The 51,170-nt window shown below is 62.6% G+C and carries 59 protein-coding genes and 3 pseudogenes; 24 read left to right on the top strand and 38 right to left on the bottom strand.

The features are described 5' to 3' along the window. A pseudogene (locus tag AC1DV9_RS28245) lies at positions 1-126 on the top strand (IS110 family transposase); the annotation flags it as partial. A 163-nt stretch (positions 127-289) separates the two neighbouring features. Here the strand turns inward: AC1DV9_RS28245 and AC1DV9_RS28250 are convergent. The 8 genes from AC1DV9_RS28250 to AC1DV9_RS28285 all read right to left on the bottom strand — a co-directional run bounded on the left by AC1DV9_RS28250 (position 290) and on the right by AC1DV9_RS28285 (position 6,379). Next, positions 290-1,543 carry a phage major capsid protein gene (locus AC1DV9_RS28250; protein ID WP_477951114.1) on the bottom strand — a complete coding sequence of 418 codons (1,254 nt, stop codon included), beginning with the start codon at positions 1,541-1,543 and terminating at the stop codon, positions 290-292. A 9-nt stretch (positions 1,544-1,552) separates the two neighbouring features. After that, positions 1,553-2,119 (bottom strand): HK97 family phage prohead protease, encoded by a 567-nt coding sequence (locus AC1DV9_RS28255; protein ID WP_112390960.1) that lies wholly within the window; start codon positions 2,117-2,119, stop codon positions 1,553-1,555. Between the two features lie 112 nt (positions 2,120-2,231). Then, a complete protein-coding gene (locus AC1DV9_RS28260) occupies positions 2,232-2,549 on the bottom strand; it encodes a DUF6107 family protein (RefSeq protein WP_477951115.1) in 318 nt (105 codons plus the stop codon). A gap of 178 nt (positions 2,550-2,727) precedes the next feature. Then, positions 2,728-3,189: an alpha-ketoglutarate-dependent dioxygenase AlkB gene (locus AC1DV9_RS28265; RefSeq protein WP_477951117.1), complete on the bottom strand. Its 462-nt coding sequence runs from the start codon at positions 3,187-3,189 to the stop codon at positions 2,728-2,730. 113 nt (positions 3,190-3,302) lie between these two features. Beyond that, the gene (locus AC1DV9_RS28270; protein ID WP_477951118.1) at positions 3,303-4,016 is read right to left on the bottom strand and encodes a Rossmann-like fold-containing protein; all 714 of its coding nucleotides are present in this window, start codon (positions 4,014-4,016) and stop codon (positions 3,303-3,305) included. Further along, positions 4,016-5,173: a phage portal protein gene (locus tag AC1DV9_RS28275; protein ID WP_477951120.1), complete on the bottom strand. Its 1,158-nt coding sequence runs from the start codon at positions 5,171-5,173 to the stop codon at positions 4,016-4,018. The genes AC1DV9_RS28270 and AC1DV9_RS28275 overlap by 1 nt, the downstream gene beginning before the upstream one ends. Before the next feature lie 202 nt (positions 5,174-5,375). Continuing rightward, positions 5,376-5,684: a Dabb family protein gene (locus AC1DV9_RS28280; RefSeq protein WP_477951122.1), complete on the bottom strand. Its 309-nt coding sequence runs from the start codon at positions 5,682-5,684 to the stop codon at positions 5,376-5,378. A gap of 23 nt (positions 5,685-5,707) precedes the next feature. Beyond that, positions 5,708-6,379 carry a hypothetical protein gene (locus tag AC1DV9_RS28285; RefSeq protein WP_477951124.1) on the bottom strand — a complete coding sequence of 224 codons (672 nt, stop codon included), beginning with the start codon at positions 6,377-6,379 and terminating at the stop codon, positions 5,708-5,710. Between the two features lie 141 nt (positions 6,380-6,520). Between AC1DV9_RS28285 and AC1DV9_RS28290 the strand changes: the two genes are divergently transcribed. Continuing rightward, entirely contained in the window at positions 6,521-6,649 is a 129-nt protein-coding gene (locus AC1DV9_RS28290) for a hypothetical protein (RefSeq protein WP_477951125.1), read from the top strand. Positions 6,650-6,682: 33 nt separating this feature from the next. Here AC1DV9_RS28290 and AC1DV9_RS28295 read toward each other — a convergent pair whose 3' ends face one another. Both AC1DV9_RS28295 and AC1DV9_RS28300 read right to left on the bottom strand, forming a co-directional pair. Further along, positions 6,683-7,972 carry a DNA-packaging protein gene (locus tag AC1DV9_RS28295; RefSeq protein WP_477951191.1) on the bottom strand — a complete coding sequence of 430 codons (1,290 nt, stop codon included), beginning with the start codon at positions 7,970-7,972 and terminating at the stop codon, positions 6,683-6,685. A gap of 151 nt (positions 7,973-8,123) precedes the next feature. Beyond that, entirely contained in the window at positions 8,124-8,822 is a 699-nt protein-coding gene (locus AC1DV9_RS28300) for a hypothetical protein (protein WP_477951127.1), read from the bottom strand. A gap of 377 nt (positions 8,823-9,199) precedes the next feature. Between AC1DV9_RS28300 and AC1DV9_RS28305 the strand changes: the two genes are divergently transcribed. The 5 genes and pseudogenes from AC1DV9_RS28305 (at position 9,200) to AC1DV9_RS28325 (ending at position 12,463) form a co-directional block, all read left to right on the top strand. Beyond that, the gene (locus AC1DV9_RS28305) at positions 9,200-9,790 is read left to right on the top strand and encodes a hypothetical protein (protein WP_477951128.1); all 591 of its coding nucleotides are present in this window, start codon (positions 9,200-9,202) and stop codon (positions 9,788-9,790) included. Between the two features lie 180 nt (positions 9,791-9,970). Next, positions 9,971-11,329, top strand: a pseudogene (locus AC1DV9_RS28310) (HD-GYP domain-containing protein). Positions 11,330-11,373: 44 nt separating this feature from the next. After that, on the top strand, positions 11,374-11,706 hold the full coding sequence (locus AC1DV9_RS28315) for an MmcQ/YjbR family DNA-binding protein (protein WP_477951130.1): 333 nt from the start codon (positions 11,374-11,376) through the stop codon (positions 11,704-11,706). A 62-nt stretch (positions 11,707-11,768) separates the two neighbouring features. Next, positions 11,769-12,023 (top strand): type II toxin-antitoxin system Phd/YefM family antitoxin, encoded by a 255-nt coding sequence (locus AC1DV9_RS28320; RefSeq protein ID WP_310297697.1) that lies wholly within the window; start codon positions 11,769-11,771, stop codon positions 12,021-12,023. Next, on the top strand, positions 12,020-12,463 hold the full coding sequence (locus tag AC1DV9_RS28325) for a PIN domain-containing protein (RefSeq protein WP_477951133.1): 444 nt from the start codon (positions 12,020-12,022) through the stop codon (positions 12,461-12,463). Before AC1DV9_RS28320 ends, AC1DV9_RS28325 begins: the two co-directional genes overlap by 4 nt. A gap of 3 nt (positions 12,464-12,466) precedes the next feature. On the opposite strand, the gene AC1DV9_RS28330 is transcribed toward AC1DV9_RS28325, so the two are convergent. Further along, entirely contained in the window at positions 12,467-13,381 is a 915-nt protein-coding gene (locus tag AC1DV9_RS28330) for an SDR family oxidoreductase (RefSeq protein WP_477951134.1), read from the bottom strand. A 107-nt stretch (positions 13,382-13,488) separates the two neighbouring features. On the opposite strand from AC1DV9_RS28330, the gene AC1DV9_RS28335 reads away from it, so the two are divergent. Continuing rightward, positions 13,489-14,061 (top strand): TetR family transcriptional regulator, encoded by a 573-nt coding sequence (locus tag AC1DV9_RS28335; protein WP_477951136.1) that lies wholly within the window; start codon positions 13,489-13,491, stop codon positions 14,059-14,061. 3 nt (positions 14,062-14,064) lie between these two features. On the opposite strand, the gene AC1DV9_RS28340 is transcribed toward AC1DV9_RS28335, so the two are convergent. Beyond that, positions 14,065-15,507 carry an MFS transporter gene (locus AC1DV9_RS28340; protein ID WP_477951138.1) on the bottom strand — a complete coding sequence of 481 codons (1,443 nt, stop codon included), beginning with the start codon at positions 15,505-15,507 and terminating at the stop codon, positions 14,065-14,067. A gap of 141 nt (positions 15,508-15,648) precedes the next feature. Between AC1DV9_RS28340 and AC1DV9_RS28345 the strand changes: the two genes are divergently transcribed. After that, positions 15,649-16,536, top strand: coding sequence for a LysR family transcriptional regulator (locus AC1DV9_RS28345; RefSeq protein WP_477951139.1), 888 nt, complete (start codon positions 15,649-15,651; stop codon positions 16,534-16,536). Positions 16,537-16,668: 132 nt separating this feature from the next. Continuing rightward, positions 16,669-17,820 carry a class C beta-lactamase gene (gene ampC, locus AC1DV9_RS28350; RefSeq protein ID WP_477951192.1) on the top strand — a complete coding sequence of 384 codons (1,152 nt, stop codon included), beginning with the start codon at positions 16,669-16,671 and terminating at the stop codon, positions 17,818-17,820. 20 nt (positions 17,821-17,840) lie between these two features. Here the strand turns inward: ampC and AC1DV9_RS28355 are convergent, their stop codons facing one another. Beyond that, positions 17,841-18,317 carry a YcgN family cysteine cluster protein gene (locus AC1DV9_RS28355; RefSeq protein WP_477951194.1) on the bottom strand — a complete coding sequence of 159 codons (477 nt, stop codon included), beginning with the start codon at positions 18,315-18,317 and terminating at the stop codon, positions 17,841-17,843. A 187-nt stretch (positions 18,318-18,504) separates the two neighbouring features. Here AC1DV9_RS28355 and AC1DV9_RS28360 point away from each other — a divergent pair, with 187 nt between their 5' ends. After that, the gene (locus AC1DV9_RS28360; RefSeq protein WP_477951140.1) at positions 18,505-20,643 is read left to right on the top strand and encodes a transglycosylase domain-containing protein; all 2,139 of its coding nucleotides are present in this window, start codon (positions 18,505-18,507) and stop codon (positions 20,641-20,643) included. 182 nt (positions 20,644-20,825) lie between these two features. Here the strand turns inward: AC1DV9_RS28360 and AC1DV9_RS28365 are convergent, their stop codons facing one another. Both AC1DV9_RS28365 and AC1DV9_RS28370 read right to left on the bottom strand, forming a co-directional pair. Continuing rightward, the gene (locus AC1DV9_RS28365; protein WP_477951142.1) at positions 20,826-21,146 is read right to left on the bottom strand and encodes a HigA family addiction module antitoxin; all 321 of its coding nucleotides are present in this window, start codon (positions 21,144-21,146) and stop codon (positions 20,826-20,828) included. Next, a complete protein-coding gene (locus AC1DV9_RS28370; RefSeq protein ID WP_112517191.1) occupies positions 21,118-21,402 on the bottom strand; it encodes a type II toxin-antitoxin system RelE/ParE family toxin in 285 nt (94 codons plus the stop codon). The genes AC1DV9_RS28365 and AC1DV9_RS28370 overlap by 29 nt, the downstream gene beginning before the upstream one ends. Positions 21,403-21,539: 137 nt before the next feature. Here AC1DV9_RS28370 and AC1DV9_RS28375 point away from each other — a divergent pair, with 137 nt between their 5' ends. Beyond that, positions 21,540-22,127, top strand: coding sequence for a DUF1214 domain-containing protein (locus AC1DV9_RS28375; RefSeq protein ID WP_477951144.1), 588 nt, complete (start codon positions 21,540-21,542; stop codon positions 22,125-22,127). Then, complete coding sequence (locus AC1DV9_RS28380) at positions 22,120-22,671, top strand: DUF1254 domain-containing protein (protein ID WP_112517193.1); 552 nt, start codon at positions 22,120-22,122, stop codon at positions 22,669-22,671. The genes AC1DV9_RS28375 and AC1DV9_RS28380 overlap by 8 nt, the downstream gene beginning before the upstream one ends. Positions 22,672-22,676: 5 nt before the next feature. Here AC1DV9_RS28380 and AC1DV9_RS28385 read toward each other — a convergent pair whose 3' ends face one another. Continuing rightward, on the bottom strand, positions 22,677-22,847 hold the full coding sequence (locus AC1DV9_RS28385) for a hypothetical protein (RefSeq protein ID WP_310297669.1): 171 nt from the start codon (positions 22,845-22,847) through the stop codon (positions 22,677-22,679). Between the two features lie 523 nt (positions 22,848-23,370). Here AC1DV9_RS28385 and AC1DV9_RS28390 point away from each other — a divergent pair. Together AC1DV9_RS28390 and AC1DV9_RS28395 are read left to right on the top strand one after the other, a co-directional pair. Next, positions 23,371-23,577 (top strand): hypothetical protein, encoded by a 207-nt coding sequence (locus AC1DV9_RS28390; RefSeq protein WP_112390911.1) that lies wholly within the window; start codon positions 23,371-23,373, stop codon positions 23,575-23,577. Positions 23,578-23,821: 244 nt separating this feature from the next. Beyond that, positions 23,822-24,853, top strand: coding sequence for a DUF2336 domain-containing protein (locus AC1DV9_RS28395; RefSeq protein ID WP_477951146.1), 1,032 nt, complete (start codon positions 23,822-23,824; stop codon positions 24,851-24,853). Here AC1DV9_RS28395 and AC1DV9_RS28400 read toward each other — a convergent pair. Next, entirely contained in the window at positions 24,850-25,209 is a 360-nt protein-coding gene (locus tag AC1DV9_RS28400) for a DUF1491 family protein (RefSeq protein WP_477951147.1), read from the bottom strand. The two genes, AC1DV9_RS28395 and AC1DV9_RS28400, sit on opposite strands and share 4 nt — an antisense overlap. A 52-nt stretch (positions 25,210-25,261) precedes the next feature. After that, a complete protein-coding gene (locus AC1DV9_RS28405) occupies positions 25,262-25,837 on the bottom strand; it encodes a TetR/AcrR family transcriptional regulator (RefSeq protein WP_477951149.1) in 576 nt (191 codons plus the stop codon). 221 nt (positions 25,838-26,058) lie between these two features. On the opposite strand from AC1DV9_RS28405, the gene AC1DV9_RS28410 reads away from it, so the two are divergent. Continuing rightward, entirely contained in the window at positions 26,059-26,694 is a 636-nt protein-coding gene (locus tag AC1DV9_RS28410; protein ID WP_477951151.1) for a TetR/AcrR family transcriptional regulator, read from the top strand. Positions 26,695-26,822: 128 nt separating this feature from the next. Here AC1DV9_RS28410 and AC1DV9_RS28415 read toward each other — a convergent pair whose 3' ends face one another. From AC1DV9_RS28415 to AC1DV9_RS28430, 4 genes are all read right to left on the bottom strand, one after another. Continuing rightward, complete coding sequence (locus AC1DV9_RS28415; protein WP_477951152.1) at positions 26,823-27,962, bottom strand: porin; 1,140 nt, start codon at positions 27,960-27,962, stop codon at positions 26,823-26,825. A gap of 394 nt (positions 27,963-28,356) precedes the next feature. Then, positions 28,357-29,118, bottom strand: coding sequence for a hypothetical protein (locus tag AC1DV9_RS28420; RefSeq protein ID WP_477951153.1), 762 nt, complete (start codon positions 29,116-29,118; stop codon positions 28,357-28,359). Positions 29,119-29,582: 464 nt separating this feature from the next. Beyond that, on the bottom strand, positions 29,583-30,506 hold the full coding sequence (locus AC1DV9_RS28425) for a peptidoglycan-binding domain-containing protein (RefSeq protein ID WP_477951155.1): 924 nt from the start codon (positions 30,504-30,506) through the stop codon (positions 29,583-29,585). After that, positions 30,478-32,019: a sensor histidine kinase gene (locus AC1DV9_RS28430; RefSeq protein ID WP_477939661.1), complete on the bottom strand. Its 1,542-nt coding sequence runs from the start codon at positions 32,017-32,019 to the stop codon at positions 30,478-30,480. Before AC1DV9_RS28430 ends, AC1DV9_RS28425 begins: the two co-directional genes overlap by 29 nt. Positions 32,020-32,471: 452 nt before the next feature. Here AC1DV9_RS28430 and AC1DV9_RS28435 point away from each other — a divergent pair, with 452 nt between their 5' ends. Next, on the top strand, positions 32,472-32,990 hold the full coding sequence (locus tag AC1DV9_RS28435) for a DUF5330 domain-containing protein (protein WP_477951157.1): 519 nt from the start codon (positions 32,472-32,474) through the stop codon (positions 32,988-32,990). 209 nt (positions 32,991-33,199) lie between these two features. Continuing rightward, positions 33,200-33,622 carry a SufE family protein gene (locus AC1DV9_RS28440; RefSeq protein WP_477951159.1) on the top strand — a complete coding sequence of 141 codons (423 nt, stop codon included), beginning with the start codon at positions 33,200-33,202 and terminating at the stop codon, positions 33,620-33,622. Positions 33,623-33,640: 18 nt separating this feature from the next. Here the strand turns inward: AC1DV9_RS28440 and AC1DV9_RS28445 are convergent, their stop codons facing one another. Continuing rightward, a complete protein-coding gene (locus tag AC1DV9_RS28445; RefSeq protein ID WP_112517197.1) occupies positions 33,641-34,462 on the bottom strand; it encodes an oxidoreductase in 822 nt (273 codons plus the stop codon). 83 nt (positions 34,463-34,545) lie between these two features. Here AC1DV9_RS28445 and AC1DV9_RS28450 point away from each other — a divergent pair, with 83 nt between their 5' ends. Next, positions 34,546-34,911, top strand: coding sequence for a MerR family transcriptional regulator (locus tag AC1DV9_RS28450; RefSeq protein ID WP_477951161.1), 366 nt, complete (start codon positions 34,546-34,548; stop codon positions 34,909-34,911). 16 nt (positions 34,912-34,927) lie between these two features. Here AC1DV9_RS28450 and AC1DV9_RS28455 read toward each other — a convergent pair whose 3' ends face one another. Beyond that, positions 34,928-35,821, bottom strand: a complete 894-nt coding sequence (locus tag AC1DV9_RS28455) for an AraC family transcriptional regulator (protein WP_477951162.1) — start codon at positions 35,819-35,821, stop codon at positions 34,928-34,930. Between the two features lie 165 nt (positions 35,822-35,986). Between AC1DV9_RS28455 and AC1DV9_RS28460 the strand changes: the two genes are divergently transcribed. Further along, positions 35,987-36,715, top strand: coding sequence for an SDR family oxidoreductase (locus AC1DV9_RS28460; protein WP_477951164.1), 729 nt, complete (start codon positions 35,987-35,989; stop codon positions 36,713-36,715). A 354-nt stretch (positions 36,716-37,069) separates the two neighbouring features. On the opposite strand, the gene AC1DV9_RS28465 is transcribed toward AC1DV9_RS28460, so the two are convergent. Further along, positions 37,070-38,758 carry a sensor domain-containing diguanylate cyclase gene (locus AC1DV9_RS28465; RefSeq protein WP_477951166.1) on the bottom strand — a complete coding sequence of 563 codons (1,689 nt, stop codon included), beginning with the start codon at positions 38,756-38,758 and terminating at the stop codon, positions 37,070-37,072. A gap of 217 nt (positions 38,759-38,975) precedes the next feature. On the opposite strand from AC1DV9_RS28465, the gene AC1DV9_RS28470 reads away from it, so the two are divergent. Then, positions 38,976-39,884: a DUF1003 domain-containing protein gene (locus AC1DV9_RS28470; RefSeq protein WP_310297626.1), complete on the top strand. Its 909-nt coding sequence runs from the start codon at positions 38,976-38,978 to the stop codon at positions 39,882-39,884. A gap of 453 nt (positions 39,885-40,337) precedes the next feature. Here the strand turns inward: AC1DV9_RS28470 and AC1DV9_RS28475 are convergent, their stop codons facing one another. The 3 genes from AC1DV9_RS28475 to AC1DV9_RS28485 all read right to left on the bottom strand — a co-directional run bounded on the left by AC1DV9_RS28475 (position 40,338) and on the right by AC1DV9_RS28485 (position 42,310). Continuing rightward, on the bottom strand, positions 40,338-40,529 hold the full coding sequence (locus AC1DV9_RS28475; RefSeq protein ID WP_477951167.1) for a hypothetical protein: 192 nt from the start codon (positions 40,527-40,529) through the stop codon (positions 40,338-40,340). 345 nt (positions 40,530-40,874) lie between these two features. Further along, positions 40,875-41,249, bottom strand: coding sequence for a VOC family protein (locus AC1DV9_RS28480; protein ID WP_477951169.1), 375 nt, complete (start codon positions 41,247-41,249; stop codon positions 40,875-40,877). 161 nt (positions 41,250-41,410) lie between these two features. Beyond that, positions 41,411-42,310, bottom strand: a complete 900-nt coding sequence (locus AC1DV9_RS28485; protein WP_477951170.1) for a GGDEF domain-containing protein — start codon at positions 42,308-42,310, stop codon at positions 41,411-41,413. Between AC1DV9_RS28485 and AC1DV9_RS28490 the strand changes: the two genes are divergently transcribed. Beyond that, positions 42,273-42,575: a Fic family protein gene (locus tag AC1DV9_RS28490; RefSeq protein WP_477951172.1), complete on the top strand. Its 303-nt coding sequence runs from the start codon at positions 42,273-42,275 to the stop codon at positions 42,573-42,575. The genes AC1DV9_RS28485 and AC1DV9_RS28490 overlap by 38 nt on opposite strands. A 34-nt stretch (positions 42,576-42,609) precedes the next feature. Here the strand turns inward: AC1DV9_RS28490 and AC1DV9_RS28495 are convergent, their stop codons facing one another. Beyond that, a complete protein-coding gene (locus AC1DV9_RS28495) occupies positions 42,610-43,401 on the bottom strand; it encodes an aldolase (protein WP_477951174.1) in 792 nt (263 codons plus the stop codon). A gap of 20 nt (positions 43,402-43,421) precedes the next feature. Continuing rightward, positions 43,422-44,123: a haloacid dehalogenase type II gene (locus tag AC1DV9_RS28500; RefSeq protein ID WP_477951176.1), complete on the bottom strand. Its 702-nt coding sequence runs from the start codon at positions 44,121-44,123 to the stop codon at positions 43,422-43,424. Positions 44,124-44,212: 89 nt separating this feature from the next. Between AC1DV9_RS28500 and AC1DV9_RS28505 the strand changes: the two genes are divergently transcribed. Continuing rightward, positions 44,213-45,070 carry a LysR substrate-binding domain-containing protein gene (locus AC1DV9_RS28505; RefSeq protein WP_477951178.1) on the top strand — a complete coding sequence of 286 codons (858 nt, stop codon included), beginning with the start codon at positions 44,213-44,215 and terminating at the stop codon, positions 45,068-45,070. Positions 45,071-45,103: 33 nt separating this feature from the next. Here AC1DV9_RS28505 and AC1DV9_RS28510 read toward each other — a convergent pair whose 3' ends face one another. The 7 genes from AC1DV9_RS28510 to AC1DV9_RS28540 form a co-directional block, all read right to left on the bottom strand. After that, complete coding sequence (locus AC1DV9_RS28510) at positions 45,104-45,514, bottom strand: DUF2442 domain-containing protein (RefSeq protein ID WP_477951179.1); 411 nt, start codon at positions 45,512-45,514, stop codon at positions 45,104-45,106. Next, a complete protein-coding gene (locus AC1DV9_RS28515) occupies positions 45,507-45,734 on the bottom strand; it encodes a DUF4160 domain-containing protein (RefSeq protein WP_477951181.1) in 228 nt (75 codons plus the stop codon). The genes AC1DV9_RS28510 and AC1DV9_RS28515 overlap by 8 nt, the downstream gene beginning before the upstream one ends. Before the next feature lie 149 nt (positions 45,735-45,883). Continuing rightward, complete coding sequence (locus tag AC1DV9_RS28520) at positions 45,884-46,660, bottom strand: siderophore-interacting protein (protein WP_477951196.1); 777 nt, start codon at positions 46,658-46,660, stop codon at positions 45,884-45,886. Positions 46,661-47,007: 347 nt separating this feature from the next. Next, positions 47,008-47,826, bottom strand: coding sequence for a DUF6456 domain-containing protein (locus AC1DV9_RS28525; RefSeq protein ID WP_477951183.1), 819 nt, complete (start codon positions 47,824-47,826; stop codon positions 47,008-47,010). Continuing rightward, on the bottom strand, positions 47,819-48,259 hold the full coding sequence (locus AC1DV9_RS28530) for a helix-turn-helix domain-containing protein (protein ID WP_442207989.1): 441 nt from the start codon (positions 48,257-48,259) through the stop codon (positions 47,819-47,821). The genes AC1DV9_RS28525 and AC1DV9_RS28530 overlap by 8 nt, the downstream gene beginning before the upstream one ends. Positions 48,260-48,397: 138 nt before the next feature. Further along, on the bottom strand, positions 48,398-49,066 hold the full coding sequence (locus AC1DV9_RS28535) for a LysE family translocator (RefSeq protein ID WP_477951185.1): 669 nt from the start codon (positions 49,064-49,066) through the stop codon (positions 48,398-48,400). 68 nt (positions 49,067-49,134) lie between these two features. Further along, the gene (locus AC1DV9_RS28540; RefSeq protein WP_477951187.1) at positions 49,135-49,887 is read right to left on the bottom strand and encodes an SDR family oxidoreductase; all 753 of its coding nucleotides are present in this window, start codon (positions 49,885-49,887) and stop codon (positions 49,135-49,137) included. 98 nt (positions 49,888-49,985) lie between these two features. Here AC1DV9_RS28540 and AC1DV9_RS28545 point away from each other — a divergent pair, with 98 nt between their 5' ends. Next, entirely contained in the window at positions 49,986-50,882 is an 897-nt protein-coding gene (locus AC1DV9_RS28545) for an AraC family transcriptional regulator (RefSeq protein ID WP_477951189.1), read from the top strand. Between the two features lie 191 nt (positions 50,883-51,073). Here the strand turns inward: AC1DV9_RS28545 and AC1DV9_RS28550 are convergent. Beyond that, positions 51,074-51,170: pseudogene (locus tag AC1DV9_RS28550) on the bottom strand (IS110 family transposase); the annotation flags it as partial.

A 51,170-nucleotide genomic window follows, 5' to 3' on the forward strand; every position in this document is an offset into this window, starting at 1 on the left:
GCCTTCCGCGACCGGCTCGTCGCAGCCGGCAAGCCGAAGATCGTCGCCCTCGTCGCAACCATGCGAAAGCTCCTCACCATCCTCAACGCTATCATCCGGGACGCAAAACCATGGCAAAGCGCTTGACGCCAAAGACAGTCGCTCTCCCCGCTGGGGAGAAGGGATCGGAGACGTTGCGGCAAGTCCCCTTCTCCCCTCGGGGAGAAGGTGCCCGGCAGGGCGGATGAGGGGGCCACACCCACCACGCCAAGCCAACTATTCACTACTCACTACCCCCTACTCACCCCACTCAACTCACCCCAAACTTCACCAGCTTGATCGCCTCAAAATTCTGCACCCCGCCGCCCACGCGCTTCGTCGTGTAGAACAGCACATACGGCTTCGCAGAATAGGGATCGCGCAACACCCTGACCCCAGTGCGATCCACCACCAGATACCCCGCCCGGAAATCCCCGAAAGCGATCGCCATCGCCCCTGCCGCAATGTCGGGCATGTCCTCGGCCTCAGCCACCGGAAAGCCCATCAGCGTTGCTGCCTGCCCCGCCGTTGTCGGCGGCTGCCACATGTAGCGGCCGTCAGCGTCCTTCAGCTTGCGCACCGCCGCTTGCGTCTTGCGGTTCATCACGAAATTGGCGTTCTGCCGGTAGCCGGCCTTCAGCGCGTAGACAGCATCGACAAGCACATCCGAAGCGCCGCTGGAGGCGAAAGCGCCGGCCGCCCCAGTCGGGACATAGCCGAGATTGCCCCAGCTCCAGCCGCTGTCGGCCACCGCCGTATAGGCGAGAAACCCCTTCGGCTTGTTCGTCCCGTCGCCGGAGACGAAGGCCGTGCCCTCCTGCTCGGCAAAGACGGTATCGACCTCGCCGGAGATCCAGGCCTCGATATCGACGGCGGCATCGTCGAGCAGCGCCTGGGTCGCCGCCGGCATGGCGTAGAGTTCCATGGTCGGGAAGGTCAGTTCGGCAAGCTGGGCATTGCCCGTCTGCGGCCGTGCCGCCGTCTCAGAAACCCAGCCCGAGGCCATGCCGGAGGTCGAGAACGGCTTCTTCAGCACCGAGCCGGAAACCTGCCGCACCGTTGCCAGCGCCCGGATCGGCGAAACCACCGAAAGCCTGCGGCCGATCTCGGTATCGGTCTCCGGCGGCACCAGATAGCCGCCATCGGCGCCCGTCCCCGATGACATCGCCTTCGCCTCGATCTCGCGCAACCCCGCCTCGTCGCCGCGGCGGATATAGTTTTCGAAAGCCGCCTTGTGCTCGGCCGTATCAGGCCCGCCGGCGCCGGTACGCCCCAGCGGCGGGCGCGCCTTCTTCAGCACCAGCTGGTCAAGCAGCTTCTTCTGCTCGTCCATGGCGCGGTTGATGCGGTCCATCTTGTCGCGGGTGACGACATCGTCGGTGAACTTCGCCTCGATCTCGCCAAGGCGCCGGTCATTGGTGTCCTTGAAGGCCTCGAAGGCCTCCATGAAGTCGTCGAAGGCAGCCGTCATCGTCTCCGGCACCGCCTTGATCTCCGGCGCCATCTTCGCAGTCCTGTCGGTCATATCTCGATCCTATCTGAAGGTTTCGGTCAGCATCGCCCTTGCCGCCCGGCGCATGGCGCGGACGAGCTCGGTCTCCTTGTCGCGGAACCACCGCGCATTCTTGATGTTCTGCACCCGCGCCGAAGGCAGCATCGGAAAGGTGACGATCGAGATCTCCCAGAGATCCGCCTCCAGTATCCGCCTGACACCGCTCTTGGCATCGGTGCGCGCCCGGACGGTCCTGAAGCCGATCGACAACCCGTCGAGCGCCCCGTTCCTGATCAGCTGCCGCACCTCGCCGGCCCGTGCCACGCCATCCGCCAGGACGCCCTCGACATAGAGCCCTCGGCTATCCTCACGGATCGTCTTCCACGCCCCGATCGGCTCGGAAGGATCATGCTGAAACAGCATCCTGACCCCCTCCGCGCCGCGCTCCGACAACGACTTGCGAAACGCCCCGCGCTCCACCTGGTCCTTGCCGAGATCGACCTCACCGAAGACGCTCGCATAACCCGAAAACGTCCCGTCGCGCTTGAGATGGCGCAATTCCAGATTGGCAAACTTGCGCGTCTCCGCGCCCATGAGCGATGCGGTCATGGTTGGTGCTCCTGATTGTGGATGTGAAAATGTTTGGGGGAGCGAATAGCGAATAGCGAATAGCGGCGAATGCCGCCCGCCGCGACCGGATCGCAAGCCCAAAAACTATTCGCTATTCGCTACTCGCTCGCCACTGCCGCGCCACCCGCGCCAAGACCCCCAACACCCACCAGGCGCAGAGGCTCGCCGCAGCCGAGCCGGACAGCATGATCTCGGAGGCCGAAAGACGATCGGCAATCCCCAGCCGCTCCACGAGCCAGATCCCCGTAGGACCACCGAAAATCAGACCGCAGGAGAGCCCCGAAAAGAACCGGCTCGCCGCTTCCCGCCTGCTCTTCGGCAAAAGATAGATCAGCGACACCGCCGCCCCCGCCGAAGCACCCAGCGCCCGGCTGGCCCAGAGCCCGCCATCATTGGAAAAGTCAGCCATCGTCAAACTCCCCTATGGAGAATGCGCACGCGAATGGCCCGCAAAGGCCCACGGCCAATGCGGACCGGCGTCGCCACCAATCGCGTTTCAACGAATCTTATGAATCGCTTGCAAGACCTTGCTGGAAGGCTGGATCAGCAGCTTCACACGCCGATTAAACGCATCCGTATCCGGCGGCTCAAAGGCTCCGGATCACATTGCGGAAGGTCAGCGACACCCGCCGCCCGCGAGGCCGCTTCGTGCCATCGACACTATCGGCCGACCGCGCCGGTATCTCATGCGTCCAGTCGTACCGCGCCGCGCCCTCCATCACGAGCAGCGACCCCGGCTCCAGCATCAGGCTGCAACGCTCGCCGCTTGCCGCATGCCGGAACACCATCTCACAGGCCGACAGCAGGCTGAGCGAAGCGATCCGGTCCGCGAAACACGGCACGCAATCGACATGCGCGCTGATCCCCTGCCCCGGCAGATATTCATTGGCGATCACCTGATCCGGCAGACGTTCGAAATAACCCTCACCGGCAAGCCGCAAGCAAACACCAGCAAGCCAGTCCGGCAGCGGCCCGAGATAGGCATCGCCGGTCACAGCCCGGGCCCGGTAGTCGTATCGATATCCAAAATGCTGAACACGCCGTTTCAATGTTGTATCCCATGCAACAGCATCGAGCGCCGCGAGGATTCGTGTTGCCTCCTCGGGCGACACCAAGCTTGGAATGTATGCAAGCCCTTCCGGCATTGTCGGGATTCCCTCGATTATTTCTTTGGCCAAAACACGAAGGTTACAAACGCATCTTCGTTCTCAACCGCACTTTCAGTTTCATCGACCGTTTTGCCGTGAGAATAACCAGGATACTCGTCAAAATAGAAAGGGTAAGTCTCCGGGGCATGAAAGCCCGCTTTTATTGAAGCACCCGCCATATCAAACGCTCCGTCGTAGTGCGGGCTGTTTACCACAGTGATCGCAACAAGCCCGGCAGGCCCAACATAGCTCCGAGCGCTCCTGAGAAACCGGCGAACAAGTATATGGTTTGGATTACGTCCATATACTGGAACTCGACTTGCAACGTTGGGAAACTGAAATGCTATAAGGCGAAACTTTCGCTTGCCAAAATGTTCGTGAAGCTTAGTGGCATCGACTTCGTGCATGACCGAAACGCCGGATCTCTTGAGGTTCGATGCATTGGCCAATGCTTGTTTGGATAGTGAGTTTCTCGCATCGTAGGTCGTTGCAACTAGATTGATGCGGGAAGAACCGAGAAGAGATGACAGCGACGCTGCGAAGCTGAGGTTCCCCTCCCCGACAAGCAAAGTGTCGCCCAGTTTGGAGAATTTGACGAATTCGAAGCTGGTATCGTTTTGCAGGAGGGCCTTGAGACGAAAGAAGCTCTCGACGAACCGCTTCGAGATCGCCGCATACTCAAGCTCACCGCCCGCGGCAGAATGGAATGCAATCGTCGTCGTTACCATCAATACCCCACCGCCTCCCGCTTCTCCTCATCTGTCAGAAACCCCGCCGCCCCCACTCTTGCCCACAATTCCCCGCGCTCGGCCGAAAGCCCGGCCACCTTGTCCAGATCCGGCTCCAGCCGCAGCCCCTCGCCGTAAGCGCCACCCAGCCAGGCAGAAAGCGAAGCCGCCGTCCGCGTCAGCATCGGCAGCACCGTCAGACGATAGAAAGCCCGGTTGGCCTCCTGATAATTGGCGAACGTATTGTCACCGGGAATGCCGAGCAGCATCGGCGGCACGCCGAAGGCGAGCGCGATGTCGCGGGCAGCGCCATTGCGGGCCTCGACGAAATCCATGTCCTTCGGCGACAGTCCCATCGCCTTCCAGTCGAGCCCGCCCTCCAAAAGAAGTGGCCGCCCGGCGCGCATCGGCCCGGAATAGCCGTCGTCGAGCTCCTGGCGCAGCCGCTCATATTGATCGGGCGAAAGATTGCCGCCCTCCTTCGGCTGATAGACCAGCGCGCCGGAAGGACGGGCCGAATTGTCGAGCAGCGCCTTGTTCCAGGTGGCCGCCGCATTGGAGAGATCGAGCGCCACCTGTGCTGCCGCCAGAGGCGGAAAGCCTAAGTGATCGTCGAGCGGATGAAAGAGCTTCAGGTGAAGCAGCGCCATCCCCTCGGCCTCCACCGCAAAGCGCCGGACCGATCCTCCGGCTCTGTAGTCATAAGCCTCTGGCCACCCGTCCCGCCCCTCGACGACGCTGATCCTGTCGGGCCGCAAGAGATGCAGCTCGCGCAGCCCCGCCCCGACCATCAGCGGCTCGACATAAGCATTGCCGGAGAGCAGCAGATGCCCATAGAGCGCCTCGAAAAAGTCAGGCCCGCCCATCCGCCCGTTCGGCTGGCGCAGCAGTGCCGCCGCCGGATGCTCCGGCCGCTCCCGCTCGCCCTCGTAGATCAGGAAGGGAACGCAGGCCGCAGCCTCCGAGACCAGCCTGACACAGCGATGCGCCACCGGGTTCTTCATGAACCCCTCGCGCGACAGCGCCGCATAAGACCGCCCCGTCCAGCTCGCCTGCCCCTGCGCCGCCAGCGACAGAAACCCCGGCGCCGCCTTCTTTTCGGACACGGCATTACGGCCCGCCGTGAAGCCCCACGGCAGGAACGACCGGATGTTCATGATGATGTCCCTTGTTGGAAAGGTTAGCGCTCCAACGGCTCCCCCTTCTCCCCAGCGGGGAGAAGATGTCCGGCAGGGCAGATGAGGGGGACGGCGAGCGTAGCGAAACGTGCCTTGAGCGGCAAGCGAAAGGCCCCGTCACATCTGGAGCCCCCCTCATCCGCCCTTCGGGCACCTCCTCCCCGCTGGGGAGAAGGGAAGATCAGCCCATCGGCACCTTCACCGCCAACCCGCTATCGAAATCCGCCGCCACCCGGGTGTCGCGCAGCGGCTTCACCGTCCGCGTCGAAAGCTCGTAATCCGGATGCGCCTTGTAGGCCGCCAGTGCCGCCTCGTCGGCAAACTCGCCATAGACGACGAAATCCACCGCGTTGCCCCACTGGTCTGTCTTGACGTTTTCGCCGATCTCCAGCGTCAGCGCATGCGGGATCCCCGTCAGCACCGACAGGCCCTTGCGCACCGCCTCGCGGTTTTCTTCCGGCACGGTGAAGAAAACGATATGGCGGATCACGGGGCGCACTCCTTGCTCGGTCTTTAAGAGAGCCGGGCGATAACACGCGAAAGGCAGGCCTTCAACCGCTGCCAGAGGCCCTCAGGCTTCGCGCGGCGCAAGGCCGCATCGAAAAGCCTGCCGTAATCGCCGAGCTTTTCCGCCCGGTCGGTGCCGTTGACGATGCGCCTGGCGTTCACCCAGTCGTCCTTCTCGCCGTTCAGATGGTCGGCCAGCCGGTGCTTGGTGAAGCTGCCTGCGATCATCCCCTCGACGAGGATCTTCACCGCCGTGCCCATCTCCATCGCCTTATCAGGAGCGGCCACCAGATCGATGCCGGTCAGCACGCTCATCGCCTCGTAGTTCCGCTTGTGCGTCAGCTGCACCAGCCCGCGCCCCAGCCAGCTCTTGCCGTTCTCGTCGGGCAGCCAATAGACCGTCTTGACCCAGGACAGCTTGCCCGCCGCATAGGCCCGATCGAGTATCCCGATCGCCCTCTCGTCGCTATCGGCCAGCGTCTCGCGCACCGGCTGCATCGTGTAGGCCGTCTCGTGAAAGGCCGTCGCCAGGATATAGGCCAGCCAGCGCCGGTCGTCCCGTGCATGGCGCGCCTGCCAATAGTCGAGGATTGCGCTCATGCCCTCTACCTGCGGCTGCTGCAGCGTGCCCTTGAACAGGCTGGCGCGCACCTCGTCGAAGAAAATCCTGCGGTCCATGTGGATAACCCTGAAAATCGTCGCGGCCCTAATCGATTAAAATAATTTCAATCGTTTAAAGCGTTTAAGCCCCTGATTTACAGCCTATTTGAGCTGTGTCATGCATTCCTCATATTGCCTGTGCAGCCGGAGAGGAGACCGATGCAGACGCCCGCCAACACCCAGACCACCATTCCCCAGCACCTCGTCGACCAGATGGAAAACGAGTGGCGCCAGATCCGGCCGATTCGCGAGCCACCGCGTCCGGCCGAGCCGCCGAAGCAGCGATAAACCGCCGCGGCGCGAAAGGCGAGCGGCGAAGCGTCATATACCCCTGACCCGCGGTTCGCCGCCGCCTTCGAGCATCAGCGCCGTCAGCGCCCAGACCAGCGCATCCAGCCGGTCGGGCGAGCGGCCGTTCGAAAGCCCATCCGGGCCGAAATCACACATCTGGTCCTCCAGCGCCGTAAAGCGCCCGGCATGGACCACCCTTCCCTGCTCGTAGAGGGCCGCCACCGGCTCTGCTCTCAAAAACTTTCCGCGCGTCGCGCGCACCGTCGAAACCGGCAGCGTCGCGTCGATGCTCTTCAGGATCGTCTGGACCATATCGCCGCCCTGGTTGATCTCGGCGATCACCCGGTCGGCGCCGAAGCGATGATAGGCGCGCACCACCGCACCCGCCCAGCCCGCCGGGCTCGCGCCCTCGACCGAACAATCGGCCAGCACCACCGCCCGCCCGGAAACCTCCACTCCCGCCACGACAATGCCGCAGCAGGAGGCCGGACCGGCAGCGGCCGGCGGATCGACGGCGACGACGATGCGCCGCAGCGTTTCGGCAAAGCGGATCGCCAACGCCTCGATCTGCCCGCGCTTCCACAGCCCGTCCTCGCGGTCCTCGATCAGCTCGCCATCCAGTTCCTGGCGCCCCAGCCGCGTGCCGCCGTAGCGCGCCGCAAGCGTGTCGATGAAACCGGGCGCCAGATTGGCGCGGTTGGCCAGCGTGCTGATCCGCGCCAGCCGCGTCCCCTCGTCGGCAATCAGCGCCTTCAACAGCGGCACCGGCCGCGGCGTCGTCGTCACCAGCTGCTGCGGCGCTGCGCCAAGACGAAGGCCGAACTGCAGCATGTCGAAGGTCTCCTGCCCGTGCTTCCATTTTGCCAGCTCATCGCACCAGGCCATGTGAAACTGCGGCCCGCGCAAACTCTCCGGATCCTCCGAAGAAAACACCTGCGCCACCGCACCGTTCGGCCAGACCAGCCGGCGCCTTGAAATCTCGAATTCCGGCCGGTTGCGGCGCGCAATCCTGCAGATCCCGGAGATACCGTCGATCATCACCTCGCGCGCATCGCCCAGCGTCTCCGCCACCAGCGCGATCCGGAGATCGGAACGCTGCCCCGCGCTCGCCAAGCCATGCACCCACTCCGCACCCGCCCGCGTCTTGCCGGAACCGCGCCCGCCAAGCAGCAACCACGTCCGCCAATCCCCCTCAGGCGCCATCTGCTCCAGCCGCCCCGTCAGCTGCCAATCCCTGAGTGCCGCGGGAAAGCCCGATATCAGCCGCTCGCCGATGCAATTGAGTTTCTGCAGCGCCGAAAGACCGGCATCGAGTTCCATCGGCCAAGTCTCCATTTTGGCGGCTACAGCACCGTCAGAACCGCCCGAGGAAGCCTCTGCCATGGTCACCTTGCGGTACGCAGGCATCTCCGCATTGCCGCTTACACCGGCAGCCGCCAGCCGCCCGGCACCAACAATCTCCCGCGCTGCCTCATGCTCCTTGCCAACCATCACCAAGTCGCGGTGCAGCCGCTCGGCCGCCGACATCGCGCCGACCATCGCCGCCTTCAGCCGCTTTTCCTCCGCCCGGCGTTTCTGCCGCGCCGAGGCCATCCGCACCGTCTGCCCTGGCCGCGGAAATCCCGTCATCCCGGTTCGCCTCCCCGCCCGCCTGCAAGTTCCTCATCCCGGCGGCAACGATGACAGCCGCCTTCTCCTCGGCGCGCTGCTCGATGATCTCCAGCAGCTGACCCTTCGCCATCGCATAGCCTTCGGCCTGCTCGCGCCCTTCCATCTCGATTTCCCGGTCGCGGGAAAGCTGGCGCTGCAGCTGGTCGATCTTCTCCAGCGTACGGACGATCAACCCCATGGCATCGACCGCCGCCTTCAGATCCGCCCGCGCCAGCTTGCCCGCCGCCTCGTCGCCATCCCCGGCGGCAATTTCGGCGCCCTTGCGCAGCTCGACGAAGGCGGCAAACTGCTCCCGCATCTCGGCCGTCATCTGGTTCAGCATCACCCGGAGCTCATCGCCCGGCAGCAGCTCCGACTTGGTCTCCAGCCGATAGGCCGCCTCCGCGTCACGCACCCGCTCATCGCTCCAGCCGCCGCTCTCCAGAGACTGTGCGCCCGGATAGACACGCCTCTCCGGCCAGAAGCCGCAAAGCTCCGCCACAAAACCCTCACCGATCATCGGAAAATCTCCGCCCCGCTCAAACTGCGGACATATAAAAACCGGGTCGAAACCCGGCTGAAACCCCAACGACAACCCCACCCACATCCCTCATTCCTGTGCTTGTCATTGCCTTATCAAGAAGAAGTCTCCCGCGCCCATGGACATGGGCGCACTGGATTCCTGTGACAAGCACAGGAATGAGGGAGTGGCACGCCTCGCAACTATGAAAGCCAGCCGCGTCGCCGCAACTTTCCGACTATGCCATAACCCTACCAAACCACCGTCACGCCGTCAAGGATTATTTTCCTATCTCGGTTCAATTCGATCTAGATTGTATTGACGGCAGTTTTCGCCGATCAAGGATATGAAAAGATATTCTGCTTGGGAGAATGCCAGTGATTAATCCCGCCTTTGCGCAGTACCCTGAAGAGGCGCGCCTTCTGGGTGAGTTGGTTCTTGGATATGGGGAATTGGATATTTCTTTCTGCATGACCTGCGGAATAGCGATAGGCCGCAAGTTTGAACTACTTCACGCCGTAAATCAGGTGCGATCGGAGACAGGTCGCTTGGACATTGCGAATGCTTTGAGCGCAAATACGTTCGTTCGAATTGGACTCTGGGACAAATTCAACGATATCCAGAAATCAGTTCGCTATTGCCTCAAAGTCCGGAATCAGTGGGCACATGCGCAGTGGGGAGATATGAGGCCTCACGGACTGGCATTCACCAGAACGGACGGAAACGTCTTTGCAACGCCAGTAAAACGGACGGTGTGGAATAGCGTAACCGTAGAACTCCTGCGCAAACAGGAGGCTTATTTTGAGTATACTCGTAAGTGTATAATTGCGCTTGAACTTAACCTTGCTCCCATTCTAGCTGGGGGCTCACAAAAAATTCAGTTTCCGGACATCATGCATGAGCCAAGCATGCTGAGCCACTGGTCAAAAGCCGCACTCGAGGACCTAAAACGCTTTCAGCCAGCTTAGTTAGCGGCGCATATACAACTTTTTGCAGCCCTCTACGAAAACGCATCCCGCATAAGCTTCATTCGATAAGTCTAATGCACTGATTCCCCTCCACAATCCCCCATCTTAACCACCTTCCTGAACCCTTCCTCAACCTCCCCCGGCGCCAACTGAACCGAACCCTATTCAGGCGGCACCATCATGAGCGGCATCCAGATCCGGCTTGCGGAAATCATCGAAGCGCTCAGCAAGGCGCTCGATCTGACGGAGGGGCAGCCGCCCGGCCATTGCATCCGCGCCTGCTATATCGGCACCCATATCGGCCGCGAGCTCGGCCTGCCCGACAGCGCCCTGCAGGATCTCTATTATACGCTGCTCCTGAAAGACCTCGGCTGCAGCAGCAATGCGGCGCGCATCTGCGAAATCTATCTGGCCGACGACCTCGCCTTCAAGCGCGACTTCAAGCTCGTCGACGGCAGCCTCGGCCAGGTGCTGCGCTTCGTCATCGGCCATACCGGCATGCAGGCCGGCCTTGCCGAGCGTTTCCGCGGCATCCTGAATATCCTGCAGAATGGCGGCGAGATCGTCACCGACCTGATCCAGACGCGCTGCCAGCGCGGCGCCGAGATCGCCCGGATGATGCGGTTCTCCGAAGATGTCGCCAACGGCATCCTTGGCCTCGACGAACACTGGAATGGCGGCGGCCGGCCCATCGGCCTTTCAGGCACTGAAATTCCGCTATTCTCGCGCATCGCACTCCTCTCGCAGATCGCCGATATCTTCCAGGCAAGCGGCGGCCCAGAGGCCTCCAAGGCCGAGATCGCCAAACGGTCCGGCACCTGGTTCGATCCCGATCTCTGCGCCGCCTTTGCCCGCGTTGCCGCCCGCCCTGACTTCTGACAGGTGCTCGCGTCCGATCAGCTGGAAGAGGTCGTGCTCAGCAGCGAGCCCGGCCAGCAGGCGATCATGGCCGACGACAACTATCTCGACGATATCGCCGCCGCCTTCGCCAAAGTCATCGACGCCAAGAGCCCCTATACGTCTGGCCATAGCGATCGCGTCGCGCTGTTCACCGATCTGATCGCCGAGGAGATGGGCATCGATGCCGAAGGCCGCCGCTTCCTGAAGCGCGCCGCCCTGCTCCACGATATCGGCAAGCTCGGCGTCTCCAATTCCGTACTCGACAAACCGGGCAAGCTGGAGGGCGAGGAATGGGTGCAGATGAAGCGCCATTCGGAATTTTCCGAGCTCATCCTGTCGCGCATCCATGCCTTTTCCGATGCCGCTATTATCGGCGGCGCCCATCACGAGCGGCTCGACGGCAAGGGCTATCCGCGCGGCCTGACCGCCGAAGCCATCCCCATGGAAGTCCGCATCGTCTCCACCGCCGACGTCTTCGACGCGCTCACCGCCGACCGCCCCTACCGTTCCGCAATGCCGATTTCGAAGGCGCTGTCGATCCTCTGGGAAGGGGCCGGCCAGAGCCACGATCCCGTCTGTATCGAAGCGCTCGAGCGGGCGCTCGACCGCGCCGCCATCGAGAAGAAGGCGGCTGCCTGACCGCCTCGCTTCCGGCCGTTACCCCTGCCGTGCTATAATCCGCCATGGACCGGGAACACTTGGCAGCCTTCGCGCTTTCCCTACCGGAAACGGCCGAAAGCGCCCATTTCGGCACACGCGATTTTCGCGTGCGCGGCAAGATCTTCCTGACCTTTCCCGACCAGGATTACTGCGTCGTCCGCCTCACACCCGACCAGCAGAAACTCACCCTCGAAATCGCCCCGGACGAGACGCTTCCTGTCCCCGGCGGCTGGGGCGAACGCGGCTCCACCCGCCTCTACCACATGCTCGCCAGCGATGCGCTGACCGAAGACCTCGTGCGCAAGGCCTGGCGCAACGTGGCGCCGAAGGGATTGCACGCGCTCCTGGGTGTCTAGGGCTTGCAGCGCATCATCGCACGCGCTAAATTGGTCACATATGACCACTTGAGGCCATCGAGATGACGACCATCAGCCTTAAAGATGCGAAAGCAGGATTTTCAGACTACGTCGAAGCAGCGCTTCATGGTGAGTTCATCACCATCACCCGCCATGGCAAGCCGACTGCCGTGCTTGTCAGTGTGGAAGCCGCCGAAGTCGCGAAGGCTGCCATGCGGCCGAATCGCCCGAGCTTTTCCGCCTTCCTTCAGACATTCCCGGGCGACGACGCCGTCTTTGAACGCAACAGCAGCCCCTCGCGGGATATCGAGCTTTGAACGGCTATCTGCTGGATACCGATGCCATATCGCTGCTCTCGCCCGGTCGTAGCGGTCCGCCGCGTTTCAGCCGCTGGCTGGACGCGCAGGATCGCCACGACCGGTTGTTCCTGTCCGCCGTCACCGTCCACGAGATCGAGCGCGGCATCCATCTGTTGATCAGCAAGGGTGCACCCGCAAAAGCCGATGGCTACCGTGCATGGCTTGCCTCGCTGGAGGAGACGTTCGGCGACAGAATTCTCGCCGTCAATGCCAAGGTTGCCTTGGCCTCCGGCGCGCTGGAGGTAGCCGCCCAGAGAAACGGCCATAACCCGGGAATGGCCGACGCCCTGATCGCCGGAACCGCCAAGCTGCATCAATTGACCGTCGTCACCCGGAATACCAGGCACTTCTCAGCCTTTCCCGAGATCAACCTGCTCGATCCGCAGGATGCAACCTGACCCTCACCGGTACCCAGCCGCATCCGCCTCCTTCCCCGTCTCCACCACCGCGTCCATATACCGCCAGCAATCCGGCCGCGATCCGTCCACATCGTCGAACCCATAGACCTGCGCCAGACCGCCGCTCGACAGCGACTGCCCGTTGAACCGCGCCTTTTCCGGATCGCCAGCCAGGGCCGCCACTGCGCGCCCCACGAAGCGTGGGGTTTCGGAGATGACGAAATGCGGCGGCGCGATGCTGCTTTCGCGCCAGGTCTCCTCGGTCACCCCGAAAATCTCCAGCATCATCTCGGAGCGCATCCAGCCCGGCGTCATCGAAACGGCGGTGCAGCCGTGCTTCTCCAGGTCCTTGGCATGCGCCCAGGCCATGCGGATCACGCCTGTCTTGACGAGGTCGTAATAGGGGTTCAGCCGGTAATGCGCGGCGTTGTACTCGGCCGTGCCGTCGGTCATCTCCACCAGCAGTCCGCCCGGCCTTTCGATCAGCAGCGGCAGGGCGTAATGGGCAGTGATGAAATGCGTGTCGATCGCCAGCCGCAGCATGCGCAGGCCGTTTTCCAGCGAGTGTTCCCAGACCGGCTTGTCCCATTCCGTCAGGTTCTCGCCGCCCCAGATATCGTTGACGAGAATATCCAGCCTGCCCTCGTCCGTGCGGATCCGCCCCACCAGCGCCTCCACCTCGGACGCCACCAGATGGTCGACGCGCAGGGCGATCCCCCGGCCGCCCGCTGCCGTCACCATCTCCGCCGTCTCCTCGATCGTCTCCGGCCGGTCGTATTCCGAGCGCTGCTTTCGCGTCGAGCGGCCGGTCACATAGACAGTCGCCCCGGCAGCACCAAGCTCGACGGCAATCCCCCGCCCGGCGCCGCGCGTTCCGCCGGCCACCAGCGCCACCTTTCCTGTCAGATCCGCTGTCATAACCAAATCCTCCACGCTAGAACCAAAATCCGCCCGCATCTCCCAGCGGGCAATTGATTATAAACGAACGTTCGTTCATATTTGTATCGAACGCAAGAGGAAATGCAATGCCGCGCACCCGCACGCTTCAGGACGAGCAGCTTCTGGAGATGGTTCTCGCGCTCATCCATGCCGAGGGGCCGGATGCGGCCAGCTTCGGCGCGGTGGCCAAGGTCAGCGGCCTCTCCGGCTCCACCCTCGTCCAGCGCTTCGGCACCAAGGCGGCGATGCTGCGGGCGGCGGTCATGCATGCCTGGGATGGGCTGGATGCCCAGACGGCAAGGCTTGCCGCGGCCGCGAAAAAGACCCCTGGCGGCGCCGTCGCCCTGCTCACCGGCCTGTCGCAGGATTACGGCGAGGACGCGGCCGCCTATGCCCAGGGCCTCCTCGTGCTGCGCGAAGATTTTCGCGATCCGCTGCTCCGTGCCCGGGGTGCAGCTTGGGCCAAGGCGCTGACGGAGGCACTCGCCGAATGCCTCTCCGCCTCGCCGGATCCCGGAACCTCGGCCCGGCTGATGCTGTCGCAATGGCAGGGCTCGCTGCTCTGGTGGGGCTTCACCGCCGAAGGCCGTGCCGCCGATTATGTGGAGCGGGAGTTGCGTCTGTTTCTCGGGGCGCTTGATCTGAAAGCGCCAGTCTGATCGTCACACCTCGCCTGCCGCATCGGCACGCCGCGCGCCGGTAAACCGCGCCACTCCGGCAATGGCGATGCCGGCGATGATCAGGCCTGCCGCGACAGCAAATGTCAGCCGCATGCCTGCTGCAATGGCATCGGGCGCCGCGGCCGCGGCATCCGCACCACCGAACGATGCGGCAAAGATCGCCCCCATCACCGATGCGCCGGTGATCAGGCCGAGATTGCGCGAGAGACCCAGCATGCCGGAGATGACGCCACGCTGCCCCGCCGCCACGCCGGTCATCACCATCGTGTTGTTCGCCGCCTGAAACAGCTGATAGCCCGGCGTCAGCACCGCGATCCCGGCAATGTAGCCGGCAAGACCCGGCAGAGCGCAGAGCGCCAGTGCCCCGGCTGCCATCGCCGCCAACCCTGCTATCACCATGTTTCCGGCACCGAAGCGGTCGACGATCCGCCCGGCCAGAACGCCGCTCACCGTCGAGATCAGCGGGCCGATCGACATGACCGCCCCCGTCATCGCCGTATCGAGCCCCAGCCCGCGCGACAGGTAGAACGGCCCGACGACCAGCGTCGTCATCATCACCGTCGCCACACAGAGATTGATCGCAAGGCTCGGCGCCAGCACCAGGTCGCGCAGCATCACTGGCCGAAACAGCGGCGATGTCACCCTCGCTTCGGCAAACAGGAATGCCCCCGTTCCAGCCGCGGCCGCCGCCAGCAGCCCGGCCTGCAGTATGCCGAAGCTGCCGCGGCCGATGGTCATCGCCAGCGCATAGGCAACCAGCACCAGTGCCAGCAGCAGCGTACCGGTCAGATCGAAGCCCTGGCGCGGCGCCGGATTGCTCTTCTCCCCGTCCCGCAGGCAATGGCGGGCGAGCAGGAAGGCCAGCAAACCGAGCGGCACGGTGACGAGGAAGATCGCCCGCCAGCCGGCCAGCGCAATCAGCACACCGCCGAGCGAAGGACCGAGCGCCGTCCCGATCGCCGACATGGTCCCGAGCAGCCCCATCGCCCGGCCGGTCTTTTCCTTCGGCACCGCCTCGCCCACCATGGCAATGGCAAGCGCCATCATCACCGCTGCGCCCAGCCCCTGCAGCATCCGGGCGGCGATCAGAACCCAGAGCGCCGGCGCCAGTCCGCAAAGCGCCGATGCCGCGGTGAAAAGCAGGATACCCGCCATCAGCAGGCGGCGCCGCCCGATCAGGTCGCCGAGCCGTCCGGCGCTGACGATCAGCGCCGTCATCGCCAGCAAATAGGCGATCACCACCCACTGAACCTGCTGGAAACTGGCTGAAAACGCCTGCGCCAGCACCGGCAGGCCGACATTGGCAATGCTGGTGCCGAGCGAGGAAAGAAGCAGCGCGAGCGACAGGCTCGCCAGCGCTCCCCGCACCGGCGCCGCAGCGATTGGCGCCACATCGGAGGTGGTGGGTCGAAGGGGGATGGTCATGCAAAGCACTCCGTTCTCAAATGCTCCTGAAGAGGAGCCGACAGAAGCCTAGCGCCACCGGATATATGGCGGAACACGCATCATTTGCATTTCATTCGTGCACACAACGCCATATCATCATGATCGCCAACCGGAGGCACCATGACCAAGCCCGATCTCAACCTCCTCTATACGCTCGATGTTCTGCTGGCCGAAGGCAGTGTGGCGCGCGCCGCCCGGCGCCTGCGGCTCAGCCCTTCGGCGATGAGCCGGGCGCTGGCTAGGCTTCGCGAAACCGTCGGCGATCCGCTTCTCGTGCGCGCCGGGCGCGGTCTGGTGCCGACGCCGCGGGCGCTCGAGCTGCGCGAGCGGGTCAGCCATCTGCGTGAAGAGGCCGAGAGGCTGCTGCTGCCGGCCGAAGCCTTCGACCTGTCGCAGCTCAAGCGCACCTTCGTGCTGCGCAACCGGGATGGTTTCGTCGAGAATTTCGGCCCGGCCCTGATCCGCCTCGCCGCAGAGCGCGCCCCCGGCGTCCGGCTGCGTTTCCTGCCGAAGCAGGACAAGGACAGCGCCTTCCTGCGCGATGGCGAGGCCGATCTCGAAACCGGCGTCATCGGCGAGACGACCGGCCCGGAAATCCGCGCCCAGGCATTGTTTCACGATCGCTTCATCGGCGTCGTCGGGGCCGACCACCCGCTTTCGAAAGGTGCGATGACCGCCGCCCGCTATACGGCGGGCCGCCATATCCAGATTTCCCGCCGCGGGCTGGAGGGCGGACCCGTCGATACGGCGCTCCGGGCGATCGGGCTGGCACGCGAGATCGCGACCGCCGTCGGCAGCTTTTCCGAAGCGCTGGCGCTGGCGCGCGCCTCGGATCTGATCGCCAACGTGCCCGAGCGCTATACCGGCAACCTGCGCGCCGGTCTCCACAGCTTCGCGCTTCCCTTCGCAGCGCCGGAGATCACCGTCTCGCTGCTCTGGCATCCCAGGATGGATGCCGATCCGGCGCATCGCTGGCTGCGCGGCTGCGTTCGCGAGATCTGCGCCTGACGGCGACACATGCCCAAATTTATCTAGGGTCTCCTGCGAGTTCTTATCGTTTGTGACGATGCGTCCGGCCGCGCTATCGACCCCGTGCCGGACCATTTTGCCGGCGCATATCAAGGAGCCGCCCCCGTGAATATGAGACACTGCCTTATCGCACTTTCCCTATCGGCAACCCCGCTTCATGCCGCGGAATTGACGGAAAAAGCCTTTCAGACGCTGGCAGACGACGCTTTCCAGCCCATAATCAAGCAATTTGATATTCCTGGGCTCGCCATCGGCGTTTCGGTCGATGGAAAGCAGTTCTATTACAACTATGGCGAGGCTTCGCGCGAGGCGAAGACGCCGGTCACACCGGATACGATCTTCGAACTCGGCTCGGTCAGCAAAATTTTTAATGTGACGCTGGCGGCACTCGCCGAACAGCGCGGTGTCATTTCGCTTTCGCAACCTGTTTCCACCTACCTGCCGGAGCTCAAGGGCAGCGCCTTCGACAAGATCACCCTCGTCAATCTCGCCACCCACACATCAGGCGGCCTGCCGTTGCAGGTTCCTGACAGTGTCACCAACGATGCGGAGCTGACGGCCTATCTCAAGAGCTGGAAGCCACCCTACAAGCCGGGCACGATGCGCTCCTATTCGAATGTCAGCATCGGCCTGCTCGGCCGCATCGCCGGCCAGCGTCTCGAAGGCAGCTATAGGCAGGCGGCGGAAAAAGACCTCTTCCCGGCGCTCGGCCTGAAGAGCACCTTCATCTCTGTTCCCGAAACCGCCGCAGACCGCTACGCCTTCGGCTACTCCAAGGATAACCGCCCGATCCGCGTCAATCCCGGCGTCCTCGACGAGGAAGCCTACGGCATCAAATCGACGCCGCGCGACATGCTGCACATGCTGGAATTGAACCTCGATCAGGCCGCCCTTGCCCCTGATCTCGCCGCGGCGATCCGTAAGACCCATACCGGCTATTTCGAAACCGCCGCGTTCACGCAGGGCATGATCTGGGAGCAATATCCGTGGCCGGTGAAGCTCAACCGTCTCTTGGCAGGCAATGCGCCTGAGATGGTCATGAACAGCCAGCCGGTGAAGCAACTGGCGAAGCCGCTTGGGCCGCAAAGCGCTGTCCTGCTCAACAAGACAGGCGCAACCAACGGCTTCGGCACCTATGTCATGCTGGTCCCCAAGACCCGGACGGCGCTCGTGGTGATCGCCAACCGCAACTATCCCAACACGGCGCGCGCAGAAGCGGGGCTGAAACTGCTCGAAGCGCTAAAGCCTTATACGGCCAAATAGAAAAGCGCTGCGGCCGGAGCCTATTCCGGCCGCTCCTTCGCGTCGTTGCCCACCGTCAGCGGCCAGTCGACCACGTAATCCTCCAGCGCCTCGGGGTCGATCTCCGTCTCGCTGATCGTCCGCCCCCTGGCGGAAATGCCGGCCTGGTGCACGGTTTCGGGGTCGCCCGAGACCAGCGGGTGCCACCAGTAGAGGTCGTCGCCCTCATTGATCAGCCGGTAGCCGCAGGTCGGCGGCAGCCAGGCGATCTCAGGGACGTTTTCCTTGGTCAGCTGCACGCAGTCGGGCACGAAATCCCAGCGCTTCTCGTAATTGGAGCACCGACAGCTCTCGCCATCCAGCAGCTTGCAGGCGACCGAGGTGAAGTAGATGTCGCCCGAGTCCCACTCCTCGAGCTTGTTGAGACAACAGAGGCCGCATCCGTCGCAGATGCTTTCCCATTCTGCCTTGGTCATCTCGGGCAGCGTCTTGCGCTTCCAGAAGGGTGTGTCTTCCATCATTTCGTTTCTGCAACAGCGGCCCCGCAAATTCGCGTGAGGCGGGCTGCGTCTCTTGTTATCACCGGGCAAATCAATCAAACATTCAGCATGCTTCGTTTATCGAAGAGCGCAATGCCAAGTTAGGCTGTTGCTCTGACGCCTGGGGGGCCAGCCGTCAAGCGCGATCGGGCGGGAAGTGAAGAACGTGCAGGATCCTGATACTCCGGAAAAGAAGCCGAAGAAGAGCAGGCACCTTCTGCTGAAGATCGATTCCTGGATCGATTCGACGGTCTGGAACGCCGGTTTCCGTTCTGCCGAAATCTGGGAAGACATCACCATCTTCTTCCGCCGATTCCGCGTTCGCGGCTGGAAGCGCATCGTCTTCGAACTCGGCGGCGAAGGCCTGACGCTCGGGTCCGTCGGCGCCGTGCTGATGCTGGCGCTCGCTCAGCCGGCCTTCGAGGCGACCAAGGAAGACTGGCGCAATCGCGGCGATTTTGCCGTCACCTTCACCGACCGCTACGGCAATGTCATCGGCCATCGCGGCGTCATCCATCAGAATTCGGTGCCGATCGACGAGCTGCCCGACAGCCTGATCAAATCGGTGCTGGCAACCGAAGACCGCCGCTTCTTCGACCATTTCGGCATCGACGTCATCGGCCTGTTCCGCGCGCTCGTCACCAATGCCCAGGCCGGCGAAGTCGTGCAGGGCGGCTCGACGCTGACGCAGCAGCTGGCGAAGAACCTATTCCTGTCCAACGAGCGCTCGATCGACCGCAAGATCACCGAAGCCTTCCTGGCGCTGTGGCTGGAGGCCAATCTCTCCAAGAAGGAAATCCTCTCCACCTATCTAGACCGCGCCTATATGGGCGGCGGCACGTTCGGTGCGGCGGCGGCTTCGCAATTCTATTTCGGCAAGAGCATCACGGATGTGAACCTCGCCGAAAGCGCCATGCTCGCCGGTCTCTTCAAGGCGCCGGCGAAATACGCCCCGCATGTCAACCTTCCGGCAGCGCGCGCCCGCGCCAACGAGGTGCTCACCAATCTCGTCCAGAGCGGGCTGATGACCGAGGGCCAGGTGATCGCCGCGCGGCGCAATCCGGCCACCGCCATCGACCGCAACGAGCAGGAGGCGCCCGATTTCTTCCTCGACTGGGCCTTCGACGAGGTGCAGCGGCTTGCCTCGCGCTTCCACCAGCATTCGTTGGTCGTGCGCACCACCATCGACATGGGCATCCAGCAGGCGGCCGAGGATTCGGTCGAGACGTCGCTGCGCGAATATGGCGAGAGCTATCACGCCAAGCAGGGCGCGATGGTGATGATCGAAAACGGCGGCGCCGTGCGCGCCATGGTCGGCGGCCGGGACTATGGCGAAAGCCAGTTCAACCGCGCCACCAAGGCGCTGCGCCAGCCGGGCTCGTCCTTCAAGGTCTATACCTATTCGGTGGCCATGGAGAGCGGCATGACGCCGAAGACCACGATCATCGACGCGCCGATCTCCTGGGGCAACTGGAGCCCGCACAATTACGAAAACCGCTATGCCGGACGCGTGACGCTGGAAACGGCGATCGCCCAGTCGATCAACACCATCCCGGTGCGTCTTGCCAAGGAAAAGCTCGGCATTCAGCCGATCCGCGCCATGGCGAAAGCGATGGGCGTGGAATCGCCCGTGCGTGACGACGTGACGATCCCGATCGGCACCTCCGAAGTCACCGTGCTCGACCAGGCGACTGCCTATGCCGTCTTCCCGGCCGGCGGCTACCAGTCCCGCCGCCACGGCATCACCCAGATTCTCGATTACGACGGCGACGTGCTCTACGACTTCGACCGCGACGAGCCGCCGGCCAAGCGGGTGCTGTCCGAGAAAGCCGATGACGAGATGAACCAGATGCTGAGCCGCATCCCCTATGTCGGCACCGCCCGCAAGGCAGCGCTCGACAACGGCATCGTCACCGCCGGCAAGACGGGGACGACCCAGGCCTATCGCGACGCCTGGTTCGTCGGCTTCACCGGCAATTACACGACGGCGGTCTGGTTCGGCAACGACGACTATACCTCGACCAACAACATGACCGGCGGCTCGCTGCCGGCGATGACCTTCAAGCGCGCCATGGACTACGCCCACCAGGGCGTCGTGCTGCGCGCCATCCCCGGCATCGAAAACCCGCTGCCTTCCCCCAAGGACGCCGCCAAAACCGCCGCCGCCAAACCCGCCGACGGCATCCCTCAGCTGGTGCGCCCGCGCATGCTCTCGGCGGAGAGCACGAAGATCCTCAAGGACCTCGGCGAAAAGCTGAAGCACGCGGCGCCGCTGGAAGCGCAGAAGGTGGCGAGTGTGGAGTGATTGGGGCGCAGCGCTAGATACAGCTGCCACTTTTACTCAGAAACTATAAGGACTTACAGTGCCCGGAGCCCCTCACCCTGCCTTCTCCCCTTGGGGAGAAGGTGCCCGAAGGCTTCAGGTGCAACTAGTTGCACCTGGGATGAGAGAGCCGCAGGCACCAAATTTCCTATCCTGCAAAAGCCTCAAGCCGCGTGCGGCATGATCGAAGACAGGTCAGCACCAATTTCCCGCCTGCGCTCCATCAGGTCGTAGTCGGTCTGCAAACTCAGGAAGAAGCCTTCGGACAGACCGAAATATCGTGCGAGCCGCAGGTCGGTATCGGCGGTCACATCCCGCTTCCCGAGAACGATCTCGTTGATCCGCCGTGGCGGCACGTGAATGGCGCGCGCCAATGCGTTCTGGCTGATCTCCATCGGCTTCAGGAAGTCCTCCAGCAGGATCTCGCCGGGATGCGGGTTGGGGAGAAGCCCTGCCTCATCCATGGTAGTCGACGATTTCGACATTATGTACCGCTCCTTCCTGCCAGCGGAAGCAGATGCGCCACTGGTCGTTTATGCGAATGGAATATTGCCCGCGCCTGTTGCCTTTCAGCGCTTCGAGGCGGTTTCCGGGCGGGATGCGGAGGTCATCCAGCGCCTTCGCGCTGTTGATGAGACGCAACTTCCGCAAGGCGACCGGCTGGATATCCGCGGGCAGTTTCCGGCTTCGCTCGCCGCCCCAGATTCTTTCGGTTTCAGCGTCGGCAAAGCTTCTGATCATCCGACAAACATAACGCGTAGCGTTATATAACGCAATGCGTTATGCCCCGTTGAGTTGCGAAGACCACGACCTCCACCATTCCACCCCGCCAGAATCAATGCTAACCCTTTCACCTGATTTGATCTCAAGGGCCGGCAGTGTTTCGATTCCCGCTATTTATCGCGATTACGCTGATCGTCGCTTTCGGCGGCGGGATCATGGTTTCGCGGTATGCGCTGGATGTGACGCAGGGGTTCGGCGCCATCAAGCTTGGCGCCTGGGAAGCCTTTCCGGAGCTGCAGACGGCTGATGCCGATCCTTACGCGAAATCGCACCGGGCGCGGGCCGGAAAGCTGCTTTATGGCAGCGCCGAGGGGCTGACATTCACGGCTGGTGTCGATGACCATGGCGACCGGCTGAATGCCGGATGCAGCTACCGCATCAGCGGCCAGACGCCGGCAGCGCGCCTCTGGACGCTCTATACATCAGACAATAGCGGAAACCCCGCCTCGGTTCGCCCCGGCCTGCCGGGCGCGCTGAATTCCTGGACGGTGCTGCGCCAGACCGACAGCAGCTTCGTCATCGACGTTTCCGCCAATGCCCGGCCCGGCAACTGGCTGGCGCTTCCGGCAGCCGGCACCTTCCGCATGGTGCTGACGCTGTTCGACACACCGACGGCCGGAAGCTCCGGGGTTATCGATCTCGCCATGCCGAAGCTCGAGAAGACCGGGTGCGGCAATGCTTAGGATCGTCTTTGCCATCATCACCGGCCTGTTCGGCGCCGCCCTGCTGCATCTGGTCATCATCCTGGCGCTGCCGCATTTCACCGGCAAGGATGCCGAGACGCGGGTGATTGCCGAGGGTGATCCGAACAATTTCTATCTGCTATCGTCGACCTATGACGATGCCGGGCTGTCGAACAGCGATCCCTTCGTGCGCACCGCCGTCTGCTCCTTCGATCTGGAGGACGGACCGGTGCGCTTCACCGCCAAGGGCAGCGTGCCCTTCTGGTCGATCGCCGTTTATGACGGCGCTTCGAACGAGGTGTTCAGCATGAATGACAGGACGTCGGTCGGCGGGGCGTTGGATGTGCTGGCAGCAAGCCCGATCAAGCTGACGGAGCTGCGCAAGGCTTTGCCTGCCGATTTGCAGCAGACCATCCTGGTGGAGATGACCCATAGCGAGGGTTACGCGGTGCTGCGCACGCTTGCCCCGCAGGCAAGCTTCGACGACGCGGCAAAGAACTTCCTGACCGAGGCGGGCTGCGAAACCTACGCCAGCGGCAATTGATATCTCTACTTGCTCTTCACACGCGGCGCGCGTGGCACCGGACGGGGCTTCGGCGCGTCTGTGAGCCGCTCGTAGCGGACCCCGGTGAACAGCAATATCTGAGCCTCGACGGGCTCCTGGTCCTTGCGGCGCGGCTGTTGCGAGCGCCGGTCAGCCAATGCGACTATGGTGGCCATTCTCGTCTCCATGCACTGCCCGAGACGGATGAAGCTAAGCGGATTTCACCCTGCCCGCCTGCGCGGGCCAGCGCGTCCTTCAATACCGTTGCCGGCATCTCCGGGCATTCGCGCCTTTCTCACGGCACCTTTGCGGATATCCGTGATGTGGAATCTTGACGGCCGAACCTTCGAACCGCGCTGTTCCTGTCCGAATTGAGACATAGGATAGTTAACAGTTTCCTAATATTTCAGCACTGCGAAGCCTTGTTGTAAGGCCGTTCAATAAACGCCGCGAGCTGGCTTTTAGTTTCACATGGCAATAAGTCAGATTTAATTAGGAAAGACGCATAAATTCAGCGACTTAGAAAAAGGCCGCCGATCACCTTTACGTCATAAGGATGTGTTGCCGATTTACGTCATGAAGATATTAATTGCAGTCGCTCTGAATGGGCGTATGGTCCATCCGTCGGTCAAAGGTTTAACGGCGATGACCGCTTGAGAGACAATATACGCTCTTGCCGCAGGACACGGAGGGCAATTCATGTCTTTATTCGTGAATGCGACATTCTCTCCCGAAGATCTGGACGTGCTGCGCGGCGCACTCGACGCGTGGTGCTCGGAGAAGCGTCTCGACATCAAAAGTCCCGAAGCACATTTTGCCGCTTCGGCAGCGCTCGACCTCTATCAGTCGGGTCATGATAACGGCGAAAAGCTGTTGATGGCCTTGCGCTCCCACAAGGGACTTTAACGTTCCAAAACACTTCCGGAGCAATCCGGACAACGCTCGGCGCCTCGTATCAGCGGGGCGCTTTTCGTTTGTCCGGCTACCTATACCGGCGCACGCCCTACGTGTATTATTGTGTGGCATTTGATTAAAATCTTCAGCAAGCATTAACCCTGCCGATGTAGGATTTATTCATATTCGTATGGGTCCGGTCTCCGTCCAACCGGCGCATTCGATCCCTCAGTATCGGCGTTTCCGGGGTATTCTTGTGCGTGACCGGTTTAGAGACCTAGAAGGGCCGATGGCCATTCGAAAGAAGGACGTGGTATTGATGGCGACTGTCAGCAGCTTCGAGGGATTGGCGCATCCGACGCGATCCGAGCTGCGGCAGTTTGCGGAACTCTTCACGCCCCTCTTCCAGGCCTCCTCCGAGGAGGCGCGCCGCCAGGCCGTTGCCGCCCTGTCGCAATGCATCGTAATCCCGCAGGCAGTTGCCCTGTTCATCGGCAATCAGCCGATATCGGTCGCAGCACCCTTTCTCACCGCCTCGCAGGCTATCAGCGACGATACGCTGATCATGATCGCCCGCACGCAGGGCACCGCCCATATCCGTGCCATCGTCAGCCGTGACAATCTTTCGCCGAAGGTGATCGATGCGCTGGTGGCGCTGCGCCAGGCGACCGCCCGCCCGTCGCCCGCCGAATTGCCGGCCGCGGAGACAGCCGCTCCGATCGCTGCCGCTGTTCCTGTTATCGAAGAGCCTGCTGTCGATCCCGATTTTGCCGAGCGCCTCGCCAACGAAGAGGCGATGCGCCAGAAGATCCGCGGGCTTGCCAGCCATCTCGGCCGCAAGGACGACGACCGGCTCGGTCTCAGGACGATTTCCGATATCCAGGAAGCGCTGCTCGTGCGCTTCGCCCGCTCCCGCGAGGCCAGCCATTTCGCCAGCACGCTTGCCGATGCGCTGTCGGCCAGCCGCTGGCTTGCCGAGCGCATCATGCTCGACCTCTCCGGTCAACAGCTGGCAACGACGCTTATGAGCCTGGGCATGGGCTTTCTCGATGCCGTCTTCGTGCTGGAAAAGCTCTATCCGCATCTGGCCGAGCCGCAGCACAGCGTCACCCGCGCCTGGATGGTGCTGGATGCGCTCGACGCGGAGGAATGCCACGAACGGGTCGAGGCGTGGCGCCGTGCCGACAGCTATACCTACATGCCGGAACGCGAGGGCCAGGCGGAGGCGGCGGTTGCGGAGCGCAAAGTGCCGCCTGCCCGCGAGCTGAAGACCGTCGGCCGCCGCTAGAACGGGCTTTTCTTCTTCTCTGCGGCCAGCGTCAGCAGCGCTGCCGCATCGCTGGTCTCGAGCTCGACAATCCAGAGATCCGGATCGAACTTGCGTTCGCGCTCCAGCAGCTCCCTGACCATCTCCGGCTCCTGTCGCTCCATGCGGATCTCGAACAGCCGGTCGCCGCTGTCCTCCTCATCGAAAAAGCTTTGCGGCGCCGGGCCGAAAAGCGTTTCCAGCCCATCGCGGAAATGCTGGCGGATGAAGACCGCACCGGCTTCCTCGGCGCCCTTCTTCTCCACGGCGGCGAAATCCCCCATGGCGAAGACGCGGCGCAACAGCGCGGAAACGAAAATGTCGGTGCGAAGTCTCATGGACGTTCTATAGGCGGATGGCGGCGGCGGCGCCAGAGCTGCCCCGCCGGCTCTAGGCCCTTGCCAGGGAAACCCGCGGCCTTTCGGTCACGGCCAGGAGATCCGCCTTGATCTTCTCTGCATCGGCAATATCGACGTGGTAGAGATTGGCGAGCCAGATGCCATCGGCGGCAAAGCGGGCGATGCGCAGATGCATGTCGCCATCGGTGACGCTGTGACGCTCGGCGCGGGCATTGGCCCAATCGGCCACCAGGGTGCGCAGATGGGGGTCGGTGAGCGCCGAAATGGTCAGCGGCGCCCAGTGGCCGCCATTCGTCCGCTCGTTCTTGTCGAAGACCGAGTTGATATAGGCGCGGGTGAAGGAGCCGTAGGGTTCGGGGTCGCGGGCGATACGCGCCTCGATATCCTCGTCGATCGCCTGCAGCAGCTCGTCGAAGACGGCCTCGATCAGGTCCTTCTTGCTTGGGAAGTGGTGAATGCAGCCGCCCTTGGTGACGCCGGCGGCTTCGGAAACGGCCTGCATCGTGACCGAGGCGAGGCCTTCCTCGACGGCAAGCTTGCGCGCTTCATCGAGCAGATTGCGCCTGACGAGTTCAGGCTGCTTGCGGCGTCTGTACGGGCTTTCCATGCTGTCCCCGGCGAGGAGACAATCATGCGTTGCTCCCTTGTTTTCCCTACAGTGAGCTTAGCATCTGGCCTTTGGCGTGCAACGATTTTCGATGCTGCGATTTTCCCGCAGCCTGTCAACAGCCTGTAACATAATCGCGACATTGAAGTCGCTGTACCCGCCGCAGCTCTTCATGTATCAGTGCCGCAGGGATGAAAATATCACGTGCGCGCAGGGGAAATGTGAGCTCGAACACCGACGAAAAGCAGAAGCGGCCTCGCGGGCGGCCGAAGAGCATCGATCTAGACCAGCGGCAGGCCGACATAATAGAGGCAGGCACCGATGTCTTTATCGAGCTCGGCTATGCCAATACAACCGTCGACATCATCGCGGCGAAATGCGGCATCTCCAAGCGGACATTCTACGACTTCTACGAAGCCAAGGGCGATCTTCTTTCCGCTGCCATCAAGGCGAAGATAGGCTCTGTTTTCTACTTCCCCGAAGCCACGGACGGGATCGCTCTCGACGAGCTTTTCGGCCGTGTGTTCTTCGTCGGTGAAAACGAAGCGCCGAGCCCGGCGAACATGCGCCAGTATTTCCTGATCGAAGTCGCCTGGGAAGCCACCGAATACGTGCCGCAGCTGCGGCTCGATTTCGACATGGCCCGGGCCGAGCTTGCCAGCTGGCTGCGCCTGTTGACGGAGAAGGGGCTAATCGTTGCCATCGACGCGGATGCGGCGGCGACGATGCTGATCGGCATCGTCTTCGGCAGCCTCAGCATCGACCGCGGCGGCGCAGATCCCGATGTCCGCGCCAAGCGCACCAAGGCCTATCTGCGCTCCAGCCTGAAGATCTTCGCCAACGGACTTCGGCCTTAACGGCGGCGCTCAGGCGCGTCACTTTAGTCAATACCCATCACATAAAAACGAGAAGAGCCCGGTGGGAACCCGGGCTCTCCTTTCGAAACCGATTTGGAGGTCAATCTTAATCGGCTTATAGCGTGTGATTAGAAGTCGCGCTGCAGGCGGAAGAAGCCTTCAACCCAATCAGCCGAACCACCTGCATTGCCGTAGTTTTCGTTGACGTAGGTCGCAGAAACGCGGGTCGAGAGGTTGTCGACGATCTTGTAGTCCATGGTTGCACCAGCGCGCCACATGTGGCCGGTATCCCAGTTGCCGTCAACATCCGGAACGATGTTGGAGGTGTACTGGACTTCAGGCGTGATGGTCAGCTTGTCGGTTGCCTTGATCTGGTATTCAGCAACGAAGGTCCATTCACCCGTCTGGTCGTAGTTGTTGGTGAAGGTTTCGGAGTTCAGACCAGAAGACCAGACGACAGCGCCTTCGAGGGTGCCGGGGCCAATGTCAGCCGACATACGAGCGGTGACTGCGCCTTCTTCTTCACGCTGGCTGTAGCCACCGTAAACCTGCCAAGTGAACGCACCGAACTTGCCACCAACCGAGGCGTCGATGCCGAGGCTGTTGTTGTCAAGCTGCGAAACCGTCGGAGCCAGACCAAAATCGGCATAGGCGTCGCGGCCGGAAATGCCACCGAGTTCTTCAAGAGCAACACCAGCGTAGAAGTCGCCAGCGTCGTAGGTGTAACGAACAGCATTGAAGTTGGTGTTGTTCGACATCTTGTCGGATTCACCGGTGAAGTCGTTGTCCCACCAGCTTGCGAACTTACCAGCGCGGAAGCCGCCGAGCTCCAGGTAGGCTTCGTCGATGATGGTGCTGTTGCCTTCGCTGCCGAGCGTCGTGGCCGCACCGCCGGTGAGGCCACCAGCCGGGATCGTTGCGCCGTTAGCGTTGGCCTGGAGGGCGATGCGGCCCGTCAGGGTGCCGTATTCGGTGTCGCTCTTGGAGTCGAACGAGAGTTCAGCGCGGGTGTGATCACCCCAGTCCTGGCCACCGTTGTTGTCGTATGCGTCGCCGAAGCCGAAGCCGGCGTCGAAACGGACGTAACCAGCGATCTTGAGGCAGGTTTCCGTGCCCGGGATGTAGAAGTAGCCGGTGCCGTAGGCGTCGCAAACCTTGACGTATTCTACTGCTTCCGGTTCGGCGGCGACGATAGCGTCGGCAGCCTGTGCACCGGATACTACTGCGAGTGCAGCAGCGGAGCCGAGAAGGAGGCTCTTGATGTTCATTTTCTGTCTCCGTTCCAGAGGCCAACCCCAAGGTTGGCTCTTGCTTAGCGCGATGGATGCGGTCCCCTGAAATTTCAGTCCGCCATGCGTTTCCGAACGTTTGCTTCGGTCACGGGCTGGATATGAACAGGAGGCCCCGGAGTCGTCAATTATTTAATAAACGTATTCGTACCAAAATTATCCCGGAAGTTTTTCTCGTGGCATTTTTACCACATTTCGGCGGTCCGGGGCGGTTCTGCTGTGCATAACCAGGCTGGCACGTTAAGAAATAATTAATAAAAGCAAGGCGCTAGAGCAGAGGCTCGGATGAAGGAAATTGGGCCTGAGAATGGCGATCCCGTGGCGGAGCAACGCTTTCAACCGGCCGCGCCTGTGGCGGCCGGTTTGACGATCATCAGGCGTCGTGACGGCGGCAGCCGCGGACGAAAAGCTGGATGCAGCTCTTCAGATAGCCTGTGAGAGAAGCCCTGTCGGGCAAGCCCTCACCTGCGCTCATGCGCGATGCAAAGCCGCCGAACATCATCGAGACGAGCATTGTCGCGGCATGATCGGCATCATCGACCTGCAGCACCTGGCGCACGTCCTGGAAGGACAGCCAGTCGGCAAGATTGGACATCGTCATCTGCGCATCATTGCCCTGCTGACCGCCGCCGAGGCGCGGACCGGAGGGATAGAGCGCGGCGATGCAAGTCGTGATTCGCCGTTCGGTCTCCGCCGAATCGTTGAGATCGAGATGGAAGATCGACATCAGCACGTCTTCCGGCGAACGCGGTTCGTCGAGCGGACGCGGCAGCGCGAGCAGCTGCTTGGGAGAGGCGACGCGCGATGTGCTCCACTGCAGGCCGTCTTTCGCATATTTCTTCGTTCTGGAGTTGAGCGAACGGGTGATCGCCGCAAAACGGGAAATTTCCGAATAGGTGATCTCGAAATTGAGATCGTTGACGCCGCGATGGACACGGAAGGTCTGGCCGCCGCCGAGATGGAACTCGGATGCGCCGGTTTTGGACGTGACGGGATACACCGCCGCGAAATGATCATGGAGGGCTTTGTAAAGCCGCGGATTTTCGAGATCATTGATAGAGGCGGTGGAGCGATACATGGCGCGGTCGGAGCCGTCCAGTTCGCCCATCCCGCCATAGGAAGGTTCGCGCAACATTTGTTTGATCCTGGCGGGGGAAGGCGCCGTCCCGTTCAAGGAGGGCGCGGGGATGCCCGCGGCGTGGCGACGAGAGAAAGATACCATCCGACTGGTATCTTTCAGATGCGAGAAAGTGACAATTTAATCACAGTCCGTTGCTCCTGACTGGCCCCCCGGTCGCACTTGATGAATAGCACCAAGCGAGCCGAGTATTTGTATCATATTTTTGTGAGCATTATAAATTCGTTGCTAATATAGCGGCCAGCGAAACACGAGGCGTGAGCTGGCCTTCCGCCTGTTTTCCTATGTTTACAGCGGCTTAAACCGCCTTCTGCCCTCAGCTGCCAGTAATTTTCCAGGCGAAATCTGCGACAATCTGTCATTATTTGCGGAACGCATACGTACCAAACCGCACGCCCAACGTTTCCAAAAGCGTGTTTTGAGCGGCTTTATGCAATCAAAAGGGGATTTTTGACTCGACGCTAAATCGCGCCGATTTCCTTCAGCTTCTTCAGCACCGCCGCGTTGGGCTCGCCATCTTCCGGCAGGTTATAGTGCTTCTGGAAGTGGCGGATGGCGGCGCGGGTCTGTTCGCCAGCAACGCCGTCGACGCCGACATTGGCATAGGCCATGTTGGCCAGGCCCTTCTGGATCTTCAAGACCAGATCGACGCTGGAGAGTTCGCCAGGCGTCACCTGCTTGGGGGCCGCGGGCGCCGTCTTAACCTGTTTCTCGGCGCTGCGGATAGCCGCTGCCACCGGGTCCTCGGCGGATGCGGCGGAACTGACATCCGCACGCGGCTTCTCTGTGGGCACCATGGAAGGACCTGCCGAATCGGTCTGCAGTGCCGCCAGAACCTCCGGCGTCGCCTCGCCGTTCTGCGGCATGCCGACGGTCTCTTCGAAGAACAGGATGGCAGCGCTGGTGCGCGGGCCGATGACGCCATCCGCAGTGCCGTTGTAGAGGCCGCGGCGGATCAGCTGCTGCTGGATATCCATGACCAGCTGAACCGGCTGCTGGCCACCGGTTGCGGCCGGCGGCAGCGCATTGGTAGTCGCACCCTCATCGCCGGGCCGTTCGATCTTGAAGGTCGTGACGTCGTTTGGATGCGGCTCCTCGACCGAGGGTCGGCCGATGGAGAATGGCGAGGAGAGATCACGGGTGCGGAAGAACGGATGCGGATGCGTGCCCGGCTGATACCAGAGCGCATTGGCCGCAACGAAGGAGAAGATGACGACGAAGGCGGCGGTTCCGCCGGCGATCGATGGATTGCGCGCAACGACGCCGCCGAGCATCGATGCGCCCGTCATGCCGACGCCGCCCAAGGCGGCTGCCCCCGTCAGAAGCAGGCCCGGCTGCTGCCGGCCCCTCTTCCCCTTAGGCGATTTTCGCTTGCGCGCGGCCATCGAACAGCCCCTCTTCCAATCCGGCAACGGATGCCGCAGTCGTCTTCAGGCGTGGCGGAAATTCGACGGCCGCATCCCGCGCCGCATCCGCGGCCGGGGCGCCGGAACCATCCGCCGCGATCGATATGGTGATGATGGTGCCCTCGCCCGGCGCGCTGGCAATGGCGAAGTGGCCGCCATGCAGCGCCACAAGCCCCTTGACCAGCGACAGGCCGAGGCCGGTGCCTTCATATTGACGGGTATAATCGTTTTGGATCTGCACGAAGGGCTGGCCGAGCGTCGCCAGCCGGTCGGCGGGAATGCCGATGCCGGTGTCGCTGACGCTGAGCTGCAGCACGCCTGCGCGCACCGAGGCGTCTACGGTAACAGCCCCGCCCTGTTCGGTGAACTTCACGGCATTGCCGACGAGATTGATCAGGATCTGCTGGATGGCGCGCTGGTCGGCCACGACCTCGTCGAGATCGCGCTGGATGCGGCTGGTCAGCGACACGCCCTTGGTCTTTGCCTGCAGCGTCAGCATCGCCTCGCACGACTTGATCGAAGCGCCGATATCGAAGGGCTCGAGCATCAGCTCGTAGCGCCCGGCTTCGATCTTGCTCATGTCGAGCATGGTGTTGACCACCGACAGAAGATGGGCGCCGGAATCGCGCACCAAGCCGACATATTCGCGCTGGCGATCGTTTTCGAACTTGCCGAAATATTCGCCGAGCAGAATGTCGGAGAAGCCGAGAATGGCGTTCAGCGGGGTGCGCAGCTCATGGCTGACGGCAGCCAGGAAGCGCGACTTGGCATCGTTGGCCGATTCGGCATCGGCGGCACGGCTCTGGGCATCCAGGCGCAGCTGCTGCTCGACCGAGACGTCGCGAAGCTGGGCGACCACGGCAGCAAGCGCGCCTTCGCCGTCGCGCCGCGCGGTCATGTCCATCCGGAGATAGGCGAACTGGCGAAGATCACGCGAGACGCCCGGGCGGTCCAGCCTCAGGTCGACGCTGACGGCATCATCGCCCTGGCGCAGCTGATCGAGCGCCTGCAGGAAGAGGATGCGGTCGGAGACATGCACCTGCTCGATGAAGCCGCGGCCCTTGGGCTCGCGCATCCAGGCGAGATACTCGCTGATATCGCGGCCACCGGCCGAGGTGACGTTGCCCTGCGGATCGAGGAACAGGATCAGGCCCGCACTGTTTTGCAGGAAGAAGTCTTCGGCTGTCTCCGGGATAACGGTGGTTGCCACTTGCGTCTGGCGCGACAGCGCGATGCTGCCGACAGCCGAGAACAGGAAGGCGGCGCAGACGGTCGCCACACCTGCGGGCAGCGCCACGGCGGGGCTGGTTATAAAGGAGAGGCCGGCCGGGGCTGCAATCAGCGCGCCCGACGACAGGAAGACGAGGCGGCGGAGAATGGCAAGCTCGCGTTCGGCAACGGCCTCGCCGCTCCCCGTGCGGGAAAGCCAGCTTGCCGCTGCCCGGTCCACGAGGGCTGCCGCCCGGTTGCCGATGTCACTCAATACTCGCACGCAATACCCGCCCGAAAAGGCTCTTTAACAGACCCGGACAATAGGCCCTGGGCGCTTAAAGAAAGGATAAGGCAAAACCCGCCTCCACAGCCAGAAAGCGGCAAAAGTCCCGTTTTGAGCCATTGCGGCGGGCCTTTGGTTTTCGTGGTTAACAGGGGGTAAGCGATGGAATTCGCTCGCATTTCAGCTTTGTGTTAACTTTTGCGGCGAGGCCATCGTTGAGAATCCCTGCAATTACAGGCGGTAGGCCATGCCATGCTTAATGCCGATGGCTACAATTTGACTGAAATACGGTACGTCGGCCTTTATTTAAAATTCGAATTAAATTTGCCGCAAATGCCGCGGAGTTTCGAAAAGTGGCATTCGCACTTCCGCGCTAGGGTGAAAGCACACCGGAAACGGACCCTGATTCGGCAACAAGACCGGACGGGAAAACAGGATGGGCAACGACAATGAGACTACTGATCAAAGGAAGCTTCTGGTTCGGACTTGTGCTGGTGCTGCTGCCGCTTTTCAGCTCGGAAAGCTCGACGCGCCTCGCCAATGACCCCCAGGTTCAATTTTCCGACGCCTTCACCGCCGTCAGCGGCGCCTATGACTATATAACCGGCATGTGCGGCGAGAAGCCGGAAGTTTGCAGCAAGGGCGGCGAAACGCTGACCGCGCTCGGCTACAGAGCCCGCGAGGGCGCCCGTGTCGCCTACCAGCTGATCGACAGCCAGCTTTCCGGCGACGAGAAGGACAAGCCGTCCGCCAAGATCGCCGAAGCAGCAGGCGCCGTCGCCGCACCGCTCGCCAACCTCACCCCGGTTGCAGCGCTCGCTCCTTCCGCAAAGGACGAGAAGACCGCCGCACTGAACCAGCCGATGCCTTACCGCCCGCCGGTCGATGATGCGAGCGCCTCCGACACCGTCGTCACCGGAACCGTTCCGTCCGTCATCCCGACGCCGAAACCGCGCCCGGTCTCCTGAAATTCCGCGGGACGCCTCCCGCCCCAAAACTTGCACCGGCCTTCCCCCTCAGGGAATTCCCGCCGTGCCTGACGTGCCTGCCCTGTTTATTTCAGCAGTTTGCTGTACGCCGTGAGGATGCCCATCCTTCACGGCGTTTTCTTTTTTAACGGTTCAAAAAGAGCTGCACTTCCCCTATATGCAGGGCATCACTGAAAGGCCCCGCTCCCATGGCATCGCTTGACGAAATCATCGACGACTTCTCCTTCCTCGACGACTGGGAAGACCGCTACCGCTATGTGATCGAGCTCGGCAAGGCGCTGCCCGATCTTGCGGACGAGAAGAAGACATCCGCCAACAAGGTGATGGGCTGCGCCAGCCAGGTGTGGCTGGTGACGCATACCGATGGCAACCCCGACAATCCGGTGATGACCTTCGAGGGCGATTCCGACGCCCATATCGTCCGCGGCCTCGTCGCCATCGTGCTTGCCACCTATTTCGGCAAGACCGCCTCCGAGATCGCCGCACTCGATGCCTTCGAAACCTTCGCCAAGATCGGCCTCGTCGAAAACCTTTCGGCGCAGCGCTCCAACGGGTTGCGCTCGATGGTCAATCGCATCCGCGAAGAGGCACGCGTTCGCGCGGCGGCCTGAAGGCAACGCAGCGGCCGGTTAGCGGAAGGCCGACATGATCAAACGATCGAACATACGGTCCGGCAGCCAGCGGCGCAGGAACAGCAACGGCTTGGCCAGCATGCCGCCGGCATAGCGCGTGCGCGGCCGGGCTGCGCCGACCGCCTTGCTGAGCAGCGCGGTGATGACCGATGGCGGCGGCGCCTTGCGCATTCTCGACTGACCGCGAACGAAGGCCTGGACGAGCTTTCCATAGGGACCGGACCCTGAGATGCGGGATGCCTCGCCGGTGGCGATATCACTCCATTCGGTTTCGATGCCACCCGGCTGGATGACGATGACGTCGATGCCGAAGCCGCGCACCTCGTTGCGCAGCACGTCGGACCAGCCTTCGAGCGCGAATTTCGATGCGTGATACCAGCCGCCGAGCGGGGTGGTGAGCTTGCCGCCGATCGAGGAAATATTGACGATGCGGCCGAACTTGCGGGCGCGCATATGCGGCAAGCAGAGCTGGGTCAGCCGAGCAAGCCCGAAGAGGTTCACCTCCATCTGCCGCCGGGCGAGATCGATCGGCACGTCCTCAATGGCGCCATACTGGCCGTAGCCCGCGCAATTGACGAGCACATCGATGCGACCCTGCTCGCTGATGATCTGCTCGACACCTGATTGCATCGACGCGTCATCGGTGACGTCCATGGCAATCGCCAGACCGCCCCTGGCGACGATATCCTGCATGCGCTCCAGGCGGCGCGCCGCCGCATAGACCACATAGCCTTCCGCCAGCAGGCGCATGGCGAAATCCTTTCCCATGCCGGATGAAGCCCCGGTGACGAGGGCGACGGGCTTCTGCGATGCGGGCATTCTGAACCTCGGACTTATCGGTTGAAACGAAACTGCTTCCTTCGTAATCTATCGGGAAACCCCACAGTCAAGCGGTTTAAAAAATGCTCATTGGCGAACTCGCCCGCATCTCCGGCATGTCGAAGGACGGGATCCGGCACTATGAAGAGATCGGCCTGATCCGGTCGACCGAGCGGCGCGCGGGAAGCCGCGTCTACCGGGACTATGACGCGAGTGCCATCCAGAGGATCGAGCACGTTCGCCAGGCGCAGCAGCTTGGCCTTTCGCTGAAGGAAATCGGGCCGATCCTCGATACTTACGGGCAGCGCGAAGTCACCGCCGCGGAGACCGTGAGTTTTCTCGAAGAACGCCTCGATATCGTCAGGGGCAAGCTCGCCGAGCTGCGGAAGATAGAGGATTTCATTCTGCAGAAACTCGATCGGTACCGCTCGTCAGAGACGAAATCGTAGCGCTCGCTGCACTTCTTCAGCCGTCGATCAATTGGCGCAGATGCGTCCCGCGCTCCCTGAGCCTTCCGGCATCGCGGGCGGGCGGAGCGCCGAACTGGCGGGCATATTCGCGGCTGAACTGGGTGGCGCTTTCATAGCCCACCGAAAAGGCCACGCGTGCCGTGTCGCCAGGGTCGGCCAGCAGGCGGCGGCGGGCCTCGTGCAGCCGCAGCTTCTTCTGATACTGGATCGGGCTCATCGCCGTCACATCCTTGAAATGCTTGTGGAACACCGACGGGCTCATGCCGGCGATGCAGGCGAGCGTTTCGATGGTGATGGGCTGATCGAAATTGTCGCGGATATGGCTGATGGCGCGGCGGATCTGGCCGAGACGGCTGTCGCTGCGGGCCAGCTGGCGCAGCATCGGTCCATGCGGGCCGAGCAGCACGCGGTAGATGATCTCGCGCTCCAGCATCGGCGCCATGATCGCGATATCCGAGGGCGTGTCGAGCAGCTTGATCAGCCGCAGCCAGGCATCGGCAAGATCGGGCGTCACGGGGCTGATGCCGAAACCCGGGCCATCGGCCATAGGCGGCAGGCCCGGCATGTCCATGATGATTTCGGCGACAACAGGGATATCGAGCGTCAGGGCGACGGCGAGATAGGGTGTATCGGGGCGTGCCTCGACGATCTGGCAGGCGCCGGGAACCTCGATGCTGGCGACGAAATAGCTGGCACGATCGTAATGCAGCCGCCTGTCGCCGATCAGCGCACATTTCGCGCCCTGCAGAACGAGGCAGAGCATCGGCTCATAGATGCCGGGTGTCATGCCCGTCAGCGCCGCATCCTTGGTGATCGTCACCCGCGGGACAGCGGTTTGCGTGCGCTGCCCCTGAGCATGTCTCAGCGCCCGATCGCGCAATTCATCCATCGCTTCCATCATGGACATATGGTGGCATGGCCGCCGAACGCAAGACAAGAGAGCGGCGCTTTGCGGACAGCAGGTCAGGAGGATTAGGCAAGAAGCCGGGATTTTGCGGCTCACGCTGCGATCGTGATCGGCACGATGTCTAAGGCTCCACAAACGGAGTGAGACATGACCAGGATCAAGACTGCAGTTGTTACCGGCGCCAACAAGGGCATCGGCTTCGAAATTGCCCGGCGGCTGGCATCGGAAGGCTATCGCGTCTGGCTGGGTGCCCGCGACCAGAGCCGTGGCGAAGCGACCGCTGCCCGGCTGAAAGCTGAAGGGTTCGACGCGCACTGGCTCGAGCTCGACGTCACCGATGATAGCAGCGTGGCGGCCGCCGCAAAGGCGCTTGCGGGACAGACCGGCACGCTCGATGCCCTCGTCAACAATGCCGGGATCGCCGACGGTTTCGGCATCTCGCCGCTTGAGGAGCCGATCGGCATCACCAAGAGCGTCTACGAGGTGAACGTCTTCGGGCCGATCCGTGTGACACAGGCCTTCCTGCCGCTGCTGAAGGCGTCGGGTGCGGGACGGATCGTGATGATGAGCAGCGAGCTCGGCTCGATCCAGTCGCTGCTCGACCCCGACAACGAGTTCTACGCCGTCAACGCGCTCGGCTACAACAGCTCGAAATCGGCTCTCAACGCCGCCACCGTCTCTTTTGCCAAGGCCGCCGAACCCTTCGGCATCAAGATCAACGCCGCCGACCCCGGTTATACGGCGACCGAGATGAACGGCAATAGCGGCTACCGGACGGTGGAAGAAGCAGCCGAAGTGGCGGTGAAGCTGGCGACGCTTGGCGAAGACGGACCGACGGCGGGTTACTTCAACCACAATGGCGTGCTGCCCTGGTGATCCGCGGGCGCTGTGACGCCCTCACAAGCTGGAGAGCGGCCCCGGGCAACCCGGGCCGCGACCAGCCATTAAGAAAATTTTAGCAAATTCGAAAATAAAAAACTTTTCGATTATCTTTGGTGATACGGTGGTTCCGTTAGAATAATATTTTTAATAGGAGCAAATGATGAAATCCCTTTTTCCTGAAATGTCCAGCCGGCAGATCGCCATCTTCATGATCGAAACATCAGTCCTGCTCGCGGGACTGGCAGTCGTTCTGATCGTTACTGTGCCTATGATGTGAACGCGATGGCCGATAACGGCTACGTTTAAGGCAACGGTTAGGCGGGCTACCTGACAGGCGCAGCCCGCCCCTCACGCACTCATCGCCCGCTCATCCGCATACCCCTGCACCACCTCAACCATCCTCACCGCACTCCGCGTCCGGTTCCTCCCGGCGCTCTTGGCTTCATAGAGCAGCTTGTCGGCCCGTTCATAGAGGGCCGCGAAATCCTCGTCGCTGAGGAGATCGGCCATACCCATGCTGGCGGTCACCGGCCGTTCGAGGCCGGCGACCGTGTGGGCGACGATGGCGGGGATGGCCTGGCGGCGGAGTTCGGCCTGGGTCCCGGCGTCCTCGCCGCGCAGCAGCAGCACGAATTCCTCGCCGCCGAGGCGGTAGGCGCGGACGCTTGGGCCGGGCTGGAGGGCATTGGCGACGGCCTTCAGCACCTCGTCGCCGGTGCTGTGGCCGTTGACGTCGTTGATCGCCTTGAAATGATCGAGGTCGATGATGGCGAGCGTCGTGAAGCCTTCGGCGCGAAGCTGCTCGAAACGCAGCTCGATCGCCCTTCGGTTCAGCAAGCCCGTCAACGCGTCAGTTTCGGATAGACGTTCCAGCAATTCGGCTTCGTTGCGGGCGCGGTCACGCTCACGCTTCATGGTGACGAAGCGCTCGGCCACGCCGAGCGTGGTGAAGACGACCTCACAGACGCAGCCGGCATAGAAGAGCAGTGTCGCATCGGTGCTCGGCAGCCAGGGAACGATGCCGGTCACCAGCCGGATCAAGCCAACCACAACCATCGGCAGGTAGCCGATCGCCTGGTAGCGCGCGGCGCGGCTGCCGCGGCGCCAGGCATCGATCATCGACAGCATGAAGAGAGCAAGGACGGGGGCAAAAGCCGCCGTGTAGGCGCTCGACTGGATGGGGCGGGCGACGAAGGGGAAGACCGCGTGAAAGACGCTGAGGAGGATCGCCCAGGCGGCGCACCAGGGCAGCGCGCGGCGCAGCCACGGATGCATCCGGCCGGGCTCGACGAAGCTGTGAGTGAACATCGCGCCGGATGCGACCGTCATGCCGAAGATCACCGTCGTCATCCAGCTCAGCGTCATCGCCGGCGGATCGAACAGCAGGACCGATAGCCCCGATGTGACGAGAATGGTCGCCAGCAGCGAGAACGTGAGCGCTGTATGCCAGAGAACGAAGGTTTCGCGCAGCGCCCGGTAGAAGGCGGCGTTGAAGATCAGCGGCATGACGAGCATGCCGGCAAGCCCGGCGAGGATCAGCGCGAAGCGCATGTCACTGACGCCACCGGCGCCATCCGCCGGGGCGAGATAGGCGCGCTCCAGCGTCATCTTGTGGCTCGGCAGGTCGATGACCGCGACGACCTGCCTGGTCTCTCCAGTCAGCTCAGGCAGGGGCGCCTTGAAATAGCCGCCGGCCATCGAACTCTGCAGCGCGGCGGCGGCAATGGTGTTTTCCCTGATCGCGCCATCGCTGTTGATAGCAAGCAGATGCACAGCCTCGAGCGCGCTGCGCCTGGAGAGGAAATAACGGGGCAACGTCTCGCCGGGGGCAATGTCGAAGCGCAGCAGCACGCGCTCGGCATCGAGGGAGTATTCTTTGGTGCCGCAGGACCAGCGCGCCTCTTTCCTGACAATGGTGGCCAAGTCTTCCGAAAGCGTGGCGTAGGCCTGGCAGGAACTGCGAATCCCTAGGGACTCCGCTTCGCCGGCCGATGCGGCGCCAACGGGCAGCAGCATCACCAGGAGCAGAGCGGCCACCGAAAATATGTTTCGAAGTCCACTCGAGATCATGACGTTCCGATACGGCAAAAAGCTTTTGATGCCGTTAATCGCGCATGGCCAGTCCCCGCCATCGGCCCGCTCCGGCAGCCATCCTGGCAGCGGCAAATGGCCTCGCCGGGATCGCAGAACAATGTCACAATCCTGTTCGATTTGATGTTTAGAGGCGCAGGAAATCGGCACAGAGGATCGTCGGATGGCAGAAGAAAAGCCCCTGGATTTCGCAGGCGGGATCGTGGATTTCGATGCCGGGCACGGCGAGGCCGCCACTGTCGAGATGAAGGATTACAGCGACAGCCTGGCCCAGGCCAAGGCGAAGTCCGTGCGCCTGGTCGATGCGATCACCGGCGCTGCTCTGAAGAAGAAGGACGCCATCCACTTCGATGACCTGCGCCCGTCTCTGGCCGATTTCATGCGGCAGAAGCATCCGGGCCTGCGCTCGGACGACTATATCAACCGCAAGGTCGTGGACGACTATCGCGGCCAGTATATCGCCGAGCTCCTGCGCGACGAGCGCGGCGAGCTTTCCAATCTCGAGGACGAGGTGGTGGAGAGCCTGCGGAGCCACGACACGCTGGCCGAAAACATCGAAGAAGACTACGAGGAGCGCCGCTCGATCGGCGATCGCGTCGCCGATGTCGTCGCCACCTTCGGCGGCAGCTGGACCTTCATCATTTCCTTCTGCTTCTTCCTTGCCGTCTGGATGGGCATCAACTTCCTGATGGGCGAGCAGCGGGCCTTCGACGCCTATCCCTTCATTCTCCTCAACCTCATCCTCTCGACCATCGCCGCGCTGCAGGCGCCGATCATCATGATGAGCCAGCGCCGCCAGGAATCGAAGGACCGGCTGCGGGCGCTCAACGACTACAAGGTCAATCTCAAGGCCGAACTCGAAATCCGCCACCTGCACGAAAAGGTCGATCACCTCCTGAACCGGCAATGGGAGCGGCTGACCGAGATCCAGCAGATCCAGATCGAGATGATGCTGGAACAGGCCAAGGCCGCCAACCGGGCGCTGAAGATGAGCAGGGTGCAGAAGACAAAGACCAACGCGCTGAAGAACCTGTTCAGCGCATCGCCGAAGGCGGATGAGGCGGACGGCTGATAACAAATACCCGGTCAGCTCTCGCAGGCGCCCATTTAGAAAAATGCAATGCGGCTGTGCCAGATTGGGCAGACGAAAGACTGACAGGCAGATGACAGGCGCCCTCCCCGCGCGTCATCTGAGAGGTGACAGGGTGTTTACGCAGCAGCAATTGACGTCGTTCACCATATTAACGAAATCGTCCATCAGCGCGCCGACGCGATAATGATCAGGCGGCTGATACACTCCTACATGGACTGGGCATGGACGGTACTCGCCAGCGTTCGTGTGCAAGCAAGTTATGGCTTGAAAATTCAGCGCCTTGATGACGTGCTGAGACAGAAACGGCCGTCCAATCTCAAGTGATGATTCGACTATCGACTTGAGAAAGTCATATTGGCGATTGCCATTCGCAATCGCCAGCTTTTGGTAGACTAGATTATTTTCCGTACCCGTCAGTTCAAACAGGATCACTTATGCGCTCTTCCGACCTTCGATATCTGCCAGCGCCTTCGTGACCTGTGCGCGTGTAACGGTGCTCGAGTCTGAAAGCGAGCCCATGATAAACGACACGCGTTGCTTGTAAAGCTCTTCTGCCGTAAGCTTGCGGGTGGCTGCTGCACGCAGATTTTTGAGAAGAGCTTCGTCGGTTTTAAGGTCTGTCATAGCCTTGCTCCTCATGTTGTTGCCGCATCATAAGCGTATGATTCTCAACAACCTTCGTCTTTTTATTGACGATAACCTAAGTCGAAGGTTGGACATAGTCAACTACGGGACGAGCCTGAAAGTTCCGAATGCTTACCTAGGCGTAAGCGCCCATTGAAACTTTCCCCAGCCTTGTCAACACGTTAACCATTCGCGGTAAATGATGGGTTAATTTCTATTTAATCATTCTGGCTGGAGTGAGGCTGTACGCAACATTCCGTGCAGCCCGCCGCCTTGCTTCGGGGCTAAAGCGCGCGACGGGAGGGCGACCCGGAAAGCCCCGGCACTGAAACCCCACGCCAACCGTCACCTTACCGCCTGCGTCCGCGCCGTCAGCTTGTTCCCATCCGGATCGCGCAGATACGCCACGAACGCCCCGTTCGGGCGCTCCGAGGGCGGGGTCTCGATCGCCGCGCCGCCATGCGTGCTGCCGGCGGCATGCCATGCCAGAACGTGGTCCCGGCTCGCGGCGATGATACCGATCGTCCCGCCATTGGCCGCGGTCGCCGGCTTGCCGTCGATCGGTGTGGTGATCATCAGCCGGCCGCCCTCATGGGCATAGATCAGCCGTCCCCGCGCATCCATCTCGCCGGGCTTGCCGCCCAAGGCCGCGAAGGTGGCGTCATAGAAGCGTCTGGACCGCTCCAGGTCGTTGCTGCCGATCATGATGTGGGTGAACATGCTTCATCTCCAATAAGCTGGGCCGTTCCAGGTTAAACCAACAGCAGACATGGGCCAGCCGGAAAGCGGGATCAAGGCCGGAATCGTTCTCGAATTGCCGCGTCAAATGCTGCATGCCGCCGAGTGCGCGCCGCGTCTCGGGAGGAGGCGGCCGCCACCGCCTACAACGCCGAAACCCTGTTCCGCCCCGAGCGCTTCGACAGATACAACCCCTCATCGGCGCGCTTCAATATATCGCTGGCCGAGCGGTCCGGCAGGCCGAATTCGGCCACGCCGCCGCTGATCGTCGATTCGTAGCACAGGCTCTCCCGGAGGGTGGCGGGAACGCGTTCGCGCAGCCGCTCGGCGATCTCCAGCGCGTCGGTCTGGCGGGTGCCGGGCATCACCACCACGAATTCGTCGCCGCCGAAGCGGGCGATCATGTCGTCCTGGCGCAGATGCTGGCGGCAGAGGCGGGCGATCTCGATCAGCGCCGTGTCGCCGGCGTGGTGGCCCATCTCGTCGTTGAGCCTCTTGAAATTGTCGAGGTCGAAGACCAGCACCGAGGTCTGGGATTTCTCGCGCTCGAAGACCGTCAGCCGCTGATCGAGCGTCTCGATCAGCTTGCGCCGGTTGTAGAGCCCGGTCAGCGCGTCGGTTTCGCTGAGCTGGCGCAGCTGCTGCTGCACCTCGTTCTTGCCGGTGATATTGCTCGCCACCCAGACGACGGCATCCTCGCCCTCCACCTGAAAGGGCAGCGCCTGGACGCGGCCCTCGAACCAGATCGAATGGCCGGGGCCATCGCCGGCACCCTTCACATCGGCGCCGCTGAGTTCGTATTCGACGATATGCAGCGCGCCGCTTGCAAGCGCCCGCTCGATCTCGGCGGCAAACCAGCGGGCCTTTTCCTCTTTCAGCACGTCATACATGGTGAGCCCGACAAGGCCGCTGCCATCGTGATAATGCCGGAGATCCTTGCCGCCGAAGATCGCAGCATAGCGGCCGCTGCGGGTGAGCCGGAACTGGGAAGCGTCAGACCCGGTTGTGCTCGCGAGCTTTGTTCTTTGGCGACTTAACCACATTCATCCGTTCATCAATGGTAACGGGCGCACCGCCCGCGCTGCGTGTTATTTCGTTCTCTGCCTAAAGCTTGGAGCATTGCTGCCTGGCGAAAAGATCTTACCGGAACTTCTTACGGAAAACCGAGATCGTTACGTTGCCGCATTGCAAGCTGTTGACGCGTCTTTGCCGAACATGGATCTGACCCCGCTTCATGCGCTTTTGTCAGAGCTTCTGGATATACAAGTCGCCCCGCCGGGTGGCGCGGAAAAGCCAGAAGAAGCTTAACCTCATTTGCCGCCCCATAACTGCCCCAACCCCCTCAGTCCCGATAGCCCGACCCCTCGCGATCCAGCACCCGCCGCACACTCTCCAGATGCATCCGAGCGCTCTCCGGGTCGCCCTCGCGCATCTGCCGTGCCGCAGCCGCCGCCACCTCGGGCGCGACCGGCAGCAGGCGGCGGCCGGTGCTCATGGCTTTGAGCTGCACTTCGGCGGCGCGTTCGAGGTAGTAGAGATCGTCCCAGGCCTCGGCGATATTGGGGGCGCAGACCATGACGCCGTGGTTTTTCATGAACAGGATGTCGTTGCCGCCGAGGACGGCGGCGATGCGGTCGCCTTCGCGTTCGTCGAGCGCCAGGCCGTTGTAATTCTCGTCGACGGCGACGCGGCCGTAGAATTTCAGGGCGGTCTGGCCGGCGAAGATCAGCGGCTCGCCTTCGACCATGCTGAGTGCGGTGGCATTCGGCATATGGGTGTGGAAGGCCGCACCGACGCGGGGCGACATCTTGTGCAGGCGGGCGTGGATGAAGAAGGCGGTTGCCTCGGGCACGCCGTCGCCAGCGACCACATTGCCCTCGAAATCGCAGATCAGCAGCGACGAAGCGGTGGCTTCCTGGAAAGCCCAGCCGAGGCGGTTGACGAGGAAGAGATCGGGATGGCCGGGGACGATGGCCGAGAAATGGTTGCAGATCCCCTCCTCCAGGCCGAGTTTTGCCGCCATCCTGAGGCAGGCGGCGAGATCGGCGCGGCCCTTCCAGATCTCCTCGCTATCGAGCGGGATGTTGCGCAGGACGGCCGGTGCGCCCTTCGAGAGATTGAGTTCGTGCGCCATGTCTACCTCCGCAATATCCGTTAGATCCAGCCGGCGGCAGCGAGCACGCCGGGCACCTTGTCGAGCGTTGGAACCACCGCGTTGGCGGCGTAATCGGCCAGCGGCTTGCGCCCCGTGCCGCGATCGACCCAGACCGTACGAAAGCCGAGTTCGCGGGCGGCGGCAAGGTCGAGATGCGGGCTGGCGCAGATATGCAACAGATCATTGATGCCGATGCCCAACTCTTTCCAGGCGTGACGGAAGATTTGCGGCGATGGCTTGTAGGCGCCGGCTTGTTCGGCGGTGATGACGCGGTCGACATGGCCGCCGAGCTGAGCGACGTTGCCCGCGATGATCGCATCATCGGTGTTGGAGATGATGGCGAGGCGGAAACCGGCTGATTTCAGCTGACCGAGCGTTTCGACGACTTCGGGAAATGGCGGCATCCTGCCGATCGAGGAGGTCAGGATCTCGGCATCGTCAGATGTAAAGCCGAGGCCGAATTCGCCCATCGCCTTTTCCAGCGCCAGGGCGCTCACGTGCTTAAACGAGCGGTGCGGGCGCTCTTCCTCCAGCGCGTGCTCATGGCGGTCATAGGTGGCGATGAAGGCCTTCTGGTCGATATCGCCGCCCTTGGCGGAGAGGATGCGATCCATCGCCGCCAGCAGCCCCTCATCCCACTGGATCAGGGTTCCGTAGCAATCGAATGTCAGCCAGCTCGGCCGGGTGCCTGGAAGCGTCATCTGCGTCATCTCCGTTGATGCGGCCAGATTGACAAAGCGCGCGGTCATTGAGAAATTAAATATAGAAATTTCTCTCAGTGAAAAATCGAATGAGATACGGATTCGACCTCGATCTTCTCAGAACCTTTGCAGCCGTTATCGATTGCGGCGGCTTCACCAAGGCGGCCGAGCGGGTGCACCTGACGCAATCAACCGTCAGCCAGCAGGTGAAGAAGCTGGAGGCCAATCTCGGCCACACGCTGCTGTTGCGCGACAAATCGACGGGCGGGGTGCAGACGACGGAGGCGGGCGAGCTGCTGCTGAGCTATGCCAGGCGGCTGCTTTCGACCGCCGACGAGGCATCCGAGGCGATGCGCAAACCGGCGGCGCCGAAGACCGTTCGTCTCGGCGTTCCCGAGGATTTTGCCGGGCGGCGGCTGATCGATCTGCTCTCCGGCTTCTCGGCGGCGTCGCCGCATATCAGGCTGGATACGGTGAGCGGCTGGAGCACGGAACTCAAGCGGCTGCTCGATGCCGGCGAGATCGACCTGGCGCTGATCAAGCGCGAGCCCGGCGATGGCGCCGCTTTGGCGAGCTGGAGCGAGGAGCTGATCTGGGTGGAAGGCGGGCAGCGAAGCGCCGGGAGCGACCCGGTGCCGCTGGCGGTCTTTCCCGTCGGCTGCATCTATCGCGACCGGGCAATCCGCGCCATCGAGCGTAGCGGACGGCGCTGGCGGATCGCCTATACCAGCCAGGGGCTGATGGGCGTGCAGGCCGCCGTCGCCTCCGGCCTCGGCATCAGTCTGCTGCCATCGGATGCAGTGCTGCCGGAACACAGGCCGCTCTCGGCCACGGACGGCTTCGAGCCGCAGCCGAATTCGGAACTGGCGCTGGTCAAGGGACGGACGCGGCTTTCGGCGGAGGCGAAATTCCTCGGCGAGTTTCTGACGGATAGTCTGGCGCCTTGATGCCCTGCTGGACTTCGCGCCGGTTGCAAACGCCTAGCCGTTCTTCCGGGGGCGTCCGCCCTTGGCGCCGTTGGCACGGCTTGCCTCTACCTTCGCCTTTGAACGGGATTGGCCGCCGCGGCGCTGCGCATCCATGAACTTCGCCGTGCCGAATATGCCGTTCATCAACCCGGCGATGGTAAAATCCACGTCCAGGCTTTCCCAATGCAGGCCGGTCTCGCCGAGAAGCTCGACATCAGACAACTGCCCGACGGTCGCATCCTCAAGGCCCTGTATTGACCGGGCAGGCACCATGAACGCAGCACCGTTGGTGAAATCCACGACGATGCGGCCAGACGCCTCATCGAAACGGACGGATGCCGGGATTGGCCTCAAGGCGCGTTCGGCCTCCCCCTTCACGGTCGCTTCGCGGTAGTGACTATCTTCGAAGACAGTTTCACCCATGGATGCTCTCCCATTTTTCGATGAACAGGCGCTTGTTCGCCTGAACAATGGCAAGGGCGACGCTCAGATCCCGCTTCTTCATTCCGCGGTTCGATATCACGGTGAGATCGAGGATATTGATGCGAGCTTCCCCATCTCCGTAGACATGGGTGTGCGCCGGTTCGTGGTCATCCGTGTAAATGACAAATCGCATGCCTGCTTCACGGAGGATGGTGACCATGCGCCAAATTAACCTAACAACTTGGGTTTTTCAAGAGCCTTGGCCGTTCGACTGAGAGCGTTTGAACGAAATGTGGAACCAATCACAGATCGATTCCACATTTGAATAGGCGGCTGGAGCGTCAGCCCGCCCCTTTGCGTTTGCTGATATCAGCCAAACTTCTCGGTCGTATCGGCCTTGCCCTTTACCCAGTAGCCCGAGGCCTTGATCCAGGCGAGCGGGTAGCCGCGCTCTTCGGTCAGATAGGCGCGGATGGCGCGGACGACGGAGGCTTCGGCGGCGACCCAGACGAGCGTCTGCGGGGCGATGTCGATGCCGCTGAGCGCCGCGATCAGTGGCGCCGCATCAGTGGCGTCAGACAGCGGGCGGTGGACCCAGCGGGTGGAAAGCGCCGCCTTCGTTTCGAAGACCTGTTGCTCTTCCGGCCCGGCGACGGCGCCGAGCACGGTGATGGCAGTGTCCTCGCCGCTTTCCTCGATGCGGCGGCCGATCGCCGGCAGCGCGGTTTCATCGCCGACCAGCAGCCAGCGCTTCACCTTGTTCGAGATGACCGCCGAGCCGCGCGGGCCGCCGATTTCGAGCGTGGTGCCGGGCTTCGCATCGATCGCCCATTGGGTGACCGGACCGGCTTCATGGAGGGCGAAATCGATCGTCAGGCTGCGGGCGGCATTGTCATAGCGGCGCGGGGTGTAATCGCGGCGTTCTTCCTCGCCGTGCTCACCCGCTACGATGACCTTGATATGGTCGTCGGGCGCCAGGCTGACGAAATCGGCGAGGTCTTCGCCTGTCAGCACGACGCGGCGCATGCCGGGCGTAATATCGGTGACGCTCTCGGCGATCAGCGAACGGCGGCGCAATTCATGCCTGACCCGCTCGATTTCGGGCGCGGCATTGGCGTTGTTTGCAGAGTTAGTGTTGTTATCCATCTTGTCCTTCTTGGGGCTCATAGAGCTCGATCCGCAGGACATGGTCGCGCAGATCGAAGCCGCAGAGCCGTTCGATCATACGCGTTGAGTGACGTTAACGCTTACGTGACCGGGCAAGCGCCCGGACATTGACGAACCGGCTTTAACCGACAGAGCCCCTCGCCGCAAGACGGACGGCGGAGCGAATATCCGATGTTACTAAGATTTAACTTTTGCAAGACGGGTAGTCCGGGCGGTGGTGTCATCCGACATGTAGGATGTCGAGGTCCGCCGGAAAAGAGGACGACCGCAAGAATTCCCGATGTTCGGGACACCCTGAAAGCGCCCTTTCCGCCCTCGCTTTGCTGCTACGAGTTCTGGCGGCAGATGGTCTCCATCTCCGGCCTGTACCCCTCCTCGCCCCAATGCTGCATCCGCGCGGCTCGCCGCGGCGGGTTGTAGTGGCGGGCGAGTGCCAGGAGGGCGGTGCGCAGCATCAGCTTGGCGGAGCGCACCGGCCATTGGCGTTCGCGCTCCACGGTTTCCAGACCCTTCATGAAGCAGCAGATATCGAGGGCGGCGCCTGACAGTTCCGGCCCGATCGCCTCAATGGCGCGGTTGACGGCGATGCGGGCGGCTATCGCGCTGGCGGCGAGATCGGCCATGCCGCCGCGCTCGCCCTTGCTGCGGCCGGAAAGCCGCGGCTGCCAGGAGGCGGTGACGCGCGGCTGCAGCTGGGCGCGGGTGAAATCGGCATGCAGGTGTTCGCCGGCGGCAAGCGCTTCGCGCGGCAGGAAGGGCTCGCCGTTCCTGTCCTTCAGGCGGGCGAGCGAGGCAAGCGGTGATTCCGCTTCGTTGACCCTGAGCGTCTCGGGCCTACCATCGATGTCGCGGGTTGCGCGGGCGATATCGCCATGCTGCTCGATGAAGGCCTCGTCGCGTTCGGCCAGCGCCCGGCGAAGATAGGCGCGCGCTGCCGGCGCCAGGCTGGCGCTGTCGCGCGCCATCGTGGCAAGGCCGCGGGAGACGGCTTCGGAAAGCAGGCCGGACGGGACCTCGTGACGGGCGCTGCCGTGATGGAGGGCGATGGTCTCTGCGCCGAAGCGCTCCAGCCGCACTTCGCCTTTCGCCAGAAACCGCAGCATTTTCAGCATCTGCCTGTCGCTGTTGGCGGGCTTCTCAGTCATGGGCTGCTCCTTCCGGAAAGCGGAAGACGGAGACGACGGTGCGCTCGATGGCGGAGACGAAGTCGTCGAAAGCCGGGTCGTCGCGGCGCTGCTCGACGATCATGCAGGCATGGGCGACGGTGGTGCGATGGCGCCCGAAGCCGCCGGCAATCTCCTGCTGCGAGAATTGCAGCGCGGTGTGGCAGGCATACATGGAAATCTGCCGGACATGGCAGAGCATGCGGCGGCGATCCCGCCGCTCCAGCATGCGGCTGCCCGCGATCATCACCATCTCGGCGGTGATCTTCTGGGCGATGCGGCAGACGATGCGCACCGGCAGCGACACCGATGGCGGACGCGGCTCGGGCGGTGGAGCCGGCGGCTCGTCGTCGATGATCGGGCGGAGAGCTGTTTCGAGGCGATTGCGCGGCAAAGGGATTTGAGTGTGCGGCATGTGAAACTCCCGGAAATAGGAATTAATTCACATACCATAAGAGAGGAATGCGCGAAACGAAAGAGCCGTGCCGCAACTTTTTCGTGCCTTCGGCTTTAACGGCGCTTAACCTGCTGAAATTGAGTGTGGATTATTTTCCTATATCGATCGTGCCGCCGCCGGCGCGGGAGATGGGCTGCCGGAGACGAGAAGCCGGATGCCGAGGCCGATGAGGACGATGCCGGTGAACCGCTCCTGCCAGGCGAGCAGTTTCGGAAAGCGGTGAAGAAAGTGGCCGACGGTTCCCGATGCCAGTGCCACACCGCCGAGCGAAAAGATGCCGACCAGTTTCTGGATCGATCCCAGAACCAGCAGCTGCAGCCAGACCGGCCCGGCATGGGGATCGACGAAGAGCGGCAGGAAGGTGAACATGAACAGCAGGGACTTCGGGTTGGTCAGGCTGTTCAGTGTTCCCTCGCGCACGGCCTTCCATCCCGACACCGGCCGGGATTTCAGCCTTGCTGCGGATTGATGCGCAAAGCTTGACCACACCATCCTGATCCCGAGATAGATCAGATAGGCCGCGCCCAGCCACTGGAGGACATGCAGCGCAGACGGATAGGCGGCCACCAGCGACGCCAGGCCGAGGACCAGCAGGCCGACCTGCACGGCCCCGGCGACAAAGACCATGCCGACGACCGTCAGCAGCGCGGTCCTCCGCCCCTGGCCGACGCCGCGGGCAATGACCAGCATCATGTCCGGCCCCGGCGTGATTTCGAGGACTGCAAGGGCGATGAGAAAGGTCAGGAAGATCGAGGCGTCGGGCATGGCTTTGAGATCGCGGAGGGAGGAAAGCTACCAATTGAAAACAAGAGGTAGCGGAAGATAGGTTGCCGTTACAACCCCGCTTCGGCCATCCAGAACTCGGCGTCGGCGCCTCCAGGGATGCGCAGCGGTGCTGCGGGATCGGTGGCGGCGCGCCAGACGGCTTCGGCGACATCGGGCGCGTGGGTGATCGGTCCTTTATCGTCCTGAACGCTTTTGACGAATTGCTGGATCAGCGGCGCATAATCCGGGTCATCGGCGCCGCGCAGATGCGGCCGGGCGTTCTGGCCGAAGCGGGTCTCCGGCGAGCGGCCCGGCAGGACGATATGCACCCGCACGCCGAACGGCTCCATTTCCACCGCCAGGGATTCGCTGAGCGCATTCACCGCCGCCTTGCTCGCCCGGTAGACGCCGATGACGGGCATTACCTTGACCGTCACAGTCGAGGTGACGTTGATGATGACGCCGGCCCGCCGTTGACGCATCTGCGGCAGCACCGCCTGGATCATCGCCAGCGTGCCGATCACGTTGGTCTGGAACAGCGACTGCGCCGTCTCGGAGTCGGTCAGTTCGATCGGCGCCGGCGCGCCGAAACCGGCATTGTTGACCAGCACGTCTATGGGACCTGCGCTCTTCACCGCTTCCGCGATGCTTGCGGGATCGGTGACGTCGAGCGGCAGGACGCGCAGGCGATCGGATGGCTGAAGCAGGCTGGCAGCGGGTGTGCGCATCGTTGCGATCACCTCCCAGCCGCGTTCCAGAAACAGTCTGGCGGTCTCCAGGCCGAAGCCGGACGAGCAACCGGTGATCAATATCGTGGGCATGTGCTTCTCCATGTGAAAAGGAATGCCGCGATGGTAGTGACCGGCGACAGGACTTGATATAGGCTGAAGTCTCCATTTCTTTAGCGTTAGTCCTGATCATGAGCATCGATCCGCTTGCCGACATCGTCACCTTGCTGCAGCCCGCAGCGCGCTTCTCGAAGCTGGTGGAATGCGCCGGCCAATGGCGTATTCGTCGCGAGGCCACCGGCGAGCCGTTCTATTGCGCCGTCCTGGACGGCGCGTGCCGCGTCACATTCGGCGACGATCAGCCGTTCATCCTGGAAGCCGGGGATTTCGTGCTGGTGCCTGCGATGCGCGATCTCGTCAACGAGAGCCTCGAGGCTTCCGCCGGTTTGCCGAATACAATCCCGGCGCAGCTCACCGACGGCCGTTTTCGCGCTGGGCGCCTCGATGGCCCTCCCGATCTGCGAATGCGGATCGGCCATTGCAGCTTCGGCGCGCCGGATGCTGCCCTGCTGGTGCCGCTGCTCCCCGAGGTGGTGATCGTGCGCGGCGAGCCGCGGCTGGCGACGCTGATGCAGCTCCTTGGCGAGGAGACGCGGGCGCGGCGCCCGGCCCGGGAACTGGTGCTGGAGCGGCTGCTCGAAGTGCTGCTGATCGAGGCCCTGCGATCCGGGACCGAGACCACCGCCGCACCCGGGCTCAGCCGCGGCCTTGCCGACGAGCGCCTGGCGGCAAGCCTGCATGCCCTGCATGCGTGCCCCGCCCATCCTTGGACGGTGGCCGATCTCGCCGCCGAAGCCGCCCTCTCCCGCTCCGCCTTCTTCGCCCGCTTCAGCCGCGTCGTCGGTCTGGCGCCGATGGAATATCTGCTCGCCTGGCGCATGGCGCTCGCCAAGCAGCTGCTGCGGCGGCGGGAGCTCACCATGGATGAGGTGGCCGAGCGCGTCGGCTATGGGTCCGCGAGCACATTCAGCGTGGCCTTCGCCCGCCATGCGGGGGTGCCGCCGGCGCGGTATGCGCGGGGTGGGTGATGTGGGAGTGGGGGCGCTTGACCTGATCGCAAGGTTTGGAGTGTGTGGCCCCCTCATCCGGCCCTATCGGGCCACCTTCTCCCCGAGGGGAGAAGGGACGTTCCCATCTGCCGTCGCTGTTCGCTGAAACCCGCACAGAGGCTGCCGCGCCCCTCCCCTTCTCCCCGAGGGGAGAGCGACTGTCTTTGGCGTCAAGCGCTTTGCCATGGTTTTGCGTCCCGGATGATAGCGTTGAGGATGGTGAGGAGCTTTCGCATGGTTGCGACGAGGGCGACGATCTTCGGCTTG

It is taken from the genome of Rhizobium sp. 01L410 (genome assembly GCF_056400165.1).

Coding starts and splice junctions, on each gene's coding strand:
- AC1DV9_RS28380 (WP_112517193.1), top strand. CDS start 22,120: ATGCTTAGGATCGTCTTTGCCATCATCACCGGCCTGTTCGGCGCCGCC.
- AC1DV9_RS28320 (WP_310297697.1), top strand. CDS start 11,769: ATGACGACCATCAGCCTTAAAGATGCGAAAGCAGGATTTTCAGACTAC.
- AC1DV9_RS28355 (WP_477951194.1), bottom strand. CDS start 18,317: ATGGAAGACACACCCTTCTGGAAGCGCAAGACGCTGCCCGAGATGACC.
- AC1DV9_RS28400 (WP_477951147.1), bottom strand. CDS start 25,209: ATGAGACTTCGCACCGACATTTTCGTTTCCGCGCTGTTGCGCCGCGTC.
- AC1DV9_RS28335 (WP_477951136.1), top strand. CDS start 13,489: ATGCCGCGCACCCGCACGCTTCAGGACGAGCAGCTTCTGGAGATGGTT.
- AC1DV9_RS28285 (WP_477951124.1), bottom strand. CDS start 6,379: ATGGACCGCAGGATTTTCTTCGACGAGGTGCGCGCCAGCCTGTTCAAG.
- AC1DV9_RS28460 (WP_477951164.1), top strand. CDS start 35,987: ATGACCAGGATCAAGACTGCAGTTGTTACCGGCGCCAACAAGGGCATC.
- AC1DV9_RS28255 (WP_112390960.1), bottom strand. CDS start 2,119: ATGACCGCATCGCTCATGGGCGCGGAGACGCGCAAGTTTGCCAATCTG.
- AC1DV9_RS28445 (WP_112517197.1), bottom strand. CDS start 34,462: ATGCCCGCATCGCAGAAGCCCGTCGCCCTCGTCACCGGGGCTTCATCC.
- AC1DV9_RS28315 (WP_477951130.1), top strand. CDS start 11,374: ATGGACCGGGAACACTTGGCAGCCTTCGCGCTTTCCCTACCGGAAACG.
- AC1DV9_RS28385 (WP_310297669.1), bottom strand. CDS start 22,847: ATGGCCACCATAGTCGCATTGGCTGACCGGCGCTCGCAACAGCCGCGC.
- AC1DV9_RS28300 (WP_477951127.1), bottom strand. CDS start 8,822: ATGATCGGTGAGGGTTTTGTGGCGGAGCTTTGCGGCTTCTGGCCGGAG.
- AC1DV9_RS28470 (WP_310297626.1), top strand. CDS start 38,976: ATGGCAGAAGAAAAGCCCCTGGATTTCGCAGGCGGGATCGTGGATTTC.
- AC1DV9_RS28415 (WP_477951152.1), bottom strand. CDS start 27,962: ATGAACATCAAGAGCCTCCTTCTCGGCTCCGCTGCTGCACTCGCAGTA.
- AC1DV9_RS28480 (WP_477951169.1), bottom strand. CDS start 41,249: ATGTTCACCCACATCATGATCGGCAGCAACGACCTGGAGCGGTCCAGA.
- AC1DV9_RS28435 (WP_477951157.1), top strand. CDS start 32,472: ATGAGACTACTGATCAAAGGAAGCTTCTGGTTCGGACTTGTGCTGGTG.
- ampC (WP_477951192.1), top strand. CDS start 16,669: ATGAGACACTGCCTTATCGCACTTTCCCTATCGGCAACCCCGCTTCAT.
- AC1DV9_RS28535 (WP_477951185.1), bottom strand. CDS start 49,066: ATGCCCGACGCCTCGATCTTCCTGACCTTTCTCATCGCCCTTGCAGTC.
- AC1DV9_RS28520 (WP_477951196.1), bottom strand. CDS start 46,660: ATGGATAACAACACTAACTCTGCAAACAACGCCAATGCCGCGCCCGAA.
- AC1DV9_RS28485 (WP_477951170.1), bottom strand. CDS start 42,310: ATGTGGTTAAGTCGCCAAAGAACAAAGCTCGCGAGCACAACCGGGTCT.
- AC1DV9_RS28345 (WP_477951139.1), top strand. CDS start 15,649: ATGACCAAGCCCGATCTCAACCTCCTCTATACGCTCGATGTTCTGCTG.
- AC1DV9_RS28250 (WP_477951114.1), bottom strand. CDS start 1,543: ATGACCGACAGGACTGCGAAGATGGCGCCGGAGATCAAGGCGGTGCCG.
- AC1DV9_RS28505 (WP_477951178.1), top strand. CDS start 44,213: ATGAGATACGGATTCGACCTCGATCTTCTCAGAACCTTTGCAGCCGTT.
- AC1DV9_RS28260 (WP_477951115.1), bottom strand. CDS start 2,549: ATGGCTGACTTTTCCAATGATGGCGGGCTCTGGGCCAGCCGGGCGCTG.
- AC1DV9_RS28475 (WP_477951167.1), bottom strand. CDS start 40,529: ATGACAGACCTTAAAACCGACGAAGCTCTTCTCAAAAATCTGCGTGCA.
- AC1DV9_RS28270 (WP_477951118.1), bottom strand. CDS start 4,016: ATGGTAACGACGACGATTGCATTCCATTCTGCCGCGGGCGGTGAGCTT.
- AC1DV9_RS28540 (WP_477951187.1), bottom strand. CDS start 49,887: ATGCCCACGATATTGATCACCGGTTGCTCGTCCGGCTTCGGCCTGGAG.
- AC1DV9_RS28420 (WP_477951153.1), bottom strand. CDS start 29,118: ATGTTGCGCGAACCTTCCTATGGCGGGATGGGCGAACTGGACGGCTCC.
- AC1DV9_RS28295 (WP_477951191.1), bottom strand. CDS start 7,972: ATGGAACTCGATGCCGGTCTTTCGGCGCTGCAGAAACTCAATTGCATC.
- AC1DV9_RS28425 (WP_477951155.1), bottom strand. CDS start 30,506: ATGGCCGCGCGCAAGCGAAAATCGCCTAAGGGGAAGAGGGGCCGGCAG.
- AC1DV9_RS28495 (WP_477951174.1), bottom strand. CDS start 43,401: ATGGCGCACGAACTCAATCTCTCGAAGGGCGCACCGGCCGTCCTGCGC.
- AC1DV9_RS28340 (WP_477951138.1), bottom strand. CDS start 15,507: ATGACCATCCCCCTTCGACCCACCACCTCCGATGTGGCGCCAATCGCT.
- AC1DV9_RS28455 (WP_477951162.1), bottom strand. CDS start 35,821: ATGGATGAATTGCGCGATCGGGCGCTGAGACATGCTCAGGGGCAGCGC.
- AC1DV9_RS28440 (WP_477951159.1), top strand. CDS start 33,200: ATGGCATCGCTTGACGAAATCATCGACGACTTCTCCTTCCTCGACGAC.
- AC1DV9_RS28525 (WP_477951183.1), bottom strand. CDS start 47,826: ATGACTGAGAAGCCCGCCAACAGCGACAGGCAGATGCTGAAAATGCTG.
- AC1DV9_RS28530 (WP_442207989.1), bottom strand. CDS start 48,259: ATGCCGCACACTCAAATCCCTTTGCCGCGCAATCGCCTCGAAACAGCT.
- AC1DV9_RS28515 (WP_477951181.1), bottom strand. CDS start 45,734: ATGGTCACCATCCTCCGTGAAGCAGGCATGCGATTTGTCATTTACACG.
- AC1DV9_RS28510 (WP_477951179.1), bottom strand. CDS start 45,514: ATGGGTGAAACTGTCTTCGAAGATAGTCACTACCGCGAAGCGACCGTG.
- AC1DV9_RS28545 (WP_477951189.1), top strand. CDS start 49,986: ATGAGCATCGATCCGCTTGCCGACATCGTCACCTTGCTGCAGCCCGCA.
- AC1DV9_RS28450 (WP_477951161.1), top strand. CDS start 34,546: ATGCTCATTGGCGAACTCGCCCGCATCTCCGGCATGTCGAAGGACGGG.
- AC1DV9_RS28370 (WP_112517191.1), bottom strand. CDS start 21,402: ATGATCAGAAGCTTTGCCGACGCTGAAACCGAAAGAATCTGGGGCGGC.
- AC1DV9_RS28390 (WP_112390911.1), top strand. CDS start 23,371: ATGTCTTTATTCGTGAATGCGACATTCTCTCCCGAAGATCTGGACGTG.
- AC1DV9_RS28405 (WP_477951149.1), bottom strand. CDS start 25,837: ATGGAAAGCCCGTACAGACGCCGCAAGCAGCCTGAACTCGTCAGGCGC.
- AC1DV9_RS28290 (WP_477951125.1), top strand. CDS start 6,521: ATGCAGACGCCCGCCAACACCCAGACCACCATTCCCCAGCACCTCGTC.
- AC1DV9_RS28275 (WP_477951120.1), bottom strand. CDS start 5,173: ATGAACATCCGGTCGTTCCTGCCGTGGGGCTTCACGGCGGGCCGTAAT.
- AC1DV9_RS28365 (WP_477951142.1), bottom strand. CDS start 21,146: ATGTCGAAATCGTCGACTACCATGGATGAGGCAGGGCTTCTCCCCAAC.
- AC1DV9_RS28500 (WP_477951176.1), bottom strand. CDS start 44,123: ATGACGCTTCCAGGCACCCGGCCGAGCTGGCTGACATTCGATTGCTAC.
- AC1DV9_RS28330 (WP_477951134.1), bottom strand. CDS start 13,381: ATGACAGCGGATCTGACAGGAAAGGTGGCGCTGGTGGCCGGCGGAACG.